The sequence below is a fragment of the Pyxidicoccus caerfyrddinensis genome (assembly GCF_010894405.1).
Taxonomy (GTDB): Bacteria; Myxococcota; Myxococcia; order Myxococcales; family Myxococcaceae; genus Myxococcus; species Myxococcus caerfyrddinensis.
The window spans coordinates 456763-514433 of the sequence record NZ_JAAIYA010000006.1; the positions used below are offsets into that span (position 1 = coordinate 456763).

The 57671-nt window shown below is 70.5% G+C and carries 49 protein-coding genes (2 of these 49 only partly in view); 28 read left to right on the plus strand and 21 right to left on the minus strand.

Features of this window, described 5'->3' with window-relative positions; genetic code table 11:
- From G4D86_RS17260 to G4D86_RS17280, 5 genes are all read right to left on the minus strand, one after another.
- Nucleotides 1-512, minus strand: partial view of a TonB-dependent receptor plug domain-containing protein gene (locus G4D86_RS17260; protein WP_240360302.1) — the 5' portion only. Its footprint begins 1507 nt before the window's first position; the window shows 512 of its 2019 coding nt (coding positions 1-512); it begins with the start codon at nt 510-512; its stop codon lies beyond the left edge, outside the window.
- A gap of 128 nt (nt 513-640) precedes the next feature.
- Nucleotides 641-1699, minus strand: coding sequence for a PEGA domain-containing protein (locus G4D86_RS17265; RefSeq protein WP_163995019.1), 1059 nt, complete (start codon nt 1697-1699; stop codon nt 641-643).
- 57 nt (nt 1700-1756) lie between these two features.
- Nucleotides 1757-2923, minus strand: coding sequence for a serine/threonine protein kinase (locus G4D86_RS17270; RefSeq protein WP_163995021.1), 1167 nt, complete (start codon nt 2921-2923; stop codon nt 1757-1759).
- A gap of 114 nt (nt 2924-3037) precedes the next feature.
- The gene (locus G4D86_RS17275; RefSeq protein WP_163995023.1) at nt 3038-3709 is read right to left on the minus strand and encodes an imm11 family protein; all 672 of its coding nucleotides are present in this window, start codon (nt 3707-3709) and stop codon (nt 3038-3040) included.
- A 230-nt stretch (nt 3710-3939) separates the two neighbouring features.
- Nucleotides 3940-4647 carry a metallophosphoesterase family protein gene (locus tag G4D86_RS17280; protein WP_163995025.1) on the minus strand — a complete coding sequence of 236 codons (708 nt, stop codon included), beginning with the start codon at nt 4645-4647 and terminating at the stop codon, nt 3940-3942.
- Between the two features lie 90 nt (nt 4648-4737).
- Here G4D86_RS17280 and G4D86_RS17285 point away from each other — a divergent pair, with 90 nt between their 5' ends.
- The 9 genes from G4D86_RS17285 (at nt 4738) to G4D86_RS17325 (ending at nt 16223) form a co-directional block, all read left to right on the plus strand.
- Complete coding sequence (locus G4D86_RS17285; protein WP_163995027.1) at nt 4738-7377, plus strand: DUF5916 domain-containing protein; 2640 nt, start codon at nt 4738-4740, stop codon at nt 7375-7377.
- A gap of 138 nt (nt 7378-7515) precedes the next feature.
- Nucleotides 7516-10137, plus strand: coding sequence for a DVUA0089 family protein (locus tag G4D86_RS17290; protein ID WP_163995029.1), 2622 nt, complete (start codon nt 7516-7518; stop codon nt 10135-10137).
- 146 nt (nt 10138-10283) lie between these two features.
- The gene (locus G4D86_RS17295) at nt 10284-11168 is read left to right on the plus strand and encodes a tetratricopeptide repeat protein (protein ID WP_163995031.1); all 885 of its coding nucleotides are present in this window, start codon (nt 10284-10286) and stop codon (nt 11166-11168) included.
- Between the two features lie 24 nt (nt 11169-11192).
- Complete coding sequence (locus G4D86_RS17300) at nt 11193-11783, plus strand: RNA polymerase sigma factor (RefSeq protein ID WP_163995033.1); 591 nt, start codon at nt 11193-11195, stop codon at nt 11781-11783.
- Nucleotides 11780-12484, plus strand: a complete 705-nt coding sequence (locus G4D86_RS17305) for a DUF4384 domain-containing protein (RefSeq protein ID WP_163995035.1) — start codon at nt 11780-11782, stop codon at nt 12482-12484. The genes G4D86_RS17300 and G4D86_RS17305 overlap by 4 nt, the downstream gene beginning before the upstream one ends.
- A 155-nt stretch (nt 12485-12639) precedes the next feature.
- Nucleotides 12640-13443: a GNAT family N-acetyltransferase gene (locus G4D86_RS17310; protein ID WP_163995037.1), complete on the plus strand. Its 804-nt coding sequence runs from the start codon at nt 12640-12642 to the stop codon at nt 13441-13443.
- A 69-nt stretch (nt 13444-13512) separates the two neighbouring features.
- Nucleotides 13513-14199, plus strand: a complete 687-nt coding sequence (locus G4D86_RS17315; protein ID WP_163995039.1) for an iron-containing redox enzyme family protein — start codon at nt 13513-13515, stop codon at nt 14197-14199.
- A gap of 95 nt (nt 14200-14294) precedes the next feature.
- Nucleotides 14295-15284, plus strand: coding sequence for an SPFH domain-containing protein (locus G4D86_RS17320; RefSeq protein ID WP_163995041.1), 990 nt, complete (start codon nt 14295-14297; stop codon nt 15282-15284).
- An 18-nt stretch (nt 15285-15302) separates the two neighbouring features.
- Nucleotides 15303-16223: a diacylglycerol kinase catalytic domain-containing protein gene (locus tag G4D86_RS17325; RefSeq protein ID WP_163995043.1), complete on the plus strand. Its 921-nt coding sequence runs from the start codon at nt 15303-15305 to the stop codon at nt 16221-16223.
- A 33-nt stretch (nt 16224-16256) separates the two neighbouring features.
- Here the strand turns inward: G4D86_RS17325 and G4D86_RS17330 are convergent, their stop codons facing one another.
- The 3 genes from G4D86_RS17330 to G4D86_RS17340 all read right to left on the minus strand — a co-directional run bounded on the left by G4D86_RS17330 (nt 16257) and on the right by G4D86_RS17340 (nt 19111).
- The gene (locus G4D86_RS17330) at nt 16257-16700 is read right to left on the minus strand and encodes a protease (protein WP_240360303.1); all 444 of its coding nucleotides are present in this window, start codon (nt 16698-16700) and stop codon (nt 16257-16259) included.
- A 209-nt stretch (nt 16701-16909) separates the two neighbouring features.
- Nucleotides 16910-18004: a M35 family metalloendopeptidase gene (locus tag G4D86_RS17335; protein ID WP_163995046.1), complete on the minus strand. Its 1095-nt coding sequence runs from the start codon at nt 18002-18004 to the stop codon at nt 16910-16912.
- 597 nt (nt 18005-18601) lie between these two features.
- Nucleotides 18602-19111 (minus strand): peroxiredoxin, encoded by a 510-nt coding sequence (locus G4D86_RS17340; protein ID WP_163995048.1) that lies wholly within the window; start codon nt 19109-19111, stop codon nt 18602-18604.
- Between the two features lie 493 nt (nt 19112-19604).
- Here G4D86_RS17340 and G4D86_RS17345 point away from each other — a divergent pair, with 493 nt between their 5' ends.
- The 7 genes from G4D86_RS17345 to G4D86_RS52135 all read left to right on the plus strand — a co-directional run bounded on the left by G4D86_RS17345 (nt 19605) and on the right by G4D86_RS52135 (nt 24894).
- Nucleotides 19605-20027, plus strand: coding sequence for a PTS sugar transporter subunit IIA (locus G4D86_RS17345; protein ID WP_163995050.1), 423 nt, complete (start codon nt 19605-19607; stop codon nt 20025-20027).
- A gap of 33 nt (nt 20028-20060) precedes the next feature.
- Entirely contained in the window at nt 20061-20546 is a 486-nt protein-coding gene (locus tag G4D86_RS17350; protein WP_163995051.1) for a PTS sugar transporter subunit IIB, read from the plus strand.
- 4 nt (nt 20547-20550) lie between these two features.
- The gene (locus tag G4D86_RS17355; protein WP_163995053.1) at nt 20551-21267 is read left to right on the plus strand and encodes a PTS sugar transporter subunit IIC; all 717 of its coding nucleotides are present in this window, start codon (nt 20551-20553) and stop codon (nt 21265-21267) included.
- Nucleotides 21264-22031, plus strand: a complete 768-nt coding sequence (locus G4D86_RS17360; RefSeq protein WP_163995055.1) for a PTS system mannose/fructose/sorbose family transporter subunit IID — start codon at nt 21264-21266, stop codon at nt 22029-22031. Before G4D86_RS17355 ends, G4D86_RS17360 begins: the two co-directional genes overlap by 4 nt.
- 20 nt (nt 22032-22051) lie before the next feature.
- Nucleotides 22052-22330, plus strand: coding sequence for an HPr family phosphocarrier protein (locus G4D86_RS17365; RefSeq protein ID WP_163995057.1), 279 nt, complete (start codon nt 22052-22054; stop codon nt 22328-22330).
- Between the two features lie 46 nt (nt 22331-22376).
- Nucleotides 22377-24206 carry a phosphoenolpyruvate--protein phosphotransferase gene (ptsP, locus tag G4D86_RS17370; RefSeq protein ID WP_163995059.1) on the plus strand — a complete coding sequence of 610 codons (1830 nt, stop codon included), beginning with the start codon at nt 22377-22379 and terminating at the stop codon, nt 24204-24206.
- 133 nt (nt 24207-24339) lie between these two features.
- Nucleotides 24340-24894 carry a hypothetical protein gene (locus G4D86_RS52135; protein ID WP_205519608.1) on the plus strand — a complete coding sequence of 185 codons (555 nt, stop codon included), beginning with the start codon at nt 24340-24342 and terminating at the stop codon, nt 24892-24894.
- 13 nt (nt 24895-24907) lie between these two features.
- On the opposite strand, the gene G4D86_RS17380 is transcribed toward G4D86_RS52135, so the two are convergent.
- From G4D86_RS17380 to G4D86_RS17400, 5 genes are all read right to left on the minus strand, one after another.
- Nucleotides 24908-25426, minus strand: a complete 519-nt coding sequence (locus tag G4D86_RS17380) for an MgtC/SapB family protein (protein ID WP_163995060.1) — start codon at nt 25424-25426, stop codon at nt 24908-24910.
- Between the two features lie 11 nt (nt 25427-25437).
- Nucleotides 25438-26043, minus strand: a complete 606-nt coding sequence (locus G4D86_RS17385; RefSeq protein WP_163995061.1) for an MXAN_6521/LA_1396 family lipoprotein — start codon at nt 26041-26043, stop codon at nt 25438-25440.
- 58 nt (nt 26044-26101) lie between these two features.
- Entirely contained in the window at nt 26102-28819 is a 2718-nt protein-coding gene (locus tag G4D86_RS17390; protein WP_163995062.1) for an efflux RND transporter permease subunit, read from the minus strand.
- Nucleotides 28820-28950: 131 nt separating this feature from the next.
- Nucleotides 28951-31095 carry a site-specific recombinase gene (locus G4D86_RS17395; protein ID WP_163995063.1) on the minus strand — a complete coding sequence of 715 codons (2145 nt, stop codon included), beginning with the start codon at nt 31093-31095 and terminating at the stop codon, nt 28951-28953.
- Between the two features lie 106 nt (nt 31096-31201).
- Nucleotides 31202-31780, minus strand: coding sequence for a Tgt2/MlaC family protein (locus G4D86_RS17400; RefSeq protein ID WP_163995064.1), 579 nt, complete (start codon nt 31778-31780; stop codon nt 31202-31204).
- A gap of 241 nt (nt 31781-32021) precedes the next feature.
- On the opposite strand from G4D86_RS17400, the gene metK reads away from it, so the two are divergent.
- A complete protein-coding gene (metK, locus tag G4D86_RS17405) occupies nt 32022-33191 on the plus strand; it encodes a methionine adenosyltransferase (protein ID WP_163995065.1) in 1170 nt (389 codons plus the stop codon).
- Between the two features lie 75 nt (nt 33192-33266).
- Here the strand turns inward: metK and G4D86_RS17410 are convergent, their stop codons facing one another.
- Complete coding sequence (locus G4D86_RS17410) at nt 33267-34097, minus strand: penicillin-binding transpeptidase domain-containing protein (RefSeq protein WP_163995066.1); 831 nt, start codon at nt 34095-34097, stop codon at nt 33267-33269.
- A 332-nt stretch (nt 34098-34429) separates the two neighbouring features.
- On the opposite strand from G4D86_RS17410, the gene G4D86_RS17415 reads away from it, so the two are divergent.
- Together G4D86_RS17415 and G4D86_RS17420 are read left to right on the plus strand one after the other, a co-directional pair.
- Nucleotides 34430-37177, plus strand: coding sequence for a CHAT domain-containing protein (locus tag G4D86_RS17415; protein ID WP_205519609.1), 2748 nt, complete (start codon nt 34430-34432; stop codon nt 37175-37177).
- Nucleotides 37178-37445: 268 nt separating this feature from the next.
- Entirely contained in the window at nt 37446-37856 is a 411-nt protein-coding gene (locus G4D86_RS17420) for a hypothetical protein (RefSeq protein WP_163995068.1), read from the plus strand.
- 47 nt (nt 37857-37903) lie between these two features.
- On the opposite strand, the gene G4D86_RS17425 is transcribed toward G4D86_RS17420, so the two are convergent.
- Nucleotides 37904-38374 (minus strand): YchJ family protein, encoded by a 471-nt coding sequence (locus tag G4D86_RS17425; RefSeq protein WP_163995069.1) that lies wholly within the window; start codon nt 38372-38374, stop codon nt 37904-37906.
- A 115-nt stretch (nt 38375-38489) separates the two neighbouring features.
- On the opposite strand from G4D86_RS17425, the gene G4D86_RS17430 reads away from it, so the two are divergent.
- On the plus strand, nt 38490-39383 hold the full coding sequence (locus G4D86_RS17430) for an undecaprenyl-diphosphate phosphatase (RefSeq protein WP_163995070.1): 894 nt from the start codon (nt 38490-38492) through the stop codon (nt 39381-39383).
- A gap of 14 nt (nt 39384-39397) precedes the next feature.
- The gene (locus G4D86_RS17435; protein ID WP_163995071.1) at nt 39398-40000 is read left to right on the plus strand and encodes a CoA pyrophosphatase; all 603 of its coding nucleotides are present in this window, start codon (nt 39398-39400) and stop codon (nt 39998-40000) included.
- 4 nt (nt 40001-40004) lie between these two features.
- Here G4D86_RS17435 and G4D86_RS17440 read toward each other — a convergent pair whose 3' ends face one another.
- Entirely contained in the window at nt 40005-41420 is a 1416-nt protein-coding gene (locus tag G4D86_RS17440) for an MBOAT family O-acyltransferase (RefSeq protein ID WP_163995072.1), read from the minus strand.
- Nucleotide 41421: 1 nt separating this feature from the next.
- On the minus strand, nt 41422-44151 hold the full coding sequence (locus tag G4D86_RS17445) for a GDSL-type esterase/lipase family protein (RefSeq protein ID WP_163995073.1): 2730 nt from the start codon (nt 44149-44151) through the stop codon (nt 41422-41424).
- Between the two features lie 218 nt (nt 44152-44369).
- Between G4D86_RS17445 and G4D86_RS17450 the strand changes: the two genes are divergently transcribed.
- On the plus strand, nt 44370-45434 hold the full coding sequence (locus tag G4D86_RS17450) for a mannose-1-phosphate guanylyltransferase (RefSeq protein ID WP_163995074.1): 1065 nt from the start codon (nt 44370-44372) through the stop codon (nt 45432-45434).
- Nucleotides 45435-45464: 30 nt separating this feature from the next.
- On the opposite strand, the gene G4D86_RS17455 is transcribed toward G4D86_RS17450, so the two are convergent.
- Nucleotides 45465-47063, minus strand: coding sequence for a Tox-REase-5 domain-containing protein (locus tag G4D86_RS17455; protein WP_163995075.1), 1599 nt, complete (start codon nt 47061-47063; stop codon nt 45465-45467).
- A 255-nt stretch (nt 47064-47318) separates the two neighbouring features.
- Between G4D86_RS17455 and G4D86_RS17460 the strand changes: the two genes are divergently transcribed.
- The 5 genes from G4D86_RS17460 to G4D86_RS17480 all read left to right on the plus strand — a co-directional run bounded on the left by G4D86_RS17460 (nt 47319) and on the right by G4D86_RS17480 (nt 54302).
- The gene (locus tag G4D86_RS17460) at nt 47319-49412 is read left to right on the plus strand and encodes a serine/threonine-protein kinase (RefSeq protein WP_163995076.1); all 2094 of its coding nucleotides are present in this window, start codon (nt 47319-47321) and stop codon (nt 49410-49412) included.
- Between the two features lie 120 nt (nt 49413-49532).
- Entirely contained in the window at nt 49533-51344 is a 1812-nt protein-coding gene (locus G4D86_RS17465) for a CotH kinase family protein (RefSeq protein WP_163995077.1), read from the plus strand.
- An 85-nt stretch (nt 51345-51429) separates the two neighbouring features.
- Complete coding sequence (locus tag G4D86_RS17470) at nt 51430-52800, plus strand: phosphomannomutase/phosphoglucomutase (protein ID WP_163995078.1); 1371 nt, start codon at nt 51430-51432, stop codon at nt 52798-52800.
- Between the two features lies 1 nt (nt 52801).
- Complete coding sequence (locus tag G4D86_RS17475) at nt 52802-53353, plus strand: NADPH-dependent FMN reductase (protein ID WP_163995079.1); 552 nt, start codon at nt 52802-52804, stop codon at nt 53351-53353.
- Nucleotides 53354-53369: 16 nt separating this feature from the next.
- Entirely contained in the window at nt 53370-54302 is a 933-nt protein-coding gene (locus G4D86_RS17480) for an ROK family protein (protein ID WP_163995080.1), read from the plus strand.
- A 79-nt stretch (nt 54303-54381) separates the two neighbouring features.
- Here G4D86_RS17480 and G4D86_RS17485 read toward each other — a convergent pair whose 3' ends face one another.
- A complete protein-coding gene (locus G4D86_RS17485; RefSeq protein WP_163995081.1) occupies nt 54382-54789 on the minus strand; it encodes a hypothetical protein in 408 nt (135 codons plus the stop codon).
- Between the two features lie 148 nt (nt 54790-54937).
- Here G4D86_RS17485 and G4D86_RS17490 point away from each other — a divergent pair, with 148 nt between their 5' ends.
- Nucleotides 54938-55759, plus strand: coding sequence for a helix-turn-helix domain-containing protein (locus G4D86_RS17490; RefSeq protein WP_163995082.1), 822 nt, complete (start codon nt 54938-54940; stop codon nt 55757-55759).
- A 30-nt stretch (nt 55760-55789) separates the two neighbouring features.
- Here the strand turns inward: G4D86_RS17490 and G4D86_RS17495 are convergent, their stop codons facing one another.
- Together G4D86_RS17495 and G4D86_RS17500 are read right to left on the minus strand one after the other, a co-directional pair.
- A complete protein-coding gene (locus G4D86_RS17495) occupies nt 55790-57094 on the minus strand; it encodes an MFS transporter (RefSeq protein WP_163995083.1) in 1305 nt (434 codons plus the stop codon).
- A gap of 36 nt (nt 57095-57130) precedes the next feature.
- Nucleotides 57131-57671: the 3' portion of a MerR family transcriptional regulator gene (locus G4D86_RS17500; RefSeq protein ID WP_163995084.1), read on the minus strand. Its footprint extends 473 nt past the window's final position; the window shows 541 of its 1014 coding nt (coding positions 474-1014); the start codon falls outside the window, past its right edge — the gene reads right to left on this strand; its stop codon occupies nt 57131-57133.

Consider the following 57671-nt stretch of genomic DNA (forward strand, 5'->3'; position numbering starts at 1 on the left):
TGGATGCCACGGGTGATGACGTTGATGACGGCCAGCTCCGCGTTGCCGCCGTAGATGACCGAGCCCGGGCCGCGCACCACCTCGATGCGCTCCACCAGTTCAATCGGGAACTCGTGGCCGAGCTGCATCGTCGAGTAGAGCTGCTCGTTCATCTCCTTGCCGTCGATGACGAGGAGCACCTTGCCCTCGTAGCCCCACAGGCCGCGGAAGCCGGGGCCCACCGAGCCCTGCACGTCGACGCCGAAGAAGAAGCCCGGAACCTGGAGCAGCAGGTCCATCAAGTCCCGAGCGCCGGACGCGCGAATCTCCTCCGCGTTCATCGCGGTGACGACGGCGGGGGACTCCTGCAGCTTCGTGACGGCGAACGAGGCCACCTGACTGTGGACCTCGGGCTCCTCGCCAGTCGGCGCGGCGTCCTCCTCCGGAGGAGTGGACGGCTCCTGCTCGGCGGACGCGGAGGAGGGCTCCTGGGCGAGGGCAGGGCTGGTGCACAGGAAGAGGGACAGGGCCACGGAACCGACGGGCCTCCAGGGGCGGACGCGCATGGGAACCTCGAACGAAGGTGAGCGCCGGCCCTTCTCGGGGCTGTCGCTCGGGGGTGTGGGGAAGGGACGGGGAGCGCTGCTACTGGCGCGGTGGCTCAGCGAACGCGGACGGCGGTGAGGCGGTCGGGCTCGACTTCGACGGTCAGCTTGCGCTTCACCACGCCGTTGACGCGGACCTCGACGCGGGCAGGCCCGGCCGGAAGGCCCTGCGCCTTGAGGGGCGGGAAGCCATAGGGACGGTTGTTGATCCACACCTCGCCGTAGAGCGAGGGAGACGTGACGTCGAGGTCTCCCTTGCCCGTCGCGGCGCGGGCCACCGTGGTGGGCGCGGCGGTGGGCACCGTGGTGGACGCCGGCTGCGCGGCCGCCGCCGCGGGACTCGTGGGCGCCGGCGCCACCGTCACCTGCTGCGGCGCGGGCGCGGGGCGGGACGGCGGCGGGGCCAGCTCGGCGGTGAGGTCCTTGTTGATGGAGTGGACATCATCCTCGCCCAACTCCACCGTCTCCTCCGCCAGCCGGCGCTCTCCCTGTGCGAGCGCCACGCGGTACGTCCCCGCGCGCAGCGGCACGCGCGCGGGCGTGAGGTCCACCGTCTTCCCATCCACCAGCACCATCAACCCCGGCGGCGTGGACGTCACCAGCAGCAGCCCGTTCCGGGGCTCCTCGGCCGCCGCGACGGGCTCCTCGTGAGGCTGCGAGCGCGACGCCACCCGGACGGGCCGCGCCTTCGGCTCCTTGCGCGTCGGCGCGGAGGGCTCGCGCACGGCCCGGGTCCCGCGCGTGCGGCTCTGCTCTCGCGTCCGCAGGTCCGCGGCGATGCGCAGCAGCTCCACCAGGTCGCCCTTGTCGTCCTTGCGCAGCCGCAGCGCCTCGGTGAACTCGGCCACGGCCGTCTCGTAGTCGCGGTCCTCCAGCGCGGCCAGACCCGCGGCGCGCCGGGCGCGGGCGAGGCCGGAGCTCGAGTCCTCCTCGGGAGCAGGTGCCGGCGCGGGCGTGACGGAGGCCACCGTCACCGGAGAGGGGGGCTTGGGCGCCTCGACAACGGCGGGCGCAACGGGGCTCGCGGCGCGACGGCTCCGCAGCACGCCGTAGACCACGCCATTGGCGGCGACGGTGACCAGCATGATGACTGCAATCCAGGTCGACTGTTTCATCGGCGTCTCACTGCGGCCCGAGGGAGCGGAGGGAGTGCCCCGTCAGGCCGCGGCCGCTCAGGCGGCGAAGTACCAGAACAGCGCGGTGCCAATCGCGGAGACTCCCGCCGCCACCGCGATGCCCCAGGGAAATCCCGCCGCGCCCACCTGCGCCGGAGCCGCTCCACTGGGAGTCAGCCCGAGCAGTCCGGTGCTCTCTCCGGCGGGAGGCGCGGGCTTCGCGCTCGGGGAGCCGCTCGGCGTGCGGGCGGTGGCGGAGCCGAACGCGGGCAGGGCCGTGGGCATCTGCCCCGACGGGTCCGGCGGGCACAGCTTCGTCACCAGCATGGCCAGCTCGCGCCCGCCCGACGTCCAGTGCTGCGAGGAGCGGAACCGCTCCAGGTCCACGTGCAGCTCGCGCGCGCTCTGGTACCGCGCATCCGGCTCCTTCTGCAGCAGCTTGAGGAGGATGGCCTCCAGGCCGGGCGGGAAGTCCGGCTTGAATTCCGACGGCGGAGGCACGTGCGCCTGCGATGCGGCGACGATGGTCGCCTCCACGGTGTCTCGCTTGAACAGGCGCTTCCCGGTGGAGGCCTCGTAGAGGACGATGCCGAGCGAGTACAGGTCGGAGCGGTGGTCCAGCTCCCGGTTCGTAATCTGCTCCGGCGACATGTACGGGTACTTCCCCTTCACCACGCCGGCCACGGTGCGCTCCATGTTGACGGAGCTCTTCACGATGCCGAAGTCGGCCAGCTTGACGATGCCGTCGCGCGACACCAGCACGTTGCCGGGCGTGATGTCCCGGTGCACCAGCTTGAGCGGCGTGCCGTCCGGCAGCGTCTTCGCATGCGCGTACGAGAGCGCGTCGGAGATGGCCAGCCCCACGTCCACCGCCACCCGCGGCCCCAGCGGGAAGGCGCCCTTCCACGCATGGCGCAGCACCCGGTCCAGGGACTGGCCCTGAATCCACTCCATGGCCAGGTAGTACTGCCCGTCGATTTTGCCGAAGTCGAAGACCTGGACGATGTTCGGGTGCGTCAGCAGCGCGGCGACCTTCGCCTCGTCCGCGAACATCCGGCTGAAGGCCTCCAGGTTCGCGTACTCCGGGAGGATGCGCTTGATGACGCACGGCTTGGAGAAGCCGTCCGGCCCGTCGATGGACGCCAGCAGCAGGTGCGCCATCCCTCCAGACGCGAGCTGCTGGAGAATCCGGTATTTGCCGAAATAGCTCTCTCCTGTGTCCAACGCGCGCCTCAAGCTTTGCTGGAAAAAGAGGAACGTACTGGAGAGACGGCCTACCCCACAAGTTTGCGACCTTGTGTCAATCAGATTTGAACACCTAGGGTATGGGGCCCGGGCTCAGCTCGGCTTGGGTGACTTGCGCCGGGCGTTGCGGTGCTGCTTCTTGGGCGGGGCCTCCGTCACCTCGGCGAAGCGCGCGCCGGTGATGCCCGCATGCTCGAGGGCTTCCTTGATGCCCTCGGAGACGATGAGGCTCACCGGCCAGCCCCAGGAGCGGAAGACGCGGGCGCCGTCCGTCTTCTCGGGGTCGATGCGCAGGCCGCGCACGGTGCGGTAGTGGCCCACGCGCTCGGGCCGCCCGTCCTCGGGCGTGTAGCGGCGGACCTCCGCGCACTTGCGGTCGTCGATGCAGTGCACCAGCCGGGTGGCGACGAGGATGAAGTACGGCTCGTCGCAGTCCTCCACCTCCACGGGTAGGAGCTGCACGTCGTCGGGCGCCAGCTCGCGGAAGATGGACGCCACCCGCGCGTGCACCACCGGCGTGAGGCCGGCGCCGGCGAGGGAGAAGTCGAGCGGGCGGCCCGGAGGCTGGACGGTGGAGCGCAGCTTGCCCAGGCCGCGCACCGGCGTGCCGGAGGTGAACTGCCAGACGGAGTCCACCTTCTTCTTCCGCTCCAGGGAGAAGGGGTCCCCCAGCTCGCGCCGGCCGGGGGCGCGGAAGTCGTCGTGCAGGTCGAAGTAGCGCACGGGCCGGGCCGCCCGGGAGGGGGCCCGGCGAGCGGCCGACATCCGGCGGGAGGGCGCCTCGGGAGACACCTCGGTCGGAGTCTCCCACAGGGTGTCGGCACGGGGGCCGTCAGCCTGTCTCGGGGAGCGTCGCGCCAGAAGGCGAAGCGCCTCGGTCAGCCGCCTGAACATCCGCCGATTTTACCCCCTCCCCGCCAGGGAGGGAGCACGTCGCATGCACCGCCCTGGCTCCCCTGCCTCCTCCCCGGGCGGCCGGTGCCCGCGGGCCGTGGCTACCAGCGGGTGTGCAGGGAGTAACCCGCGGTGCGGGTGTCCAGGCTGAGGAAGGAGAACTGGCCCTCCGAGCACGTGCCGCTGTTGAGGAACAGGCGGCTGCCGTGCTCCACGCGCATGCCCAGGTGGGTGTGCCCGGTGACGACGATGTCCGCGCCGCTGTCGTTGGCGCGCGCCAGGGCCCACTGCTGGAAGGAGCAGTGCGCCGGGTCCGGGAGTGCGTTCGTCAGCCGCGCGTCCAGCGTCTGGAACATGCGGAACATGGCCCGCAGCCGCATCCGCCGCAGCCAGGCGCCCGCCCACACCGCCGCCTCGGACAGGAAGCGCGCCTTGCGGATGACCCAGTCGTGGTGATGCCCGTGGGTGAACAGCATCCTCACCCCGTCGGCCTCCAGGACGAGCTGCTCGGGCGCGCCGAGCAGCGTGCCGGCCACGAGGTCATGGTTGCCGTGGATGTAGTGGTACTGGGGCCGCGCGAAGCGCTCGACGATGTCCGGGTGGGCCGCGCGGGCGGCGGCGAGCTCGGCCACCTGCCTTCCCGGAGTCCGCGAGGTGAGTGTCTCGAAGATGTCACCGAGCAGGACGATGCGCTCGAAGTTGCTCTCCAGGAAGCGGAGGAAGCGCAGGAAGCCGGACTCGTCGTGCCCGAAGTGGTCGGCGGCATCGCGCCGCCCGAGGTGCAGGTCCGAAATCACCGCGATGCGCATGGGTCTTCCTCGCTCCTCTCGTTGGTAACGCGCTCGGGGATTTCCAGCCACGTGACTCTTGCGGGCGGGTGTGTACCGTGCGCCATTTGCATGGGTCTTCGCGTCGTCCCGTTCACGCTCTGCATGTTGCTCCTGGGGGGCTCGCTGGCACACGCCCAGGTTCCGGGGCCTCGCCGGAAGACGGCGGCAGTGCGCGTGGAGCAGCCGCCCGTGCTGGACGGCGTGCTGGACGACGAGGCTTGGAAGCAGGCCACCTTCACCACCGACCTCATCCAGAAGGAGCCGGACCAGGGTCTCCCCGCCACCCTGCGCACGGAGGTCGCATTCGTCTACGACGAAGACGCGCTCTATGTCGGCGCTCGGATGTTCAGCGACTCGCCAGCGGACATCGAGACGGTGATGACGCGCCGTGACGAGAGCGGTGTGGCGGAGCGGCTCATCGTGTCGCTCGACACCTGGCATGACCGGCGCACGTCCTACAGCTTCGCGGTGACGGCCGCGGGCCAGCGCGTGGACTGGTTCCACCCGGTGGACAGCGAGTACGAGCGCGACTTCTCCTTCAACCCTGTGTGGCAGGCGCGCACCCGACTGACGGGCGAGGGCTGGGTCGCGGAGCTACGGATTCCCTTCTCCCAGCTGCGCTTCAACGACGGGGACGAGCAGGTGTGGGGGCTCAACCTCAACCGCTACGTGCCGCGCCGCAACGAGGACGACTTCTGGGTGGCGGTGCCGCGCCACGTCACCGGCTGGTCCTCGTGGTTCGGTGACCTGACGGGCGTGCGCGGCGTGCGGCCCTCGCGCCGGCTGGAGCTGCTGCCGTACGTGGCGGGCGACTGGCAGGTGAACTCCGGGCGCAACCCGCGAGCGGGCACCCCGTTCGACGCGCGTCGCGACTATGCGGGCAGGGTGGGCGGCGACGCGAAGGTGGGCCTGGGCCCCAACCTCACGCTGGACGCCACGGTGAACCCGGACTTCGGCCAGCTGGAGGCGGACCCGGCGGTGGTGAACCTGAGCGCCTTCGAGACTGTCTTCGAGGAGCGCCGGCCCTTCTTCACGGAGGGCGCCCAGCTCTTCACCGGCAACGGCCCCGCGTATTTCTACTCGCGCCGCATCGGCGCCTCGCCGCGCCTGCTCGGGGACCTGCAGTCGCAGCGCGACTTCGTGGAGGCGCCTCGGGCAAGCACGCTGTGGGGCGCGGGGAAGCTCACCGGTCGGCTGGCGTCGGGCCTGTCCGTGGGCGCGCTGGCGGCCGTCACCGGCCACAGCTTCGCGGACGTCTACGACTTCGACACGTCGGAGGAGGGCCGGGTGAAGCTGGAGCCCTTCACCGGCTACGGCGTGGTGCGTGTGCAGCAGGAGCTGGGCGAGGGCTCGATGGTGGGGGCGATGCTGACGGGCGTGAATCGCTCGCTGACGACCACGGGCCAGGGCGAGAGCCTCGCCTTCAACCTGCCCCGGCAGGCGTACACGGCGGGCGCGGACGCGTCCTTCCGCCTGGGCCCGGGCAGCGAGTACGCGCTCACCGCCTACGCGGGCGGCAGCTACGTGAGCGGCACGCGCGACGCCATGCTGCGGCTGCAGCGCTCCAGCGCGCGCTACTACCAGCGGCCGGACCAGACGTACGCGACGCTGAACCCGGAGGCCACGTCGCTGTCGGGCTACACCGCGGGCGCGACGCTGGAGCGGCTGAGCGGCCGCAACTGGCTGTGGAGCGTGCGCGGCTACGCGGAGTCCCCGGGCTTCGAGCTCAACGACGTGGGCCGGCTCCAGTCCGCGGATGAGCTGACCGCGGAGGTGAGCCTCACGTACCGGGACACGGACCCGGGCCGGTGGCTGCGCGGCCTGGAGGCGACGCTGTCGCTGTTCAACAGCCTGAACTACGGCGGGGTGCGCCAGTCCACGAGCTTGTCCTCGACGGTGAATGCCACGCTGCCCAACTTCTGGACGGCGGCGGTGACGGCCACGTACCTGCCGCGCGCGCTGTCGGACGTACTGACGCGCGGCGGGCCGCTGATGCAGACGGGGCAGGGCGTGGACGTCATCGCCGAGCTGGCCAACGCCTTCAGCGCGACGACGCGCTGGAGCCTCGAGGGGAAGGCGTGGCGCTACGAGACGGGCAGCCACGGCTACACGGTGGGTGGCAGCCTGGGCGTGCAGCCCACGCGGCGGCTGCGCCTGGCGGTGGAGCCGGGGCTGTCGCGCTACACGGAGGAGCCGCAGTACGTGGCCACGGTGGCCGGCGGCCGGCCGGAGACGTATGGCTCGCGCTACGTCTTCGGCGCGGTGGAGAGGCGCGAGCTGTTCGCCCGGCTGCGCGTGGACTTCTTCGTCACCCCGGACCTGAGCGTGGAGCTGTACGCGGAGCCCTTCGCGTCCAGCGGGCGCTACAGCCGCTTCGGTGAGTTGCTCCAGGCGCGGGGCCGCGCGCTGCTCCGCTATGGCGATGAGAACATCACGCGCGCGGAGGGACAGCTGCGGGTGGTGGACGCCACGGGGACGACCTTCGTGGTGGACGACCCGGACTTCAACCTCCGCTCGCTGCGCAGCAACCTGGTGGTGCGCTGGGAGTTCCGGCCGGGCAGCACGCTCTTCTTCGTGTGGCAGCAGGACCGCTCCAACGAGCAGGCCCTGGGAAGCGTGCTGGAGCCGGACGCGCTGGGCAACAGCTTCTCCGCGCCGGGCAGCCACACCTTCGCGGTGAAGCTGGCCTGGTGGCTGCCGGTGAACTGACGCCGTCGCGGCTCCCTACGCCTTAAGTGGTACAGCCCCCATGAGCGGATTCCCTCACGCTGGCGGCCGTCCGTGCATGTCGCGTGGACGCCGGGGGCCTCGCCAGAGACTCCCACTGGCCACACCTGGGAGTCCTGAATGCCGCTGTCCCACCGCTCTGCCCTGGGGTTGCTCACCACGGCCGCCCTGGCCCTCTTCGCCATGGCCTGTACCTCATCGGAGCCCGCGGACTCCGACTGTCCCGAGGCGCAGACGTCCTGTGACGGCGCCTGCCTCGACCTGCGGACGGACTCCCGCAACTGCGGCGCGTGCGGTTACGCCTGCTCGGCGGGCACCACCTGCACGCAGGGCGCCTGCGCCGTTGAGGTGGCGTGTGGCAACGGCCGGCTCGACACGGGCGAGGCGTGTGACGACGGCAACCGCCGGGGGGATGACGGCTGCACCTCGCTGTGCGCGCTGGAGCCCGGCTACACCTGTCCTGGCACGCCCGGCGTCTGCGCCACCCGCTGCGGCGACGGGGTGCGCGCGGGCGGCGAGGCCTGCGACGACGGCAACACGGCCGCGAGTGACGGGTGCTCCGCCGCGTGCGCGGTGGAGCCCGGCCATACCTGCTCCGGCACGCCCAGCACCTGCGCCACGGCCTGCGGCGACGGCGTGCGCGCGGGGAGCGAGGCCTGTGATGACGGCAATGCGGCCGCCAATGATGGCTGCTCCACTGCCTGCGCGCTGGAGTCCGGCTACGACTGCACCGGCACTGCGCCCACCGTCTGCGCGGCCCGGTGCGGAGACGGGCGCGTGAGGGGCGCCGAGTCCTGCGACGACGGCAACACCACGCCGGGGGATGGGTGCAACGCGTCCTGCAACGTGGAGGCGGTGTTCGAGTCCGAGGCGAACGAGACGGTCGCCACCGCGGACGTGCTGCCCTGGGTGCCGGCGCGGGCGTTCGGCGCGCTGGCGTCCGGGACGGACGTGGACGTGTACCGCTTCACCCTCGCCGCGGTGTCCGACCTGCGCATCACCACGGACGACAGCCGGGGGCCCCAGAGTTGCACCAACCTCGACACGGCCCTCGAGTTGCTGGACGCGGACGGCCACGTCCTGGCGAGCGACGACGACGACGGGCTGAATCTCTGCTCCCTGCTGGAGCCGGCAAGGGACCCTCAGCTGACGCACCTGCGTCCCGGGACGTATTACGTCGCCGTCAGGCCCGTGTTCTTCAGCGGCACCGTGGCCCTCCCCTATGGCCTGAGCATCCAGCGCGTTGCCACCTGCGGCGACGGTGAGCGCACGGGCAGCGAGACGTGTGACGACGGCAACACGGCGGACGGCGACGCGTGCAACCGCTTCTGCCAGGTGCCGCCCACCCTGGAGGCGGAGCCCAACGGCACGACGGCCACCGCCAGCGGCCCGCTGACGCCGGCGGTCCTCTTCGGCGGCGCGATTGCCTCCTCGGGTGACGAGGACTTCTTCCGCTTCACCCTCACCGCAACCAGCGACGTGTCCCTGGAGGTCTTCGACGAGGCCGGGCCGTCGAGCTGCCTGGACATCGACCCGGGCATCGCTCTGCTCGACGCGAGCGGCGCGGTGGTCGCCTCCAACGATGACGGAGGTCCGGCGGACTGTCCCCTCCTCTCGGCGGAGCAGGGAGACCGTGCCCTGCGGCGGCTCGCCCCGGGCACCTGGTACGTGCGCGTCCGTTCTTCCACGGGCGAGCCCATCCCCGGTTACACCGTGCGCATCGGCTACGAGGCCGTGTGCGGCGACGGCCGCATCACTGGCAGCGAGGAGTGCGACGGGAGCAGCCTCTGTACCAGCACCTGCGAGCGCGTCGCGGTGTGTGGCGACGGGCTCCTCGACGCGCCCGAGGCCTGCGAGGACGGCAACACCACGGACGGCGATGGCTGCGGCCGGACGTGTGCCGTGGAGGGCCTCACCTCCGTGGAGGTGGAGCCCAACGGCACCCGTGCCGACGCGGATGCGCGCGCCACCGGCGACTCGCCCGTGCGCATCACCGGCGGTGGACGCCTCTCCGGTCTCCTGTCCGGAGCAACGGACGTGGACCTGTACCGCGTGGAGGTCTCCGCGCCGGGCGTGGTGCGCTTCGAGACCTTCTTCGGAGGGCTCCTGCGTTGCGAGGCGGGAGGCGACACGCGGGTGCGGCTGCTCGGCGCGACGGGCACCCTCGTCTCGGAGTCCTACGACGAGGGCCTCCGCACGTGCGCGGCGCTCCTCTACCACCTCGCGGCGGGTGTGTATTACGTGGAGGTCTCCGCGAGCCCGGGCGCGGAGGTCCCCTTCGCCTACGTCCTGGAGACGACCGTCCTGGCCAGCGCGGGGTCCGAGGCGGAGCCCAACGAGGCGCTCGTCAGCGCCACCGTGCTGAACCTCACGGACGGGGAGGGCTCCATCCTCGCGACCCACCCCACCGCGAGCGACGTGGATGTCTTCCGCATCACCGTGCCCGCGGGCGGCCGCTCGCTGCGCGCGGAAATCAGCGAGGGGACCGGCACCGAGACCTGCGAGTCCAACGGCGTCGACAGCCAGCTCACGCTGCTCGATGCGAGTGGCCAGCAGCTGGCCTCCAACGACGACGGAGGCCGGGGCTTCTGCTCGCGCCTCGACGGCCTCGGCCAGACACCGGATGACTCCGGCGCGAGGCTCCTGGCGGCGGGCACCTACTACCTGCAGGTGCGCGCAGCGAGCCTGGCGACGGGAGAGGACGCCCTCTTCAACTACCGCCTGTCCGTCACCCTGCGCTGAGCCCGGGCCGGGGCGCACCCGTGAGGAAGCGGCGGGGCCTACCACCGGTGAAGCCACCTGCTCTACCGTTCGCCCTGCGCTCCAGGGCGGGGGGCGAAGTCCTCCCGTCTCACGGAGCTCCGTGCCTGGTTCCAGGGGAGAACTCCATGCCGCTCCGCTCGATGCGTCCGCTGTTGTTGCTGGCCTCGCTGGTCATCGGCTGCTCACCCGGCCTCCGGGTCAACGTCCTCGAGCCCGCGCGGGTGAATGTGGGTGCCTCGCGCAAGCTCGTGGTGGTGCAGACGGAGGGGCAGTCCATCGTGCAGGACGTCGTCCTCCAGGAGCTGTACCGGCAGAGCCGGCAGGACGGCTACTTCTCGTTCGCGGACCGCACCCACGCGGGCGGCACCGTGAAGCGCACGGGGAGCGAGGTGCAGCTGCAGGGGGACAAGGCCATCGCACTGGAGCAGGGCGAGGTCGGCCTGCGCATCGACGTGCTCGGCTGGGACACGGACCTGGAGAAGCGCCAGCTCGTGGTCAAGGATGAGAAGGGCAGGATGCCGAAGAAGACCCGGAACCAGGTCTTCGTCGCGAAGCTCATCCTCGGGGTGACGGCCTTCAACTCCGCGGGCAAGGTGCTGCTCGCGGAGGAGGAGTACGCGGGCGAGTTCGAGTCGGAGCGCGTGGACATCCTGCTGCGCACGGTAGCCGGGCAACTGGTGGACCGCGTGCTCCGGGACCTCACCCCGCGTCAGGTCTCCCACTACCTGCGCATGGATGACGAGGACGCGGCGCAGAAGGACATCGTCAAGGTGGCGGAGAAGGGCGACGTCGGACAGGCCATCACGCAGCTGACGTCCTACGTCGAGCAGCATCCGGACAACGCGGGTGGCTGGTACAACCTGGCCGTGCTGCTGGACGCCAGCGGCGAGTACGAGAAGGCGCTGGAGCACTACTCGCGCGCCATCTCCCTGACCTCGAAGGACTTCTATGTGAAGATGCAGGAAGCGTGCTCCAGCCGGCTCGCGAGCCGTCAGGCGCTGCGCGAGTGATGTGGCTGTTGGGAGGAGTCGTCGTTGAGTCCGGAGTCCACCGCTCCCCGGGGAGGTCCCACCGCGCGGGCGGCGTCTCCGGCCTCGGACGACCTGACGGCGCTCTACCGGCGCTTCGGCCCCGCCGTCCACCGCAGGGCGCTGTCGCTCACCCGTGACGCCGAGGAGGCGCTCGACGTCACGCAGGACACCTTCCTGGCGTACATGAAGGTGCGGGGCACGCCGCGCGACGAGGCCTCGCCGTTCACGGTGCTGTATCAAATCGCCACCTATCGCGCGGTGGACCGCGTGCGCCGTCGCGCGCGCTGGTCCGGCAGCCTGGGCCCGCTGTCGGTGGAGGACGAGGACGCGGAGGACCGTCGCCAGGAGGCGGCGACCTCGCACACGGGAGGGCTGGAGCGGGTGGAGGCCCTGCAGGACCTCGCGCTCCTCACCCAGGGCGAGGACGAGGACGTGCTGACGGTGGCGGTGCTCTACTTCGTGGAGGGGCACACCACGGAAGAGGTGGCGCAGGTGCTGGACATGTCGCGCAAGACGGTGTCCCGGATGCTGGCGCGGTTCGCGGAGCGCGCGCAGAAGCGCAGCCTCCGCCTCTCGCCCGGAGCGACGCCATGAGCGCGGGTGAGCGCCGCATCAAGGATGCGTTGCTGGAGCGCTACCTCTCGGACGCACTGGCGCCGGAGGCACGCGGTCAGCTGGAGTCCGTGCTGGCGGAGTCCGCGCCGGACCGGGCGCGGCTGGAGGAGCTGCGGGCGGACTCCGCGGCGTTCCTCGTCCAGCACCCGCCCGGGCCGCTGGTGGCCCGCTACGAGGCCGCCGAGCCCGCGCGGCGGCGGCCCTGGTGGCTGCTGCTGGTGCCGGCGCTCGCGGCCTCGGTGCTGGTGGGGGTGTGGCCTCGCGAGAACCCGTACACGGTGAAGGGCACGGTGTCGCTGGTGCTGCACCGCAAGGCGGGCGACGGCAGCGCGCGGGTGGAGCCGGGCGCGACGCTGGCCCCGGGAGACGTCCTCCAGTTCGAGGTGAAGGCGGCGGAGGACGGCTACGTCGCGGTGCTCAGCCGTGACGGGCAGGGCACCGTCACCGTGTATCACCCGTTCGGAGGCACGGAGGCGGCGCGCTACCAGGCGACACGTCCGATGCTGCCGGCCGCGATCGAGCTGGACGAGGTCCGAGGACACGAGGAGGTATACGCGCTGCACTCGCGCGAGCCCTTCGCGCTGGACTGGGCCGTGGCCGCGCTGACGGAAGGCAAGCGGCTGGACGCGGTGGCGCCCCGGGGCGTGGCGGTGGAGCACGTCGGCTTCGACAAGCGCTGACCCGGGCCCGGAAGCACCGCGAAGAAAAAAGTCCCACGGAAAATCCCCCGCGCGATGAACGAGAGGCGGGGGCGCGATGGTGGGCTCGGGTCCTTGGGGGACCCGTGCCGCCAGTCCTGTCGGGCGCCCTCCGCCATGCAAGGGGGAAGGTGAAGATGACCACGGTGCGGTGTGTGATTGCCACGGAGCAGCGCCAGTTGGACGACGCGCTCCGGGTGCGCTGGGCGGTGTTCGGCACGGAAATGGGGCTGCTGGGGACGCCTCCTCCGGCGCCACGGGACGTGAGCTGCTTCGACACGTTGGAGACGACGCTCCACTTCGTCGTCTACGCCGGAGACACGGCGGTGGCGACGTCGCGGCTGCTGCTGCCGAACGCGGAGGTGGCGCGCGCTTCCGGGCAGCGGCTGGGCATCGAGCTGGAGCAGAAGCTGGACCTGCGCCAGGTGGACGCGCCGGGCATGCGGCTGGCGGAGACGACGCGCTACTGCGTGCTGCGCGGCTATCGCGGCTCGGAGGTGCTGCTGCGCCTGCAGGCGGAGATGTACCGGGAGAGCCGCAGGCGCGGGGTGACGCATTGGATTGCGTCCGCGAACACGGAGACGGACTGCGCGCAGGACGCGCTCATCGCCTTCCAGGTGGCCGCGAGGATGCGGTGCGTGAGTCCCCACTGGAAGGTGACGCCGCACGAGCCCGCCCACCCACCCGAGGTGCCCGAGGCCCCGCTCTACACACCCGAGGAACGCCTGCGCGCGTGCGAGGGCCGCTTCGACGGCCTGCGCCTGCCGCGCACGCTGTCGCTCTTCGCGAAGAAGCTGGGCGCGCGCTTCATCAGTGAGCCCCTCTACGACGCGCGCTTCCACCGGTACGCCACGCCGCTGGTCGCCGCGCTGGACGCGATTCCCGCCAGCACGCTGGCCTGGTTCGACGCGTTATCGGTGAGCGCTTCCCGCGCCGCCTGAAGTTCCCACTCCACCACCACTCACTTCAACAGCGGGCGCGCCACGGGTGCGCCCGGACGGGAGAAGCACATGTCGACGAAGCTCATCGTGAAGCTGGAGCAGCAGGCGAACCGCCTGGTGCGCGAGCTGGATGGCCACCCGGAAGCGCGGAGTCTCTTCGAGGGCACGGCGGACGCGGCCTCATATGCCAACTACCTCGCGCAGTCGTACCACTACGTGCGGTGGACGGCGCCGCTGCTGGGCCTGGCGGGCCGGCGCATGCAGCGGCTGGGGCATCACCCCACGCTGGCCGCGCTGCTCGTGCAGAAGGCGAAGGAGGAGTCGGGCCACGAGCGCTGGCTGCTCTCAGACCTGCGCGCGCTGGGCTGGACGAAGGAGCGGGTGGAGGCGACGCCCGCCTGCGCGGCCGTGCGCGCGTACGTGAGCTGGAACCGCTTCACCGCGGAGGCGGGCGTGCCCACCGCGTTCCTCGGGACGGCCTACGTGCTGGAGCACCTGTCCGTGGTGCGCGCGGGGCTGGCGGCGGAGCGCCTGGTCGCGCGCGGAGCCATCCCCGACATCCACCGCGCCGTCACCTTCCTGCGGGGCCACGCGGGCGCGGACGGGGACCACGTGGCGGAGCTGGCCAGCGTGCTGGACACCCTGCAAGACGCGGCCGAGCAGGAGGCCATCCTCCTCTCCGCCACCGCGACGCGCGCCCTCTATCCGGCCCTCTTCATCCCCGCCATGGAGGCCACCGACCACGTCGTGGGCTGACCACCGACACCCGCCCTCTCGCACTTCGACTTGCGAAAGTGTCGAAAGGACACTAACAATGTGTCGAAGGTACACGAAGCGAGAGGGCGGGCCCAATGGTCATCGGTTACATGAAGGCGGCACCGACGACGTACGTCATGCAGTTCGAGGGGGGAAAGGTGGTCCGCGAGGGGGCGGGGCTCTCGTTCTTCTACTGGAAGCCGTCCGCGACGTTGGTGTCGGTGCCGCTGTCGAGCGCGGACGTGCCCTTCGCCTTCAACGAGGTGACGCGGGACTTCCAGGCGGTGACGCTGCAGGGGCAGCTCACGTACCGGGTGGCGGACCCGAAGCGGCTGGCGTCGCTGCTGGACTACTCGGTGGGGGTGTCCGGGCGCCACCGCTCGGACGACCCGGAGAAGCTGGCGGAGCGGCTGGTGCAGGTGGCGCAGGTGCGCGCGCGCACGGTGGTGCAGGGCATGCCGCTGCGCGAGGTGCTGGTCCACACGGACACGATTGAGGCCCAGGTGCTCGCGGCCCTCGCGGTGGCGGAGCCGGTGCGGGGGCTGGGCGTGGAGGTGATGGCCTTCTCGCTCCTGTCGGTGAAGCCGACGCCGGAGATGGCGCGGGCGCTGGAGGCGGAGGCGCGCGAGGGACTGCAGCGCACGGCGGACGAGGCCATCTACGCGCGCCGCAACGCCGCCGTGGAGCAGGAGCGCCGCATCAAGGAGAGCGAGCTGGCCACCGAGCTGGCGGTGGAGGAGCGGCAGCGCCAGATTCGCGAGGCGAAGATGGCGGCGGACATTGCCGTGGAGGAGCAGCGCGCGGCGCTGATGGAGCGCTGGAGCCAGAACGAGCGCCAGGCGGCGGATGCCCGCGCCTACTACCTGGAGAAGACGCTGGCGCCGGTGCGCGGGGTGGACTGGAAGACGCTGATGGCCACGTCGGCGGGGGGCGCGGACCCTGCGCTGAACATCGCGCTCGCCTTCCGGGAGATGGGGGAGAACGCGCAGCGCATCGGCGAGCTCAACGTGTCGCCGGACCTGCTGAGCTCGCTGATGGGCGCGCCGGGCAGCGGAGCCAGGCCCACCGGGCCCCGCAATCGCTGACCGGAAGAGAGGGCGGCCATGTACGAGAAAATCGTCCTCGTCACCCGCCGCACGCGGCTGGCGGGCCTGGTGGAGCGCTTCAACACGAAGAAGCAGGCGAAGTTCTACGTGGAGCACGCGGGGCAGGACTTCGAGGAGTTCTCCCGCGAGGACGAGTCCTACCGCCGCGCGGTGGACGCGCTGCGCGACACGCTGGGCCTGGGGCTGCCGGTGCAGCAGGTGGACCGGAGCCTGGTGCCCACCTTCCTCTTCACGGGGAAGGAGGTGGTGGTCGTCGCCGGGCAGGACGGGCTGGTGGCGAACGTGGCGAAGTACGTGGGGGAGCAGCCGCTGGTGGGCGTGAATCCGGACCCGGAGCGCTTCGACGGCGTGCTGCTGCCCTACCGCGTGGAGGGGGCGCGGGGCGCGGTGCGCAAGGTGCTGGAGGGGAAGGCGGGCTTCCGGCAGGTGACGCTGGCGGAGGCGCAGCTGGAGGACGGGCAGCGGCTGCTCGCCTTCAATGACTTGTTCATCGGCGCGAAGTCGCACGTGTCGGCGCGCTACCGGCTGCGCTACGGGGACACGGAGGAGTCGCAGTCGTCCAGCGGGGTGCTGGTGTCCACGGGGGCGGGCTCCAGCGGGTGGCTGTCGTCGGTCTTCACGCTGGCGCGGAGCCTGACGCAGCAGACGGGTGGGGTGCCGGGGCAGCCGTGGAAGCTGGCGTGGGAGGACCCGAAGCTGGCCTTCGTGGTGCGAGAGCCCTTCATCAGCCGCCACTCGGCCGCGGACGTGGTGGGCGGCTTCGTGACGGCGGAGCGCGAGCTGGTGCTGGAGTCGCGGATGGCGTCGGGGGGCGTCATCTTCAGCGACGGCGTGGAGGAGGACTTCCTCAAGTTCGGCGCTGGCGCCACCGCGCGCATCCGTCCGGCGAAGCAGCGCGCGCGCCTCGTGGTGGGCTGACGCGCGCGCGGCCTGTCTGGCTTTGGCGCTCGCTCAGGGGGCGAGGACGGACGTCTCCACCTCGGGGCACTTCACCGGCAGCTCGCGGAACCCGTCCAGCGTGTGCGGCACTTCCGCCTGCTGCGTGGCTACATCCATCAGCCGGCCACGGAAGGCGATGCGGTAGCGGCCCGGCTGCGTGAAGTCATACGCGAGCGCGACATTCACGCGGCCCTCCACGGAGGCCCCCGGCGCCACGGCGACGTAGTCATCCGCGCCCGGGTTGCCGCGCTTCAGCATGGGCCCCGCGTAGGACAACTCCGTGCCGTCACGCGTAATCTGGAAGATGTCGTTGAGCAGCCCCTCCAGCGGCGTGTGCCAGTCGAGCACGTACAGCGGCTTCGCAGTGGGGTTGGTCAGCCGGAAGACCACCTCCACCGGCTCGCCCGCCTTCACCGTCTTGGGGGCGCTCAGTGCACACTCCAGCGTCGTCGCCATGGCGGACTCCTCCTGCCTTGCCGCAGCTGGCGGCGGTGTTCCCTCGGAAGAACGTGACGCGCATGCGCCACCCATGACTCCCAGGCACAGCAGCGTGACGCGACCCAGCTTTCCACGTGTCATCAGAATGGGGCTCCCGGCTCCGTAAAAAAAGAAACGGGGGCGTCGCCGCCCCCGTCCCGACTTCACATCATGTCACCGCGCCGCGATTACGGCAGCGACGGCGTGTTCTCGGCGAAGTACTCGTGGCTGTCCGCGTTGTCGCGGGCGTTGGTGGGGCTGGACTTCGCCAGGTTCTTGGCGGCGGTCTGGCCGTAGGCGTGGTCGTCCGTGTCCGCCACCACCGTGAAGTGGCTCATCTCGTGGATGAGCGTGCCGGCCTTGGAGTCCGTGCCCGTGTTCGGCGCGCTCCAGAACGCGTTGCACACGTAGATGCGGTACGGCGAGTTCTTGTACACGTACGCGTAGGCGCTGTCCGTGCAGCCGCAGTCGACGATGACGGACTTGGTGTCGAAGGCGCTCTTGATGGACGTGAAGTGCGTCTTGATGGTGCTCCAGCCCGAGCTGCTGTAGGTGCCGAACCAGGTGGTGTAGCGCGTGGTGGCGCTGGGCGTGCCGCCCAGGTAGGTCACCGCGCTGTTCGCGTAGGTCTTCGCGGAGTTGAACGCCGTGGTGACGGACGTCACGCGGCTGCTGGTGCAGTTCGCCGTGGACAGCGCCATGGCGTTGACGGTGCCCGGGGCGGCCTCGGCCTCGGGGCTGACGAAGGGACGGCCCTCGATGAACACCGTCAGGCTGTTGGAGCTCAGCTCCGACACGCCGTCGTGCGCCGCGGAGGCGAAGCTGATGTCGTAGGTGCCCGTCTTGGACAGGTCATAGACGGACGCCAGGTCCACCTTGCTCGACACGCTCTCGCCCGGCGCCAGGTTCAGGTAGTCCGTCGCCTGCGGCGCGGCCCACTTGTAGTGACGGCCGTTGTACTCCGCCGAGATGCCGTTGGCGGTGACCTTGAAGAGGTCCTCCTTCAGCCCATCCACCGGCGTGTTCCACTTGAGCAGGCGCACGGCGCGCGACGAGACGTTCGTCATCGTCACGGAGACGAGCACGTTGTCGCGCGCGGCCAGGGACGACTTCTCCACGGACAGCTTCACGGCCACATCGCCCGCGACCGCGTCCTGCACGGTCTCGTTCGACTCGAGCGCGTCACCGGCACGCTCATCCGGCGCTCCGCAAGCACCCAGCAGGGAAACGCTGGCAACAGCACCCATCCACCAATTGAGGCGACCGCGGGGGTTCAGGCTCATTTCGGGGACTTCCTTTCAGCTCGGGGGGGAACTCAGCGGCAGCGCGGCGGCGTCATCGGCAAATGCCTGCCTGTCGCGCTATTCCGTTTATATCGAGCTGAAACCAGTCCCGTCCAGGGTCAACATGTTACGTGATGTTACGGGCACTGCTGACGCAGGTGGCTACGGGTGTGCATAGGTGACGACCATCATCACCAGCACGAACAGCTGCAGCGCCATCAGCGGGCTGACGGCGAGGACGACGACGTCGAAGAAGCTCTCGTCTTGGGTCTTCATGGCCTTGCTCTCCCTGCCTCGCGTGTGTCGCGTGGCACCCATCGCTTGAGCAAGGCATGGGCCAGCGCGTGGAACACGCGGCGCGGCGCGCAGGAAGTGAAGCACTACGCGGGGTTGCGTCTGGGGCGCCGCCCTCCGGGCGAGGTTTCGACGCGCGTGCGGGACAGTTTGTCCGCGGTGCGTGTTCGCGCGTGGGACGCGGGCGTGCGGCTGCGGCATTGCGGTTCTCGGAGTGGCCTCGAGGTCGCGTTGGACCTCTGGACCGCGCGCCATGCTGTCCCCTCCGGGCCCGCCTGTGCCGGGCCCGGTGCCGCGGGGCGCCTACTTCGCGGCGGACGTGCCCGTCGCCGCCTCACCCTCGTGGGCGAGCGTGCGCACCAGCTCCAGCGCACGCCGCACGTGCTCGCCCACGCGCAGCTGCGACTCGAACGCCTGTCGGATGACGCCCTTGCGGTCCACCACGAAGGTGACGCGTCCGGGGATGAGCCCCAGCAGGGAAGGGGGCACGCCGAACGCGTCACGCGCCTCACCGCCCGCGTCGCTCAGCAACACGAAGGGCAGCCGGTGCTTCGTGGCGAAGCCCTCGTGCGACGTCACCGAGTCGCCGCTGATGCCCACCACTTCCGCGCCCGCGGCCACGAAGTCCTCGTACTGGTCCCTCAGGCTGCACGCCTGCACGGTGCAGCCCGGCGAGTCATCCTTCGGGTAGAAGTAGACGACGAGCACCTTCTGCCCCACCAGGTCGCGCAGCCGCACCGGGCGGTCTCCCGCGCCCTTCAGCGTGACATCAGGGACCGCATCGCCTTCCTTCAGCAGCTTCGACCGCGCCATGACGCCTCCATCCGCCCCGGGACGTCACACCGGCGCGTGCGATTCGCTGGATGCTGAGGATTGACTCACATGTCAATTCATTCACGCGGCCCTGCCTCGGGCCCGGAAGGCGGCGCCTGGCCCTCGCGGGCCATGGGTCATGCGTGTCCCCTCTATCGTTCCAGTCCCGACTCGTTTAATAGGGCGCCTGCTTCCTTGCTGTACGGGCGGTGGGACGGGGTGTGCGAGGTAAAGGCGACGGCGCGCATCGCGCATGTCACCGTGGCATCCGATAAGGTGTGGGGGGAACGAAGTCGCTCCCCCGTCCGGCAGGCGACAGCCCTGCACGCGGCCGGAACCGAAATTTCGGGCATGGGAGCCACTGTCGTCTTACCTTTCGACACAGGAAGTGGGAGCGTGGGTCTGGGGTTCAGGGCGGAAACTTTCGCCGGAGTTGCGCAACGCGGCGTTCAGGCGTAGACCGCAAACTTCGGGGGGTTGGTCAGGAGCGGACATGGTCGGCCTCGTCGTCGCATCGCACGGGCGTCTAGCGGAGGAGCTGGTCTCCACCGCGGAGCAGATCGTGGGAAAGCTTCCCGCGGTGGCAACCTGCAACATCGAGCCGGGGACTCCCGTCGAGGAGCTCCGCGCGAAGATGAAGCAGGCGGTGGCCCGCGTGGATGAGGGGGAAGGTGTCATCATCCTGGCGGACCTGTTCGGCGGCACTCCGTGCAAGGAGTCGCTGATGATGTGTCAGCGGATGAACCTGGAGGTCCTCGCTGGCGTCAACCTGCCCATGCTTCTCAAGGCGAACTCGCTCCGCAACGAGCAGCTGTCGCTTCCGGAGATGGCCAACCAGCTGGCTTCCCATGGCCAGCGCAACATCACCTGCGCATCCGCCCTGCTTCGCGAGGCCCAGCAGCAGCCGCGAACTTGACGGACCCGCGCGGGTCGGCGATTCGAGACTGCCGTGATCACCCTGGTCCGCGTCGACAACCGCCTCATCCATGGTCAGGTCGTCGAGGCCTGGCTGCCCTTCCTGAAGGTCTCCCGGGTCGTCGTCGCGGATGACGAGGCTGCGTCCAGCCCCCTCATCCGGGCGGCCATGGCCCTGGCCGTCCAGAGCGCCATCGAGGTGCAGATCCTCCCGCTCGCCCAGGTGGACTTCGCCGCCCTCTCCAAGGACGGGGTGCGCACCCTGGTGCTCCTGCGCGACGTGGCGGCCGTGCCCTTCGCCTTTGCCCACGGCCTGTCCATGGACGAGCTGAACCTGGGCAACGTGCACTTCGGCACCGGGCGCCGGCAGGTGTCCCCGTCCGTCTTCCTGGCGGAGGCGGAGCTGAAGACGCTCCAGCAGATGTCCGAGCAGGGCGTGCGCGTGGAGGCCCGCGCGGTACCCTCGGAGAGGCCCGTGGAATTGCTGGACCTCACCGACCGGTGGGCGAAGGCCGGGTGAGCGCGTGAGCGTCGTCTGGACCCAGGTGGCGCTCGCGGGGCTATGGGGCGGACTGGTGGCCTTGGAGCGCAAGGCGTTCCTGCAGGCCATGCTGTCCCGCCCCCTCGTGGCCGCCACCATCATGGGGCTGCTCCTGGGGGACGTGCCCTCTGGCCTGTCCGTGGGGCTGCTACTGGAGCTGTTCTTCCTGGGCACCGCCAACCTGGGCGCCGCGCTGCCGGAGAACGACACGCTGGCCGCCACCGGCACCAGCGCCGCCGCCGCCACCCTCACCACCGCCACCGGCGCCGGGTCCACGCCGGCCATCTGGTCCCTCGCCGTGCTGCTGTTCATCGGCCTGGGGCGGGTGGGGCGCCGGGGGGACCGGCTCCTGGAGGGCTACACGGCGAGGCTGGCCCGGGTGGCGCTGGCCTCCGCGGAGGCCGGCAACCTCACCCGCGCCGTCCGGCAGAACCTGTGGGGCATGTGGCCGCACTTCGTGCTGTACGGCTGCCTCACGTCGCTGTGCGCGCTGGCGGGCTTCTTCGTGGAGCCCCTGCTGCAGGCGCTGCCCCCCCCGGTGGTGCGCGGGCTGGCATGGGCCTGGCCGGCCATGGCGTCGGTGTCGGCCTCCCTCGCGGCGCAGGGCAGCCACGCGCGGCGCGCCCCCCTCTACGCGGCGCTGGGCGCGGCGGCGGTGACGGTGGCGGTGGTCCTCCTCCTGCTCCAGGAGCACCGGTGAGCGCCCCCGACCTGCCCCTGCCGCCGTGGGTGCTGGTGCGCGTCTTCCTGCGCTCGCTCTTCCTCCAGGCGTCGTGGAACCCCAAGGGCATGCAGAACCTGGGGCTGGCCTACTCCGTCTTCCCCGCGCTGGAGCACCTGTACCCGGACCGCGCCGCGCGCGAGGAGGCGGTGCGCCGGCACCTCGTCTTCTTCAACACCCACCCCTACGTGGCGGCGGCCATCGTCGGCGGCGTCGTCAACCACGAGGTGCGCATCGCCCGGGGGGAGGAGACGCCGGACAAGGTCGTGGCCTTCAAGGCCGCGCTGATGGGGCCGCTGGCGGCGCTGGGGGACGGCTTCTTCTGGCTGTCCCTCAAGCCGGCGGTGGGGGCGGTGAGCGCCGCCATGGTGCCGCTGCTGGGCGTGTGGGCGGTGCCCCTCTTCCTGGTGCTCTACAATCTGGTGCACGTGCTGTTGCGCGTGCGGCTGTACTGGCTGGGCCTGTCCCTGGGGGACCGGCTGGTGGAGGCGGTGGCCCGGGCCAACCTCCCCTCGCGGGGGGCGAAGCTGCGGGCGGTGGCGGCGACGAGCGCGGGCGGCCTGGCCGCCTGGCTGTCGGTTTCCTTCGGGACCAACGCCGGAGGGGTCCGTGCGCCCTTGCTGGCGGCCGGGTGTCTGGCCCTGGGGGTGGCGTCCTACGTGCTGGTCAGCCGTCGGGTGCCGAACTACGTGGTGCTCTACCTTGCCGCGGGGCTGGCCTGCGCGGCGGGGGCATTCCTTTAAGAAGAGAGGTGGGAGTCGCGATGGCAACCGTGGCCGAAGGGACATACGAGATCATCAACGCGCTGGGGCTGCACGCCCGGGCCGCGGCGCAGATGGTCAAGGTGGCCAACCGCTTCAAGAGCGAGGTCACCCTCGAGGCCCAGGGCCAGCGGGCCAATGCCAAGTCCATCATGGGGGTGCTGATGCTCGCGGCGGCCCAGGGCACCCAGGTGAAGGTGGTCTGCAAAGGTGATGATGCCGACGCCTGCCTCCTGGAATTGGCAAAACTCATCGGGGACCGTTTCGGCGAGGCCCAGTGACGGGTGAGAATGGGAACGCGGTAGAGCCACAGGAGAAGATGGGAACGTGAGCAGCCAGGCCACCCCCACCCTGAGGTTGTTGGGCATCGGCGCCTCTCCCGGCGTGGCGGTGGGCCACGCCTTCATCCTGGACCGCAAGCGCATCCGCACCCCCAAGCTCCGGCTGGCCGAAGCCGAGGTCGAGCCCGAGCGGATGCGGATGAAGACGGCGATTGACTTGTCCGACCGCCAGCTCGCCGAGCTCAAGGACCAGATTACGCGCACCGAGGGCAGCGACCACGCCCTCATCCTCGAGGCCCACCGGCTGATGCTCCACGACCCGATGCTCGTGGACGAGGTCAACCGGCTCATCATCGAGGACCGCATCAACGCCGAGTGGGCCGTCCGGCGCGTGGCGCGCAAAATCAAGCACCTCTTCGACAACATCCCCGACGAGTACTTCCGCGAGCGCCGCTCGGACGTGGACTACGTCGCCGACCGCATCATCCGCAACCTGATGGGCCAGGTGGTGGACGAGGAGGTGGAAGTCCCCGCCGAGGCCATCGTCGTCGCGCATGACCTGTCCCCCGCGGACGCGGCGCTGATGGCGCGCAGCGGCCGGGTGGCGGGCTTCGTCACGGACCTGGGCGGCCAGACAAGCCACACGGCGATTGTGGCGCGGGCGCGCGAGACGCCCGCGGTGGTGGGCGCCGGCCGGGCCAGCGAGCAGATTTCGCCGGGCGACCTGGTGGCCATGGACGGCATCCGGGGCGTCATCCTCGTCAACCCGTCCGACGAGCAGCTCGCCGTCTTCCGCGAGGACCAGCGCCGCTACCAGGAGACCGAGCGGCTGGCGCTGACGACGAAGGACCAGCTGGCGGTGAGCACGGACAACTACCGCATCCGGCTCTACGGCAACATGGAGTTCCTGGAGGAAATCCCCTCCCTGCTGGCGCACGGCGCGGAGGGCATCGGTCTGTACCGCACCGAGTTCATGTTCCTGGACCGGAAGACGGCGCCGACGGAGGAGGAGCACTACCGCGCCTACCGGCAGGTGCTGGAGGCCATGGGCGGGCGCCCCGTCACCATCCGCACGCTCGACTTGGGCGGCGACAAGGTGCCGGGCAAGACGAAGCACGAGAAGGAGCCCAACCCGGCCATGGGCCTGCGGGCCATCCGCTACTGCCTGTCCAACCGGGAGCTGTTCCGCACGCAGCTGCGCGCCCTCTTGCGCGCCAGCGTGCACGGCAACCTGCGGCTGATGTTCCCGCTCATCTGCGGCGTGAGCGAGCTGCGCGAGGCGCGCAGCGAGCTGGAGGCGTGCCGCACGGCGCTGGGCCGCGCGGGTGTGCCCGTGGGCAAGCGCTTCCCGGTGGGCATCATGGTGGAGACGCCGAGCGCGGCGATGATTGCCGACCGCCTGGCGCAGGAGGCGGACTTCTTCTCCATCGGCACCAACGACCTCATCCAGTACTCGCTGGCCATCGACCGCCAGAATCGCGAGGTGGCCTACCTCTACCGGCCCCTGCACCTGTCCGTGCTGCGGCTGCTGAGGACCATCATCGACGCGGGCAAGGCGGCGAACATCCCGGTGTCCATGTGCGGCGAGATGGCGGGAGACCCGCTGTACACGCTCGTGCTGCTGGCGCTCGGCTTCGACGAGCTGTCGATGACGTCGGGGCAGATTCCGGTGGTGAAGCGCTTCATCCGCCGGGTGAGCCGCGCGGACGCCGTGGAGTTGCTGAAGGGCGCCATGGAGCTGACCACCGCGGAGGAAATCGAGCGCTACGTGCGCACGGAGATGGACCGCCGCTTCGCGGAGGTCATGGAGCCTCCCTCCCATCCCGGCGAGCCCGAGCCCGCCGAGCACCAGCCCACGGACCGCACCACGGGCTGAAGCCCGCCTCCCTCCCAGTCGTGGAGGGAGGCAGGGCTCGCCCGCCCGGCCGCGCGGCGGGGAGGGGGATGCCGGGGGCTTCCCACCATGCCCAGCTTTCCCCAGGACGCGCACACGACTCGGGGGAGCGAGCATGTTCAATCCAGCGAACATCCAGATGGGCATGACGGCGAGGGACCGGGACGGCGAGGTGGTGGGCACCGTCATCGCCGTGGACGCGGGAGGCTTCTTCGTCGGGAAGAGCCGCTATTTCACCCGTGACCTCCGGGTGGCCTTCACGGACGTGATGGACCTGGACGGGGACGACGTCTACCTGCGCGAGGCCGTGTCCAACATCCCGGGCGTCAACCGGGAGGCCCTCTCCGACGAGCGGCGGGGCGGGGCGGCCCCGGAGCGGGCCCTGGCGCACGACCTCACCGGGGGCCTGGGGCTGGAGCCGAGGGACCTGGAGCAGGCCCGCATGGACAGCGCGAAGTTCCAGGACCACAGCCAGTACAGTGTCGGGCCGGGCGCCACGGCGCACCCGGAGCGGGCGCACCGCAAGGACGACCTCGTCAGCGAGGTGGACCCGGCCGTGGTGGCGGTGCGGCAGCCACCCGGGGTGGTGGAGCGGCGGGCCGCGCCGGACGAGGACGAGCCGCCTCGCCGCGAGGCGCCGTCGAGCCGGGACCCGGACACGCGCCGCTGAAGCCTGGGGCCGCTCATTCCCCGTCGAGGGACGGGGGCTCGGGGTGGATGGAAGCGGCGACGTCCTTGTCCGCCTTCAGCCCGCGCCGGGAGCGGTAGCGGTGGATGGCGCGCTCCAGGGGGCGCAGGCCCACCAGGCACAGCATGGCGATGGCCATGGTGGTGGCCGCCGCCGTGAAGAAGCCCAGCCCCGCGGCCAGGCCCACGGAGGCGGTGAGCCACAGGTTGGCCGCCGTCGTCAGCCCCTTCACCTGCCCGCCGTGGCGCAGGATGACGCCCGCGCCCAGGAAGCCGATGCCCACCACCACCTGGCTGGCGATGCGGCCGATGTCACCCCGCGTGCCCTCGGGGGCGCCCGCGGCGAGCACCACCTCGACGAAGACGCTGGCCAGGGTGAAGCAGCACGCGCCCAGGGACACGAGGATGTGGGTGCGCAGGCCGGCGTCCTGACCGCGCACCTCACGCTCCAGACCCAGCACGCCGCCAAGCAGCGCGGCCAGGGCCAGTCTCAGGGCGATGGTCTTCTCATCCACGAGGGACGAGCCTACTCACCCAGCTCTATTTTCTCGTCCGTGTCCGCGTCGTTCAGTTGGGGATTGGGCAGCGTGTCCAGCGTGGCCCTCAGCAGCTTCGCGGAGGGAACCACGTAGGGGCGTACCTCCTCACCCAGCTCCTGGACGTACTGCTCCACGCGCTGCGCGTAGTCCTCGTCCTTGGAGTCCCAGCTCCCGCCGGCCTCGGCGGCCCAGACCTCTTCGCCGTCGCGGCAGCGCGTCAGCCGTGCCTTGACGGAGGCCTCCGCGCCGCCTTCCTTGTTCTTGAGCGTGATGCTCGGGTCCAGCCAGAGCACGCCTTCCAGGCCCTCCACGCACAGGCCCTTGAAGGACGTATCCCCGGGCCGGTCCGGCAGCGCCAGGTTGGACTTCGCGATGAAGTTCCGGTTCTGGTTCACCCACTGGCGGGCGAGGAGGCTCCACAGCTCGCCCACCGCGGGGATGCCGTTCGGCAGCGGCTGCGTCACCACCACCAGCCGCTTCACCTGCTGCTTGTCCACCTGCTCATAGTCGGGGCGCACCCGATGGCTCTTCACCGTGGAGCACGCGGACAGCAGGCCCAGCCCGAGCACGGGCAACAGTCGCTTCGTGTTCATGTCCCTCTCTCCCGGCCCCCTTCATGGGAAGGGGGCCTCCTTCAAGCACACCGTGGCGTCAGGCCGCCTTGTGCTCGCTGCTCTCACCGTCGGACGTGCCGCCCGTGCCGGACGACGCACCGGCCTCGCGCTGCCGGCGGTCATGCATGAGCTGCATCACCGCGGCCAGCACCGTGAAGGACACCACCAGCGTGGTGATGAGGCCGATGCACGCCACCAGACCCATGGACCGCAGGCCGTTGTGGGCGGCGGCCAGCAGCGCCGCGAAGCCCGCCACCGCCGTCAGCGTGGAGGACGCCACCGCCGCGCCCACGCTGCGCAGCGCCACCAGGGGCGAGGTGCCCTCCAGGAAGCGGTGCAGCAGGTAGAGGCCGTGACTCACGCCGAAGCCCAGCAGGATGGGCAGGATGATGATGTTCATGAAGTTCAGGCGCAGGTCCGTCAGCGACATGATGCCCAGCATCATCGCCACGCCCACCCCGAGCGGAATCACCGACGCCAGCGCCAGCTTCGCGTTGCGGAAGTCCAGGAAGTGCATCAGCAGAATCCACAGCGCGGTGAGCACCACGGTGACCTTGCCGTCCCAGAGCACGATGCTCGCCAGCTTCGCGTAGAGCTGCGTGGCGCCCGCGGCGCGGAACTCCTTCTCCGCCGTGGGGCCCGGCGCGTCCCAGGCATCCTTGTCGAACACGCCCGGCGAGTACGTGGCGCGGATGGAGCGCGTCTCGTCCGCGAACTGCATCATCTTCTTGCCGTCGAGCAGGTCCACGCTCGCGTAGATGTACGTGAGGTAGCCCTGGTTCTCCGGCTGCGCGGTGGGCAGGTTCTTGAACTGGGCGGTGTAGTTGGCCGGCACGCCGTGGACGTCGAAGGGCTTGGCGTCCAGCACCTTCTTGAAGAACTCGGCCTTGTCCTGCATCTCCGGCGGCAGCGCGGCGGTGGAGAAGCCCTCCGCCTCCAGCTGCGCCAGCTCCGCCTTCCACTCCTCGAGCACCTTCGCGTTGGCCTCGGCCGTCTTCGCGGGCGGCACGAAGGTGAAGATGCTCACCACCTGGTCGATGGACGGGTACTTCTCCGGGTGCTGCGTCAGCTCCCGGTAGACACCCTCGGCCTGGTCCAGGTCCTTGGTGTAGATGCCCATCGGGTCGCTGGAGATGTTGAAGCGCTCGTTGATTTCGTCCTGGAGCACCACGGAGGACATGCCGTCCGGGATGAGCGCGCGGGTGTTGTAGTTGAAGCCCACGCCGTACTTGAGGCGCTCGAGGAAGCCGAGCTTCACGCCCTTGGGCGCCTCCGCGTCCAGTCCCGCCCAGGGCACCGCGGCGGCGCAGATGAGGGCCACCGCGAGCGAGCTGATGGCCAGCACCAGGCCCGGCTTCGGGATGCGCAGCTCCTTGCCGGTGGCGGCGGAGGTGTTGGGCGGCGGCTTCATGATGCCGATGAGCTTCTGCGGCAGGGCCGGGTTGATGCGGCCCGCCAGCGCCAGCAGCGAAGCGCTCCACAGGAACAGGGTGAGGCCGAGGATGAGCGTGCCGCAGCCGGCCAGGAAGCCGAACTGGCTGAAGCCGCGGAACTCGCTGACCATCAGCACGAAGAACGAGCCACCCGTCACCACCGCGGCCACCGCCGCCGGGCGGCCCGCGTTGACGAAGGCGTCGCGGATGGCCACGTCGTACGGCTTGCCCGCGCCCAGCTCCAGCCGGGTGCGGAACATGAAGTGGATGCCGTAGTCGATGCCGAACCCCATCAGGATGCCGCCCAGGATGGAGGTAATCATGTTCAGCTCACCCACCGTCGCGTAGGTGAAGCCGAGCGTATAGATCGTCCCCATCACCGTGCCGCTCACCACGATGAACGTGGGCGCCAGCTTCCGGAAGAAGAGGATGGTGATGAAGAAGATGGCGACCAGCGCGATGACCGTCACCGGCTGGAGCGACTCCTCAATCGCGAACGAGTCGTCCACCGTCGTCTTGTACGAGCCGGTGAAGCCGTAGGCGATGGTGGTCGCTCCCTTGCCGTCCTTCGAGCCGTCGCGCTGGAAGGACGCCTTGTCGTAGTCCTCGACCAGCTTCACCTTGCCGGGCTGGGCGGAGTACGCGTCCAACTGGAGCTTGAGCTTGTCGAGATACTCCTTCGTCTTGCCGATCTCCGTGGTGTCCCACATCGGCTTGATGAGCATCAGCACCATCTTCTTGTCGGTGGAGATGTTGTAGTCGTCGCGGATGCTCTTCTTGCCGACGGAGGAGTACTTGTCGACGAGGTCCTGCATGTCCAGCTCGACGGGCTTGGTGGCGCCCAGGTCGATGAAGAACGGGTTGCTGCGCTTCAGCTTGTCGCGCAGGAAGGCCATGATGCGGCGCTTGCCCTCGACCAGGTCCTCCGTCTTCACGAAGAGGACCATGTTCTGCTGGATGAACTCGACGGGCAGCTTGTAGGAGACGTTGCGGACGTTCTCCTTGTCCGCCTCGAGCATCTTCGCGATGTCATCCGCGGTGCTCTTCATGGCGGCTTCGTCCGAGGAGCGCAGGGCGAGCATGAGGAAGCCGCTGCCGCCCACCATGTCGATGACCTGCTTGACGTCCTTCACCTCCTGCAAGTCCTGGGAGATGAGGTCGAGCTGGTTGGAGTTGATGCGCAGCTTCGACGTGCCCCAGGCGGACAGGCCCAAGAGGGCCAGCAGGACCAGGAGGACCGCCCCGGGCCGGCGAACCAGCAGGCCGGCGAAGGCGTAGGCGAAGCGGGAGTGGGAGTTCGGGTTTCGGGTGCCGCTGCTCATGCGGCGGCGACCCTACCGGCAAACGCCCCGGTCAGGAAGCAGAGCCCGTCAGCCCGGCCGGTCCCCGGTCGCGGGCACGCCGGGAATAATTCGTCATCCGTGTGTCACGGCGGGGCCTGGGGGCGCCCGTATCAGGGGGCCGGCGGCACGGACACCTGGAGCACGTCGGGGGCGGTGTCCCGGGGCGGCAGGAGGAACGAGCGCGGGTCCCTGGCGAAGCGCAGGAGGGCGCTGCGCAGGAAGGGCAGCGCCTCCCGGGTGGATACGTCGCGGGCGCGCAGGGCCACGCCCAGGGCGAGCGCGAAGGAGACGCCGAAGTTGAGCAGCCCGATGACGCCCACCCCGGCGAGCGCGGCGAGGAAGTCCGGCTGGAGCACCGCCGCGGGCCCCAGCGCACACCCCGCGAAGGCGAGCGAGCCGAAGGAGAGGGTGACGTGCCGCACGTCCAGCGGCAGCCCGAAGAAGCTCGATACCACCGGCACCATGGCCAGCAGGAAGCCGAGCGTGACGCTACCTCCCACGCCCGCCACGTGGTGCAGGAAGCCGTCGGCGAGCCGCTGCGCGCGGGACTCGCCCAGCATCGCCTTGAGCACGCGGTGCCGCGCCAGCGCCTCCGGCAGCCGCCGGTACACCACGAAGTTCTCCAGCCACCCGGCCGCCACGCTGGACACCCACAGCAGCACGCCGGTGAAGGCCGCCCACAGCAGCGTGGCGCTGCGCCAGGGGTGCAGCGAGTGCACCACGTAGTGGGCCTTCTCCTCGCTGAGCAGCGGGTGGTGTGACACCAGCCCGTACACCAGCGCCAGGGCCACCGCCGCGGGGAGCACGCAGCCCAGGTTGCCCAGCACCGCCGCCAGCTGCGAGCGGGTGATGCGCGGCAGGAGCGCCAGCAGTCGCTCCTGCCGTCCCTGCGCGGCGTCCGTCTCGCCCACCGCGCCCGCCAGCGTCGCCGCCGTCATGGACGGCTGCTTTGTGGCCAGCGTGAAGCCGAGGAACTGCATCAGCACGAAGCTGCCGGCGTAGTTGAGCGAGGAGAACAGGCCCGCGAAGAAGGGCGCCAGCGCCAGGCCCCCGAGGAAGAACTTCAGCGCGGCGGTGAAGGCCGTCAGCAGCCCGCCGCCCGCCGCCGAGTGCACCATGGCGTGGAACTCGGCGCGGGTGCTGGTGATGTAGTGCTCGCCGGAGTGGCCGGCGCGCTCGATGATCTTGCGCGCCAGCATCCGCACGTTGCGCTTCACCAATTCGCGCACCGAGCGGTCCGCATGCGACCGCCGCAGCAGGTCCACCAGCAGCGTCATCGCCTCGCGCCAGCGGGGCTCGCCGCGCGGCGCGCCCAGCACCCGGGCGATGGCCTCCATGCGCTCCAGGCTCCGGCGGATGCGCTCCAGCCGGTACACCAGGTCCACGCTGACGCCCGCCTCCTCCAGGTGGCGCGACACGCTGGACACCACCTGCCGGCAGTCCGCCACGCAGGTGGACAGGTCTCTCAGCGTGTCGTGCGCCGCGTCGCGCGCGAGCACCGCGTCGCAGACCAGACGCAGCCGCAGGAAGGGCGAGCCCCGGAAGGACGTCTCGGGGCTGCGGTCCCTGATGTCCTCGGCCGTGCCCAGGCCGGCCGTCTGCACCGCCAGGAGCAGCAGCGCGTCCATCATGTCCGCGCGCACGCGGGTGGCCGGCACCGGCTCGGGCGGGCGCGCGTCGCCCACCAGCGAGGCCAGCTTCGCCAGCAGCGCCGGGGACAGCGCGGCCAGCCAGTCCGCGTCGGCGGGCACCGGGAACAGCCGCAGGAGCAACTCGGACAGCTTGCCCGGCTCGGGGGGCGCGGGGAGCAGCGCGCGCGCCAGCCGGTCGGAGGCCTCGGAGATGAAGCCCTGGCCCGCGGGCAGCCCCACCTGGGCGAAGAGCTTCAGCCCGCGGCTGCCGTCGCACACCGCGGACACCAGCCGGGTGACGGCGGCGCGCATCGCGGGCTCGCCCTCCATCACCCGCACCATCAGTACCAGGCGGCTGTCGGCGGCGGACAGTGGCGGCTCGTCGGCGTCCACCAGGGCATGGGCGGGGATGCGCTCGTGCAGCCACAGCATCCACCGCTCCACCCACTCCAGCCGCGCCTCCAGGCCGCCCTCGGGCACGTCGCACAGCAGCCGGTACAGGTCGCGGACGGCGGGGTTGCCGGGAGAGCGGGGGGCGTACTGGACGCAGAAGGCGTCCACCTCGCGGGCGGACGGGCCGGTGCTGCGGACAGGCGTGGGCTGGACGGGGGCGGGGGCGGTCATCGGCCAGTCACTCGGGGGGAGCGAGAGCCTAGTCGATGACGCACAGCCCCGGAACCCTTCCGGTGGCCGGGCGCCTGCTGGCCCGGCCGCCGGGTTCGGCCAGGGACTACTTCTTCTTCACCTTCGCCAGCTCCGTGCGCATGCGGTTGAGCAGCAGCTCCCACCCACCCTGGGTGAGCAGCGGCTGCACCTGCGAGTCACGGATGTCCTGGAGCATGGAGGAGCCGAGCACCGTCACGTCCACCACCTTCCACGCGGCGGCGTCCTTCGTCAGGCGGTACTTCAGCTTCATCTCCTGCGTCTTCAGCGGGTGCTTGATGAAGATGGTGGAGGCCACCGTCGCCTCGTTGCCCTTCACCTCGGCGGGCTCGTAGGTGATGGAGTCCAGGTTCTTGAAGTTCTCACGCACGCGGGGGAAGGCGATGCCCGCGAAGAGGCCCTGGAACAGCTCCACGAACTCCTTGCGCTGGGCGTCCGTGCCCTTGGCCCAGGCGTCGCCGAGCAGGAACTTCCCCTGCTCCTCGCTGCCGAAGAGCTTGAGGGCGGCCGCGTCGCGCTCGTAGCGCACGGACTGGACCACCGTCTTGACCGGCTTGGCGACGGCGTCGTCCTTCGGCGCGGCGAGCGCGGGAACGGCAAGGGCCATGGCGGCCAGGAAGGTGACGGTACGGAAGCGGGCGTTCATGTCGGGCGGTCCTCCAGGAGGGAATTCGCGTGCTGCCTGTTAGCGCAAGGGAACGGCTGGCGCCTGATGAAATTCACCGGCCCCGGAGGGAGCGGCCGTGCGGCGGGGGTCGCCTGCCCGCAGGGCTCGAAAAGGGCGCGTAGGGTGAATGAAGAGGACCCTCCAGGCGTTTGACTCCTCTAGGACACGACGTTTAGTGTCCGGACCCTCGCGCACTGTTCCGCGCCAGTTCAGAGACGACATGCCTACCGACTATTTGTTCACGTCCGAATCCGTCACCGAAGGCCACCCGGACAAGATTGCCGACCAGATCTCCGACGGTGTGCTGGATGCCATCATTGCCAAGGATCCGCAGGCGCGCGTCGCCGTGGAGACGCTCGTCAAGACGGGCCTCGCCATCGTCGCTGGCGAGGTGACGACGAACTGTTACGTGGACATCCCGCGCATCGTTCGCAGCACCATCTGCCGCATCGGCTACACCGATAGCTCCATGGGCTATGACGGCAACACCTGCGGCGTCATGGTGGCCATCGAGGGCCAGAGCCAGGACATCGCCCGCGGCGTGGACAACAAGAAGGACCAGGGCGCCGGCGACCAGGGCATGATGTTCGGCTTCGCGTGCGACGAGACGCCGGAGCTGATGCCCGCCCCGCTGCACTACGCCCACGCGCTGACCCGCCGCCTGGCGGACGTGCGCCGCAAGCAGCACGACTGGATCCGCCCGGACGGCAAGAGCCAGGTGACGGTGCAGTACGTGGACGGCCGCCCGGTGCGCATCGACGCGGTGGTGGTGTCCACGCAGCACGCCGAGGACGTCTCCAACAAGAAGATCCAGGAGGCCATCCGCGAGGACGTCATCGCGAAGGCGCTGCCCAAGAAGCTCATCGACAACAAGACCAAGTTCTTCATCAACCCCACGGGCCGCTTCGTGGTGGGTGGCCCCATGGGCGACTCGGGCGTGACGGGCCGGAAGATCATCGTCGACACCTACGGCGGCATGGGCCGTCACGGTGGCGGCGCGTTCAGCGGCAAGGACCCGTCCAAGGTGGACCGCTCGGCCGCGTACATGGGCCGTCACATCGCGAAGAACGTGGTGGCCGCGGGCCTGGCGAAGCGCTGCGAGGTGCAGGTGTCCTACGCCATCGGCGTGGCCGAGCCGGTCAGCGTCATGGTGGAGACCTTCGGCACCGCCACGGTTCCCGAGGAGCGCATCGCCAAGGCCGTGCGTCAGGTGTTCGGCCTGCGTCCGCGCGAAATCACCGAGTACCTGGACCTGCTGCGGCCCATCTACCAGAAGACCGCCGCGTACGGGCACTTCGGCCGCTCCGAGAAGGAGTTCACCTGGGAGCGCACCGACAAGAAGGACGCCCTGCGTGAAGCCGTCGGTTCGAGCCGCCTGAAGGCGGTCTGATTCCGGAGCTGCTGCTGGCTTGAAACCGCGCGCCTGTCCCGAGAGGGGCGGGCGCGCGTTTTCGTTTCAGGGCTTCTACAGCAGGCCCTGCGCCTTCAGCGCGTCGATGGCGGCGGCGAGCGCGGGCGGTGGCGACGGCCGCTTGCCCGGCGGTGACTGCACGGCGCTGACGAAGACGTAGTTGCCGCGCGGCGAGGCGACGTGGCCCACCAGCCAGGTGATGTCACCCTCGGACTGGGGATACGTGCCCGTCTTGCAGCTCAGCACCGCGCCGTCCTTCCACGGGCCGCCCATGTTGATGCCTTCGCGGATGCTGGCCACGGTGTCCGGGCCCTGCACCAGCGTGGCCTTCACGGCCTCCAGGTTCTTCGGGCTCACGGGCAATTCGCCCCGGTACATGCGGGCGAGGAAGTCGAGCTGCTCGTCCGGGGAGATGCGCAGCGGGCCGCCCAGCCAGAAGCGGGTGATGTCGCCAGAGGCGTCCGCGGTGCCGTAGTGGAAGCGCTTCAGCCACTCCTCCATGCGCTTCTTCCCAATCTGCTTCGCCGTGCCCTGGAAGAACCAGAGGGCGGAGCGGCGCATGGCCGTGTCCATCGTCTGATCCTGGTTCCACATCGCGATGGCGTGCTTCGTGCCGTCCCACTTGCGCACCTCCGAGGTGCTGGAGACGACGCCCGTCTCCAGCGCGATGAGGGCGTGGGGCACCTTGAAGGAGGAGGCCGGGACGAGGCGCTTCGCGCACTTCTCCGCGTCGTTGCGCGTCACCGTGCCCGTCTTCAGGTCCATGAGCAGGAAGCAGCCCGGATGCGCGGGGGCGGGCTTCGGGGTCTCGGCGGCGGAGAGAGTGGAGGCGAGGGTGGTGACGACGAGCAGCGCGGCGCGTGCGAAGCGGTGGGGTTGCGGCATGCGGTGGCTCCTGGGGGGCTTGGTGGGCAGTGGACCTGCGGGGTGGGGCCTGGAGCAAGGTGTGGGCCAGTCTGTGTGCGGGTGGAAGGGGTTGTCGGCCGTGGCTGCTCGGACACGGGGCGTGTGTCTCCACCCGCACGCGGCCGTTGCCGTGGGTGACTCGACATGGGGTTGCACCTGTTTCGCCTTCCACGAATGAGGAACCGCGCACCGGGCAAGTGAAAGTCGCGGCGGCAGGGGAAGGGGCGTAGCTTCGAGGCAGGAAGATTCACGGGTGTCGTCGTTGGATGGGCGTGGGTTGCCTTGATGCTCAGGCAGGGAGTGCGGAGTTGGTGGAGGACAAGCCTCGTTCCTGGAGGCCGTGGCTGCGCCGGGCCGTACTCGTGGGCCTGGTCGCCATGGCGGGAGTGGTTGCTGTTTCGGTGGGCCTGCCGTCCTCGCGGAGCGCCGCGAGCGAGCCGGTGCCTCCGGCCCTGTTCCTGACGGACGCGCCCACGCGCACGATTGAAGCGCGGGTGAGCTACCCGGGAGCGGACGTCCACCGTCCCTATGGGCCGTTGCGCTCGGGCGATGCCGGGGCCGTGCCGCCCGCGCCCCTGCGCGAGCTGGCGCGGATGGAGGCGCAGGGGGATGTGCACGGGCTCGCGGCCGCGTACCTGGTGCGCGGCAACACGCAGATGGCGGCGCCGTACCTGGCGAAGGCGGTGGAGTCGCCGGACGTGGCCAGCGACAGTGCCATCCTCGCGCTGGACCGGAAGGACTTCGCGAAGGCGCTCGAGTTGCTGGAGGGCGCGCTCAAGGCGGACCCGAAGCATGCGCAGGCGCTGTGGAACCGCGGGCTGGTGCTGAAGGAGCTGGAGCTGTGGGCGCTGGCGGCGCAGTCGTTCGAGGCGGTGGCCGCCTTGGGAGAACACGGGTGGGCGGGGGAGGCGAGGACGCGGGCGGAGTCGCTGCGCGGTCGGCTCGTGGACCACTGGCAGGAGACGATGGATGCCGCCAAGGCCCTGGTCACCGATGCGAGCACCGTTACCCCGGAGCTGCTCCAATCAAAGCCTGGGGTCTTCCGCGCGTATCTGTATGAAGCAATACGTGTAGCAGGCTCTGTAGCGCGGCTCCGGGAGTTGGCGCCGTTGGCTGACGCACTCGACGCGCGTTACGGGGGCACGGCCCTGCGTGATGCCATCCGCTGGGCGCAGTCTCGAAACTTCCGCAGTCGAGGACCGTTGGCCGCGCGCTACCTGGAGCTGTATCGCACGCATCAGGTCGCGGGGGGATTGCGGTCCTATCTGGAGGAAGTGCTGCGAGCGGGAGAACGTGACCTGTACATGGGCGCGGTCTTCCACGAGAAGAAGGTGGACGAGCATCTGGCCACCTTCGCGGAACTGGCCGCACAGGTGGGGGACCCGTGGTTCCTGTTGCTGGCGGACCACGAAAAAGCCCTGGCCTCCATCCGGCGCGGAGAGCTGCTCCATGCGGAGCAGCTCCTGTTGGGCGCCGTGGCCCGCTGCCAGGCGCAGCCCATCGGCTACCGCTGCATCCGTATCGAAGCGGACCTGTCCGACCTCTACCGCCAGCTCCACCGGCTGGCGGAGTCGAACCAGCACGCTCAAGCGGCGCTCTCCAGCTATCGCGGTGACAGTCGCTGGAGCGAGGAGCAACACCTGCAGCAGTTGGGGCAGAACGCTCGCTATCTCGGTGAGGCCGCGCTGGCGCGTGCGTATCTGGAAGAGACGATCGCCCGGAACCCGAGCGACTGCAGGATGCGTCACTTCGTGCGGTCAAACGATGCTCTGGCGCGGCTGCAAGCGCTGGACGTAGTGGCGGCTCGCGCGGATATGACCGAGGCGTTGTCGTGCGAAGCCCCACTGTCCATCACGGGAGCGGGGACCCTGGTGGACCTTGCCCGCTTGCGTCCCGATGCCGAGCAGGACCGCAAGCTGTTGGAGGGGCTCAATGCCCTCCGTAGCCCAGGAAGGCTCCCTCCGGGACAGTTGGCCCTCGTCACGCATTTCGAGGGGCGCTTCCATGTAGAGCGGGACCGGGCGCGGGGCGAGGCACTGCTCCGGCGTGCCATCGCCGAGGCGCGGGAGTTGCCCTCGTATGACGTGGACGCGCGGAAGGCGCGGGCCTACAGCCACACCTCCTTGCTGTTCTCCGCCGGGAAGGCCGGTGAGCATGCGCGGGCCCTGGCGCTCTTTGGTGAGGAGCTGGGGGAAGTGCTTCCGCGGCAGTGTCTGCTTGCGGTGACGGTGGATGCCGAGCGGACCCTCATCCTCACGCTGGGCAGGGATGGCCAGCTGCAATCCCACTACGACGCGAGCCGCACCATCCCTTTGGGGGAAGACCTCCATGGACTCGTCCCCGAGCCGCTGTTGGTGTCGCTTCGTGCGTGTGAGCAGGTGGCCGTCGTGGCACGTCCTCCGCTGCATGGCCGGGCGGGCCTGTTGCCCGCCGACATGGCGTGGTCCTACTACGTTCCGCGTCCCCATCCCGGAGCGCCCGTGGTCGGTCCCACGCGGCGTCTCGTGGTGGCTGACGTCGTGGCGCCCCGCGCGCTGGGGCTGCCTTCACTGAATGCCTGGGATGGCACGGTGGAGGCGGGAACCACGGTGCTATCCGGTCAGGATGCAACGCCCACCCGGACGTTGGCGGCAATGGCGGATGCCACGGAGGTGGAGGTCCACGCCCACGGGCTGGTGAACCCGAACCTCTCAGAAGCGTCTTTGTTGGTGCTGTCCCAGGAAGATAACGGGCGCTACGCGTTGACTGTGGGAGAGGTCCAGGCACGTAGGCTTCGGGGGCAGCCGCTGGTCATCCTGGCTGCGTGCCGTGCGGCGCATGGGGCGCCATGGACATATGAGCGATTCAGTCTGCCTGTTGCATTCATCAACGCGGGAGCTCGCGCGGTGCTCGCCGCCACGGTGGATGTGCCGGATGCGCAGGCGGGCGCGTTCTTCAATGCCGTGCGGGAGCGTATCCGGCATGGCGCGCACGCGGCAGTCGCGCTTCGCGACGTGCGGATGGTTTGGCTGAGCCGCGACCCGGAGAGCTGGGTCCGCTCGGTGCTCGTGTTCGATTGATGATGGGATGGTCCCATCCTGAGTGAGGAGGGGGATGCCAATGATGAAGAGATTCTTGCTGTGTGTCGTGTTGGCGGGTTCGTTGGCTGGTTGCCGCATCCTGGGGGAGCCCAAGCCCACGCCTGATAGGTGCCCCGAGCCGGGCCCGGTGCCCACTGCTCCGCCGGTGAAGGAACTGCCTCCGGGTTCCACTCCGCCGCCGGGGTCGACGCATGTCGTCGCGGCGTTGTGCCAGGAAACGGGCGCGTTCCATGCAGCCGGCGTCAACGTGAAGACCCGCTCCTTCACATACCTCGTGTCGGGCAACCGGGCCTCGCGGGAGTCGTTCCTCGCCAATGCCTACAGGTCGGGCGTTCCGGTCGTGCTCTACACCGGTCCCGTGAAGGTGCCCGGGGGCAAGCGTGCGAATGGCAATGCCGCCGCGGTCTCCTCCGGGGCCACGGCCGCGACGCCGGATACCGGTTCGGGTGAGGACGCGGTGCTCGACCCCTGCCACCTGGACAACGAGATTGGAGACAAGCCGCCGGAGACCCCGAAGGACCCCGGCAATTCCAACCCGGATCAGATTGCTGCCTTCACCCAGCTGGCGTGGACGTCGGCCAACGCGGTGGACGGCGTCAGCGACCCAGCGGCCGCATCCAGCACGCAGCCCGCGCCAGGGACGAGCGTTCCCCGGTAGTTCGTGAACGCAGGGCCGCCTTCCTTCGGGAAGGAAGGCGGCCTCCGCTACTCCGGAAACGTCGCCAGCGTGAGGGCCTCCGGAGGCCCCTTCACATCCTTCGGCAACACCGTGACGCCGGACAGGTAGCGCCAACCCGTCCCGTCGTGTCGGAAATCCGAGCGCTCCACGAAGGACTGCTCCTTCCCCTTCTCGAACACCTTGGCGAAGAACAGCACCTGCGCCAGCCCGGACTCGTCCGGAGCCTTCCGGTCCATCACCACCAGCTTCGGGAACTGGTGGCCCTGGGCGTAGGCGCGCAGCCCGCGCAGGTACTCCTCCTGGGGGCGCGCGCGGTCCGGGTGGTCCGGGTGCAGCGTCTTCCACAGGTACGCCACCTCCCGCAGGGCGAAGGCGCTGTAGCGGCTGCGCATCAGCCGTTCGGCGTCGGGCGGCTCCGCCTCACCTCGGTGGAACGGGGCGCAGCACTCCTTGTAGCGGAGTCCGGAGCAGCAGGGACAGGGTGGGGCAGGGGGCATGGCGCGCCGTTCAGCCTACCCCGGGGGCGTGCCCGTGCGTGTGGGCCCGCACAGTGGTGGAGGAACGCCCTTGCTGGCGGGGGAGAGCGGGCATACATCCGGGAGCCTCGCCCCTATGAGCCTCCTCCAAGCCATCGTCCTGGGACTGGTCCAGGGCCTCACCGAGTTCCTCCCCATCAGCTCCACCGCGCACCTGCGCATCGCGCCGGAGCTGTTCGGCTGGAAGGACCCGGGAGCCGCGTACTCCGCCGTCATCCAATTGGGCACGGTGGCCGCCGTGCTCATCTACTTCCGCAAGGACATCGTCTCGCTGACGGCGGCCTTCTTCCGCGGGCTGGCCCGGCGCGAGCCCTTCGGCACCCTGGAGTCGCGGCTGGCGTGGTTCGTCCTCGTGGGCACGCTGCCCGTGGGCATCTGCGGGCTCCTCTTCAAGAAGCTCATCGAGAACCAGTTCCGCTCGCTCTACATCATCTCCGGCAGCCTCATCGTCCTCGCGCTCATCCTCTTCCTGGCGGAGCGGTTCGCCTCCCACAAGCGGACGCTGGAGGACATGCGCTGGAAGGACGGCATCATCATCGGCCTGTGGCAGGCGCTGGCGCTGATTCCGGGCTCATCGCGCTCGGGCACCACGCTGACGGGCGGCCTGTCCCTGGGCTTCAAGCGCGAGGACGCGGCGCGCTACTCCTTCCTGCTGTCCATTCCCGCCACCACCCTGGCCGGCATCTTCGAGCTCAAGCACCTGCTGGAGGCCACCGAGCGGCCGTCCGCCCTGTCCCTGTGGGTGGGCACGCTGGTGGCGTTCGGCTCGGGCATGGCGGCCATCGCCTGGCTGTTGCGCTACCTGCGCACGCGCACCACGCTGGTCTTCGTCGTGTACCGCGTTGCGCTGGGCGTGCTCCTGCTGGTGCTCCTGCAGATGGGCAAGCTCCAGCCGCGCTCCGGCCTGGAGAACATCGACCTGCCGAAGGAGCCGGGCACGCAGCAGATCGAGAAGCAGGTCACGGACTAGGGAAGGGTGCCGTCGTGAGCGTGGAGGCGTTGTTCCAATCGCTGGAGTCGCGGCTGTCCGCGCGGCCGGCTCGCACGGTGGACCTGCCGGGGCTGGTGCTGCGCGAGGCCGCGGTGCTGGTGCCGGTGTTCGAGCGGGACGGCGTGCCGCACGTGCTCTTCACGCGCCGGCCCGCCAACCTGCGCACCCACGCGGACCAGTACAGCTTCCCCGGCGGCGGGCGGGACGCCGAGGACGCGACGCCGCTGCACACCGCGCTGCGCGAGACGGAAGAAGAGCTGGGCATCGACCGGCGGCGCGTGCGCGTGCTGGGCATGCTCGACGAGGTGCCCACCATCTCCCAGTACCGCGTGCGCCCCTTCGTGGGCGTCATCCCCGGGGACGGCCAGTACGCCCCGAGCCCGGAAGAGGTGGCCTTCATCCTCGAGGTGCCGCTGGCGAGCCTGCTGGACCCCGCCATCCTCCGCACCGAGCGCAAGGAGGTCTTCGGCTCCGAGCGCGAGCTGTACTTCTATACGTACGGCACCCACGTCATCTGGGGCGCCACGGCGCGCATCCTCCGTGACTTCCTCAACCACGTGACGCAGGTGTCCGAGCGGGCCCGCGCGCCAGGCTGAAGCGCTAGAACTGCAGGTACACGTACGGGCGCGTCTCCACCGAGGACAGGTGGCGGATGCCCAGGCCGAGCAGCACCAGGGCCACGGCGCGCACCGGCACGGGCATGCGGACGAAGAGCTCCGACGACACGGTGTAGAGCTTCAGCGGCACTGCGTGGAAGAACACCGCCGCCGCCAGCATGCCCCACACCAGCGGGCTCACGTTGGCGATGCCGGGCACGCCCTCAATCATGCGCGCATAGAACTCCCCCGCGTGCGTCATGTCCGGCGCGCGGAACACCACACGCGTGAGCACCACGATGGTGAAGGTGGTCAACATCCCCAGCGCGACGCGGGGGATGCCCGGCGACTCCGGCTTGCCCACCCACCACTCCCAGCAGCGCGACACGCCCAGCGCCACTCCATGCACCGCGCCCCAGACGGCGAAGCGCCAGTCCGCCCCGTGCCACAGGCCGCCCAGCACCATCACCGTCATCAGGTTGAAGAGCACCCGCGGCTTCGACACGCGGTTGCCGCCCAGCGGCCGGTACAGGTAGTCCCGCAGCCACGTGGACAGGCTCAGGTGCCACCGGTTCCAGAACTCGCCGATGTTCTTCGCCAGGTACGGGCGGTTGAAGTTCTCCGGGAACTTGAAGCCGAACAACGCCGCCACGCCAATGGCGATGTCCGAGTACCCCGAGAAGTCGTAGTAGAGCTCGAAGGTGTAGGCCACCGCGGCGACGATGCACTCGGCGGAGGCGTACTTCTCCGGCGCGCCGAAGACGGGGTCCACGAGGGCGCTGCCCAGCACGTCCGCGATGACCAGCTTCTTCACCAGGCCCACCGCGATGCGGAACAGCGCATGGCCGCCCTGCTCGGGCGTGAGGCTCGGCGTCTCGCGGAAGTGCGCCATCAGCTCCGACGCGCGGACGATGGGGCCGCTCACCACGCGTGGGAAGAAGAGCATGTAGAGCAGGTGCTCGATGAACGAGTGCTCCGCGCTCGCCTTCCCCCGGTACACGTCCACCGTGTAGCTGATGGCCTGGAAGACGAAGAAGGACAGGCCCACCGGCAAGAGCAGGTGGAAGGGCTCCGTCCGCACGCCGATGCCCAGCGGCGCCAGCAGCGACACCATCGTCTGCCGCAAGAGCTCCAGGTACTTGAAGCCCGCCAGCAGTCCCAGGTTGCTGACGATGGACAGCGTGACGAGCGCCTTGCGCACGCCCTGCGACTGCGCGCGGGCCATGCCCTTCACGCACAGGTGGTCCACCGTGACGCCCGCCAGGAAGATGAGGAGCGGGAAGGGCGTGAAGACGGCGTAGAAGTAGACGCTCGCCAGGAGCAGCACGGCCATGCGCCCCCAGTACTGGCGATGCACCGCCCAGTAGGTGGCGAACACCACGACGACGAAGGCGAGGTATTGGAGGCTGTGGGACAGCACGTCAGTTGTCCTCCACGCGCGCGGTGGGCTGGGCCTTCTTGTGCAGCTCGTAGGCGGCGAGGAAGTCGCGCACGAAGGCGCCCGCCAGCCGCGCGTAGCCCTCCTGTGTCAGGTGCACGCCGTCCGCGTGGCCCAGCGCCGGCTCCGCGTGCTGCCAGCGCAGCATGGCGCGCTCTCCGCCCATGGCCGCGCGCGGAGACCAGTACGCGCAGCCCGCCTCCTTCGCCACCTGGGGCAGCGTGCTCAACACCGAGGCCAGCGCGGGCGCCTCGTGCCACTGGCCATTCGCGTCCTGCTCCAGCCGGTCCGTGGGGCCCAGCAGCAGGCACTCCGCGTTGGTGGCCTTGCGCAGCCGGGCGATGAGGGCGGGGTAGTCGCGGCGCAGGCCTTCCGCTTCCAGGTCCGCCTTGCCGGCCTCGTTGGTGCCGTACCAGAAGACGAGCAGGTCAGGCCGGCGCGAGGTGAGCTGCGCGTCCACCGCCGCCGCGTCCATGTCCCGCAGCGTGAAGGCGGTGGCGCCGGGCAGCCCCAGCGCGTCCAGCACCACGCCGGGCGTGTCCTGCTCCAGCGCGGCGCCCAGCACGGTGACGCCGCTGTCGGCCGGCGCGGACACCTGCACGGTGTGCGCGGGGCCGCTGACGGGGAAGGAGCGGATGCGCACGGTGGGCGCGGCGAGGGGCTCGGGCAGCGGCGCGTCCGGCGGCACCGGCTGGCCGTCCACGAGGATGTCCGGCGCGCCCGCGTTGGGCACGTCCAGCGTGTAGAGGTCCAGCCGCCCCGCGGGCGTCTTCGCGTCCGGGCAGCCCTTGCAGAACTGGATGCGCAGCTTCGCGCCGGGCGCGCCTACGGCGCGGACGCCGGTGAGGCCCCAGAGGCCGCCGGGGGCCGCGTCCAGCGCGTCCTCCACCGTCCACTCGCCCTCCAGCTCGCGGGCCACGTGCGCCGTCTCCAGGCGCGGGGACGGCTTGCCAGCGGCGATGAAGCCCCGGCCCGCGTCGCCGAAGCGCTTCGTCAGCACCTCGCGCACCGCGTCCGTGAAGTAGTGCGAGGCCGTGTGCGAGGCGCCGAGCTGGGCGATTCCCACGCGCATGGACTCGCCGGCCTCGCGGCGGCCCAGCCGCTCGAAGGTCTTCACCAGCGCCGCGTCCGCGCCTTGCAAGCCGGGCGGGTCCGCCACGGCCACCAGCGGCGCGTGCGACTTCGCGAAGACGCGCTGCAGGGACAGGTCGAAGAGGTGGCCCAGCAGGTCCGAGCCCTTCACGCGCGGGTGGACGAGGTCCTCCAGCATCAGCCCCTCGTCCAGCCAGCGAATCGCGGAGCCCTCGCCACCCATGGCGGTGAAGGCGTCGTAGAAGGCGCAGCCACCCGCGCGGGCCTCCTCGCGGAAGATGTCGCCCACTTCCTTGGAGCCGCGGCGCGGAATCACGTCACCGCTCAGGGTGCGCACGCCCGCGTCGATGGGGGACATGACGAGGCACGCGGAGTCCGGCACGTTGGCGCGCACGCGGGCGATGAGGTCCTTCATCTGCTGGCGCACCTGGTCCAGCGTGGTGCGCTCGCGCGAGTAGAAGAAGGCCTCGTTGCCGCCCACCATCAGCACCACCAGCGACGGCTTGCGCTGGCGTAGCTGCGCGCGGAAGGCGGCGGGCTGGGCGCGCAGGTACACCTCCGCCATGCCGCCCAGCAGGCCCACCGTGTCGTAGACGACGCCGGGCGTGCCCGTCTCCAGCGACACGCCGTGCAGCTCCACCTTGCCGGACGTGGTGAGCGACAGCGTCTTCGCGCCCTCGGGCAGCGAGACGCGGGCGAAGGCCGCCTCGGACTTCGTCTTGGAGAAGCCGCGCGTCTGGATGCGCTGCACGGGCTTGCCGTCCACCGACAGCTGCACGGAGCCGCTGGCGGGCTGGGCGAGGAAGAACAGCTCCGCCACCCGCGAGCCCTCCACGTCGTAGCGCGTGCTCTGCGCGCCGCCGCCAGAGGTGAAGGCCACGCCCGTCCAGCCCACCCTGTCGCGGGGCCACTTCGTGTCCACGAGCCGCGCGATTTCCCAGCCGTCCGAGCCGCGCCCGGAGCGCGTCCAGCGGCCGGCGCTGGCCGGGCGGGTGATGAAGAGGAAGCCGCGGCCGCCCGCGCCGAAGCGCTCCTGGAGGCGGTCGCGCACCATGTCGGTGATGTGGTCGGACGCGACGAGCGAGTCCCCCAGATGCACCACCCGCACCGGCGTGCGGCGGGTGTCGGCGCGCAGGTCGGCCAGCGCGCGGGTGAAGGGGGCGAGCCCGTCCTCCAGGCACGTGCCGTCCGGAGCGGACTTGCGGCAGTTCAGCTCGATGTCCACGTGCTGGGCGCCCATGCGCTCGCGCAGGGCTTCCAGTTCCAGCGCGCGGGCCAGGGTGGGGGCGCTCAGCTCCTCCAGGCCGATGCCGGGCGTGGTGGGCACGAGGGGCAGGGTGGGCACGGTGTCCGCCACGGACGTACCGGCGTCGGGCTCCTCCTCTTCGGGAGGGAGGACGTCCGCCACCGCCGTGTCCACCGGGGGCGGGCGCGCGGGCTTCTTGCCCGTCAGCGACGCCGGCAGCACGAGCGCCACCAGCTTCGGCCCGAGCGGGCCGCTGCGTTGCAGGCTCGGGACGGGGCGGAGCGACTCGGGTACCGGTGCCAGCGACAGCCCCAGCGCCAGCGCGACGGTGAGGAGGAGCGTCAGCCCGGTGGATCTGGCCTTGAGGAAGTCCAACAGCGCGGCATGAGACTGGCTTTTTGGGGACCGGTCAAAACTCTCACCTACATTCGGAGTCTCCCCGGGCGGGGAGCAGGCAGGCTGCCGTCGGACGCTCCAGGCCGGGAAGAGGCCCCGGGCGGCGCGTTCCCCTTTTCCCGAGGGGCCGAAACGGTATGTTGCGCCGCCATCGGCGCCGGCACGGACCCGCGCGCCCTCAGGAGTTCGACATCCGCATGGCCCTCTACCCCGTCATCATGGCCGGTGGCTCCGGCACCCGTTTCTGGCCGCTGTCCCGCCAGGCGCGCCCCAAGCAGTTCCTGCCGCTGGCCTCGAAGCAGCCCCTCATCACCGACACCTCCGCGCGCCTCAAGGGGCTCGCCTCGGTGAAGGACACCTTCATCGTCTGCGGCCCGCTGCACGCGAAGGCCGCCGCGAAGCTGGTGAAGGGCCTGCCGAAGGGGAACATCCTGGTGGAGCCGGTGGCGCGCAACACCGCCCCCGCCGTGGCCCTGGCCGCCGTGCAGGTGGCCGCGCGCAACCCGAAGGGCGTCATGGTGGTACTGCCCTCCGACCACCACGTGGCGGACGTGCCCGGCTTCAAGCGCACCCTGGCCGAGGCCGCGAAGCTCGCCGAGGCGGGCCACATCGTCACGCTGGGCATCAAGCCCGCGCACCCGGAGACGGGCTACGGCTACATCCAGGTGGGTGACGCCCTGGAGGGCGGCGGCCGCAAGGTGCAGGCCTTCAAGGAGAAGCCGGATTTGGAGACGGCGAAGGGCTACCTCGCCTCCGGCGACTACCTGTGGAACGGCGGCATCTTCGTCTTCCGCGCGGACGTCATCCTCGAGGCCTTCGCGAAGCACATGCCGGAGATGCAGAAGGGGCTGGACGCCCTGCGCAAGGCCGCGGGCAAGCGCACCTTCGCGTCCGTGCTGAAGAAGGTGTTCCCCAAGCTGCCGTCCATCTCCATCGACTACGGTGTCATGGAGAAGGCCTCCAACATCGCCGTGCTTCCGGGCGACTTCGGCTGGTCCGACGTCGGCTCCTTCGCCGCCATTCCCGAGGTGCGCCCCGCGGATGCCAACGGCAACGTGGTGTCCGGTGACGCCGCGGTGGTGGTGGACTGCAAGAACTGCGTGGTGCTCGCCGACAAGCGCCCGCTGGCCGTGGTGGGCCTCACCGACGTGGTGGTGGTGGACTCCGGCGACGCCGTCCTCGTGGTGCCCAAGGACAAGAGCCAGGACGTGCGCAAGGTGGTGGAGGCCCTCAAGGCCCGCAAGATGACGAAGTACGTGTAGCGCCGCGAGCGACTCCCCACGGCCCGCGCTTCACGGCGCGGGCGTGTGGAGGACCTCGACCTCGTCGAGCTGCGCGCCGTCGAACAGCTTCCGCAAGGCGCGCGCCGCCTTCTCCTCGGCGACCTGCCAGCGGACGCGTGCTCCCGCAGCCAGCGCCGCCTGCTGCTGCTTCCGCGCTGCTTCAACGAGCGCCTTCGCGCCCCACCGCGCGAACCAGGGCTTCGGCGTGAAGTCATCGTTGAAGCGGCTCGCGAAGCCCGGCCCCCGCGCCTCCAGCAGCATGCCCTCCGCGACACCGTCGAACTGCGTGGCGTCCTTCCGTCCCGGCTCACCCAGCCAGTACGCCTCGCTCGCGGGGTGACCGGCGACGTGCTCCTGGTAGCGCGCCGCGCGCGGGGACAGCAGCTCGCGCGACGGTCCCCACCTGCCGGGTCCACCCACCGGCTCGGGCTTGCGGCGGGGCTCCGACAGGGAGGCTTCCAGATGCAGGACGGCGGCAGCGCCCGGCCCGTCGCCCAGCACGGTGACGGCGCGGCCCACCGGCACCGCGACGCGCTCCACCACCAGCGTGCCGTCCTCCGCGAGCGACACCACCGGCACGCGGTGCGCCTCCCAGCCCCGGCCCAGCGCCGCCAGCGTGCGCGGGGTGCCCACCACCGTGCCCCACGTGCACAGCAGCGCGGCGCTCAGCTTCGACAGCTCGCGGACCTGCTCTCCGCGCGTCAGCTTCTGGAAGCGCGCCAGGTACTCGGGCGAGGACGTGACGAGCGTGGCGAGCCCCTCGGGGAGCTGGGCCAGCGCGGACGGGCTGTCTCCCGGCTGCGTGAGGAGCTGCCCCAGCGCGAGCACCAGCTCGATGAAGGTGTCCTCCGCGCCGTCCTGTGCCACGGCGTCGTCGCGCACCTCCGCCAGCACCGGGCTGTCCCATCCTCGCTGGAGCGCGGCGTCCACGGGCCGCCACACGCCCGTGGCCCCCGAGTAGAGCGCGCCCACCACGAAGCCTCCCGCGCGGAAGGAACCCTCCCTCCACTGCACCTCGCCCACGCGCTGGCGCGCCGCCCCCGTGAGGGCCATGGCCAGGGTGCCATCCGGACGCAGCACCGCGAGGCGCTCATAGCGCTTCACGCGCTCCAGCAGCTCCGCGCGCGACACCTCCTCGTCACCCTCCACCACCTCGCGCAACAGCCGCGAGGCGACGAGCCGCGGGCCGAAGCCCGCCACCGTGACGGGTTGCTCCAGCAGCGCGCCGAACAGGACCGACGCGTCCTCGGGCGACAGCGGCGCGGTGTCGGGCAGCCGCTCGTGCGCGAGGGGCAGCCCGGCCCGCTGCAGCACCTGCACGAGCGCATCGCCGCGCACCAGCTTCTGCTTCACGCTGCTCGCGGCCAGGCTCGCCCGGGCCGCGGTGTCTCCACCGTCGGCGGTTGCTGGCTCCTCCGTCGGCGTGAAGGAGGGCGGCGAGGCGGAGCGGTAGCGAAACGCGCCGCTGTCCAGCTCGCTCAGCGGCATCTCCTTCAGGTTCAACGTGCCGCATCCGGTGACGGCCAGGAGCGGGATGAGCAGGGTGCGGGGCCGGCCGCTGTGCCTGTGGGTGCTACAGCCGCGACGGCCGGGGTGATGGACGAACATGGAAGGCCTCCCGTCAGTACCGGAGTAGCAGGCGGGGGTGACAGCCCTCGGAAGCGCCGGGATGGCGCGGATGTGCGCGGGAGAATCTTCGCTTTGGGCCCTGGAAGAATTACGGGTGCGTTCGGACCCGCACACCCGCGCTTCTCGTTCTCCCGGGAGGTTGTCCTGTCCACTCATGGACGAAGGGGGGCTGCACGAAGGTTGCAGAGCCGACGCCGCCCGCCCCGCTTTCCGGGGCGCAACGAGGTGGCTTCGATGGCATGCAAGCACTGCGCGGTGGCTCATCCGGCTGGGACTCGCTGCCCGGCCGAGCAGGCTGCCTCCACCACGTCCGCGGAAGTGTCGCTGGAAGGGCAGCGGCACGGGCCGCTCGTCCTGAAGCGCCGGCTGGGCGCGGGGGCCCTGGGCACGGTGTACCTCGCCGAGCACCTTCCCTCCGCGCACCGCTTCGCCGTGAAGGTGCTGCACCCGCACCTGGCCGCGCGGCCCGCCATGCGCACCCGCTTCTACACGGAGGCCCGCGCCCTGCGCGAGCTGACGCACCGCCATGTGGCCCGCGTGCTCGACGCGCGCCCCGGCCCCGGCGGCCTGCCGTGCCTGCTCATGGAGTACGCGAATGGCGAGCCCTTCTCGCGTCTGCCCATGCCGCTGGCGCCGGTGGAGGCCGTGGAGTTGCTCGCCCAGGCGCTGGAGGGCGTGGAGGCCGCGCACGCGCGTGGGCTCGTGCACTGTGATTTGTCCGCCGACAACCTCGTGCTCACCCGCGACAAGCGCGGCGAGCGGCAGGTGAAGGTGCTCGACTTCGGCGCCAGCGCCGTCCTCAGCGCCAGCCTCTCCAGGGAGGAGCGCGCGTGCGGCATGGTGGTGGGCTCGCCCGCGTTCATCGCGCCCGAGCAGTGGTCCGGCGAGGCCGTGGACGGCCGCGCGGACCTGTACGCGCTGGGCGTGGTGGGCTACCTGCTCGTCACCGGGCGCCTGCCCTTCGGCTTCGGCCGCGTGGGCGAGCTGACCCCGCCGCAGCCGCACCTGCTCAACCCCGGCGTGCCGACCGCGCTGTCCGCCGTGCTGCTGCGCGCCCTGGCCCAGCGCCCCGACGAGCGCTTCCCGGATGCCCGCGCCTTCCGCGAGGCGCTCGCGAGCTGCCTGACGTCCGCGGCCGAGCCGCGCTCTCCGTTCGCCGACGAGGAGGAGCCGCTCGCCGACATCGAGGTCGTGGTGGACGAATTGGTGGAGGGCCCGCCCGCCGTCGTGTCCGCGCCATTCCCCGACACGGGCGTGCCGTGGGACATCCTCCCGCATCCCATTCCCCTGCTGTCCTCCATGGCGGCCCCGGGAATGAATGCCAGCATCTCCATCTTCGGGCAGCCGATTCCCGCGGACGGGGCCACGCCGCTGCACCTCGCGCTGCGCGAGGCCGCGCATGGCGCCGCGCGGGTGCTGGAGGTCTCCGCACCGTGTGTCCCCGCGCCCGCCGGGCTGCGCGTGCGCGTGGGGCTGGATGCCGCGTCGGGGCTGGTCTCCGTGGACGCCGGTGACGTGACGACGGACGGCTTCTTCGCCGCGTCGCTGGGGACGCTGCCGCCGCTCGCCGCGCGGGTGCCGGTGGAGCTGAGCTTCGCCGGGCGCACGGTGGTGTGCGAGTGCGACGTCGTCCGTCACGTCACCCAGGATGAGGCCCGCGTCTGGAACGTCGCCGCCGGCATCTTCGTGCAGTACGCCGAGCCCGGTGAGCCGCTGCTCCAGTTGCTGGCACAGGCGCTCGCGAGCGGGCAGCGGCCCGCCCCGCTCCGTCCGGACGCGGAGCTTGCCCGCCTGCTTTCGCGCGCCGCGGGCGTGGCGAAGGACCCGTACGCCCTGCTGGGCGCGCCGCCGAACGCGGACTTCGACGAGGTGCGCCGCCGCGCCAGCGCCGCGCTGCGCCGCCTGGACGGCTTCCGCCAGCGCAAGCTGCCCGTGGAGCAGCGCCGCGCGCTGGAGTCCCTGCGCCAGCGCGTGGAGGCCGCCCGCCGCACCCTGGGCGAGCCGCTGAACCGCGCGGGCTTCGACGCCGTCCGGCGTAACCTCGCCGGGCTCGCGCGCTGCGTCGACGCGGGCCTCACGGACGAGGCCGTCGAGCCGCTGCGCCGCGCCTGGCTGGCCGCCCGTCCCGACGCTGAGGCCCGCGCCCGCACCCTCTTCACCCAGGGCCACGCGATGGAGGCCCAGCGGGCCCTGCGCGCCGCGCTCTCGCGCTACTCCCAGGCGCTCGCCCTGGACCCGCTCAACGTCTCCTGGCTGCGCCACGTCCAGGAGCTGCGGCGCGGTGTGGCCCCGGCGACTCTGTCCCTGTCCTCCGGGGCTCCTGCCTGAGCGGGCCACCGCCCGTGTCGGGGCAAAGCCTTTCCCTCTGTAGCCCCCCGCGCTTCGCCTTCGCTGGCAAGACGCGGGCCAATCGCCCTGGCGTGCGAATTGCTCTCGCACCCAGGCGACATGAAACGTTTTGCCCTCCTCACTGGAATGCTGTTGCTGCTGGGCGCGTGTGGAAGCGCGTCCTCGAATCCTCCAACGCCAGACACTCCGCTGGACGACGCGGGCCAGGACGAGCGGCCCTCGGCTGATGCGGGTCCTCCCGATGCGGGGGCTCCGGATTCCGGCACCTCCGGTGAGGAGGACGCGGGGATGGTCGACTCGGGCACGCCGGATTCAGGCGCGCCGGACTCGGGCACGCCGGACGCGGGCCCCACGAAGCCGCCGCCGCCCGACTGGCCCGCGCTCCAGACGTCCATCCCCGAGTACCGGCTCACGGTGTCGCCCGAGCACCTGCAGGCGCTGAACGACAACATCGAAAACCGGGACTACGAGGTGCCGGCCTCCTTCGCAGCGGACGGGCGCACGTACGCGGTGGACCTGAGCTACCGCGGCCGCTCCACCCGCTACGAGGTGAAGAAGCCCTGGCAGGTGCACTTCGACAAGGAGGACCGCTTCCAGGGCGTGAAGCGCATCGAATTGCTCGCCGCGTACAAGGACGGCGGCTACCTCACGGAGAAGCTCTGGTACGACACCGCGGCCAGCCTGGGCCTGGAGGTGCCTCGCGTCCGGTACGTCCACCTGTATCTCAATGGCGGGTACGAGGGCGTCTACGTGGAGGTGGAGTCCATCACCAAGGACTTCCTCGCGGCGCACGGCCTGGACGACGACGGCGACATCTACCGCTGCGGCATGCACGACTGTGAATTGAGGCCGCCGCCGAAGCAGCCGTACATGGAGGACTGGGAGAAGAAGACGAACGAGAAGGAGCCCTGGGACAGGCTGTGGACCTTCCTGGACGGGCTCAACCGCACGCCGCCGGACCGCTTCGAGGCCTTCGCGCGAAAGAATGTCGAGCTGGACGACTACATCACCTGGATGGTGCTGGACTCGTTCATCGTCAATCACACACACCAGGACGCGCGCAGCTACCTCGTCTACAGCCGCGAGACGGGCAAGTGGACGTTCGTCCCGTGGGACTTGAACAACGCGCTCAGCCTCTACAACCGCAAGACGCCGCACATCCAACAGGGCGTGAAGGAGGACTACCCGCACCCGGGCTTCAGCGGGTACGACCCCAAGGTCTACGAGCTCTACGTCCACCGCCGGGATGACCTGGGCTACACGGACATGCGGCCCACGTGGAGCACGCTGACCACGCGCATCCTCGACGACCCGAAGCTGCGCGCGCAGTACCTCCACCGCATGCGCGAGCTGCTCGACACGCGCCTCACCGAGGAGAAGCTGGGCGCCCGCATCGACAAGATGCACGCCTTGCTGGCCCCCTTCATCCTCCCGGACAAGGACGGCCACGTCGCGGACAAGTACGTCAGCCCCGCGCACGCCGCGGAGAGCGCGAACTACCTGCGCCGCTTCGTGCGCGAGCGCCGCGCCTGGCTGCTCGCCCACCTGGACGCGCTGGAGAAGCATGGGCAGGGCCCCCTGGTCATCGACCGGGTGGGGCGCAGGGCCTCCGGCGCCTGGTGGGTGCAGCTCTACAACCGGGGCAGCGAGCCCGCGAAGCTGGACGGCCTGCGCCTCTCGGCGGACACCCGGGTGCCCTTTGCCCCCCAACTGTCCCCGTGCACGCTGGCGCCGGGGGAGCACATGACCTTCGACCTCGCGGTGGACCCCCTCCGGACGGAGGTGGGCCTGTTCGACGCGGCGGGGATGAGGGCCCTGGACCTCTGGTGGTTCGCCCCGCTGGCCCCCGGGGAGGCGTACGGCCGGGAGCCCCGGGGGGCCGAGTCGTTCAGGAGTCAGCCCGGGCCTTGAGGCTTGTGCCGCCCGGCCCCGTGCTCGTGTAGAGTCCGCCGCCCTCTGCCATGCCCTCTGGCATCCCGGGGGCGGGGACACCTTCATGAACACGCATATCTTTCGCGAGTACGACATCCGGGGTCTGGTCGACAAGGACCTCACCGCCGAAGTGGTGGAGCTGCTGGGCAAGGGCCTGGGCACCATCATCCGGCGCCAGGGCGGACGCTCGATTGTCGTGGGCCGGGACTGCCGCGAGTCGTCCACGCGCTTCCGCGACTCCCTCTGCGCCGGTCTCACCTCCACCGGCCTCAACGTGCTCGACGTGGGCGTGGTGCCCACGCCGCTGACCTACTTCGCCGCCAACACGCTGCCGGTGGACGGGCTCGCCATGATTACCGGCAGCCACAACCCGCCCGAGTACAACGGCTTCAAGATTGGCGCGGGGAAGACCACCTTCCACAGCCACGAAATCCAGGCCCTCCGCAAGCTCATCGAGGCGAAGGACTTCGAGGTGGGCTCGAAGAAGGGCCGCGTGGAGCCCTACGACATCATCACCTCGTACAACCACTTCATCCACCAGACGGTGAAGATGGGCCGCAAGGGGATGCGCATCGTCATCGACGCCGGCAACGGCACCGGCGGCGCGGTGGCGGTGCCCCTGTTCGAGGCCATGGGCTTCGACGTGGTGCCCCTGTTCTGTGAGATGGACGCCACGTTCCCCAACCACCACCCGGACCCGACGGTGGTGGAGAACCTCGAGGACCTCATCGAGGCGGTGAAGCGCGAGAAGGCCGAGGTGGGCATCGCCTATGACGGCGACACCGACCGCATCGGCGTCATCGACGACAAGGGCAACATCCTCTGGGGCGACCAGATCATGGTGCTCTTCAGCCGCTACGTGCTGAAGGAGAGCCCGGGCGCGGCCATCGTCGGCGAGGTGAAGTGCAGCTACACGCTGTACGACGACATCGCGAAGCGCGGCGGCAGGCCCATCATGTGGAAGGCGGGCCACTCGCTCATCAAGTCGAAGATGAAGGAGGAGCACGCGGAGCTGGCCGGGGAGATGAGCGGCCACATCTTCTTCAAGAACCGCTACTTCGGCTTCGACGACGCCATCTACTCCACGGCGCGCCTGCTCGAAATCCTCACCAACGAGAAGCAGCCGCTGTCCGAGCTCCTCTCGGACGTGCCGAAGACGTACGCCAGCCCGGAGCTGCGCTTCGACACGAAGGAGGAGAAGAAGTTCGAGATGGTCAAGCGCGCCACGGAGACGCTGCGCGCGGCGGGGCACGACATCATCGACGTGGACGGCGTGCGCGTGACGTTCCCCGACGGCTGGGGACTCATCCGCGCCTCCAACACGCAGCCCATCCTGGTGCTGCGCTTCGAGGCCAACACGCCGGAGCGCCTGAAGGAAATCCAGGCGCTCATCGAGGGCACGGTGGCCAAGGTGCAGAAGGAAGTGGGGGGCTGAGATGGCCGGCCCGCACATCCTCGCCGTGAGCGGAAGCCTCCGGACCGGAGCCTTCAACCGCAAGCTCCTGGAGGTCGCCGTCCAGCACGCCCGCTCGCTCGGGGCGGAGGTGGACGTGGTGGACCTGAAGGCGCTGAACCTGCCCTTCTACGACGGCGACGTGGAGGCGGCGGGCCTGCCGGCTCCCGTCACCGAGCTGCGCGAGCGGCTGGGGAAGGCGCAGGGGCTCATCATCTCCAGCCCGGAGTACAACTCGTCCATTCCGGGCGGGCTGAAGAACGCCATCGACTGGGTGTCCCGTCCGCCGGGGCGGCTGTTCCAGGAGAAGTGGGTGGCGATGATGGGGGCCACGCCGGGCGTCTTCGGCACCTCGCGCATGCAGCCGCACCTGCGGCAGGTCCTGTCCTCCACGGGGGCGCACGTGCTCCCCGCCCAGGTGCACCTGCCGAAGGCGATGGAGGCCTTCACGCCGGAAGGGAAGCTGAAGGACGACGCGCGCCAGAAGGAAGTGGAGACGCTGGTCGCGGCGTTGGTGTCCAGGCTGAAGGGCTGAGAAAGGAATGTCGCCGATGCCGACGCTGGGAATCGACCTGGGAGGGACGTTTGCCCGTGCCGCCGTGGTGGATGGCGGCGGGAAGATGCTGGCTTCCGCGAAGGTGGCCCTGGCCGAGCGCAGTCCCGCCGGGGTGGTGGAGACCATCGCCCATGCCGCGGCCGCGGCGGTCAAGGGCGCGGGCGTCCCGGTGAGCGCGTGCGGGGTGGGCGCCGCCGCCCAGATTCACAAGGACTCGGGCGTGCTGTCGGTCGCTCCCAACCTGGGCTGGCGCAACGTGCCCCTGGGGCAGATGCTCACCGCGCGGCTGGGCCAGCCGGTGCGTGTGGTGAACGACCTGGCCGCCGCGGCCTGGGGCGAGCTGCAGGCCGGCGCGGGGCGCGGGGCGAGTGACTTGCTGGTGGTGTTCGTGGGCTCGGGCGTGGGCAGCGCCATCATCGCCAACGCGAAGCTGCTGGACGGCGCGGGCGGGGTGGCGGGCGAGCTGGGCCACATCAAGGTGGTGCCCGGCGGGCGGCGCTGCGGCTGCGGTGAGCTGGGCTGCCTGGAGGCGTACGCGGGGGGCCACAACCTCATCGCGCAGACGCGCGAGCTGCTCGCGGCCGGGCGCTCTCCGAAGCTGGTGGAGTTGTCGGGCGGCGACCCGGCGCGGGTGACGCCGGTGACGCTGGAGCAGGCGGCGGAGGCCGGCGAAGACGCGTCGCGCGAGGTGTACGAGCGGGCCGCGCAGTTCCTCGCCCTGGCGGTGGCCAACCAGGTGACGGTGCTCAACCCGGCGCGGCTCATCCTGGGTGGCGGCGTGCTGACCCACTGCGTGGGCCTGCGGCGCCGCGTGGTGGAGGGCGTGCAGAGCTGGTCGTCCCAGGTGTCGCGCGAGGGCCTGCTCATCACCGAGTCCGAGCTGGGCGACGACAGCGGCATCATCGGCGCGGCGCTGCTGGCCGGGTAGTCCGCCAGGGCATCCGTCGACTCACGAGGCGGCGCTTTCCCTCACGGGGGCGCCGCCTTCTTCCTGGGCCCACGTCATCTCAGGCGTGCACCACCGTGCTCGCGCCGCGCAGGCCGAAGTACTGGAGCCCGGCGAAGCCCGCGACGGCCACGGCCTGGAACACGGTAAAGGCGTAGCCCAGCGTGGTGGGTGCCACCCAATCCGTCGTGAGCAGCAGCAAGCTGTCCACGGCCCACAGCACGTTGACCACGAGGATGCCCCAGACGAGCGGCTTGGACACCGTGGGCCGCACCGCGAGGAACACCAGCAGCGCGGCGAAGGGCAGCAGGCTGAAGCCGGCCACGCGCAAGAGGCGCTCGTGCAGGCCCAGCAGGGACGCCAGCGGTGAGGCCGCCAGGAACATCAGTGCGCCGGTGGCACCGCTGACGACACCATCCAGGAGCAGGGTGCGGCCGAGCAGGGACTTGGAAGAAGAGAGAGCAGTCATGTGCGGGTCCTCGCAATGCGGGTAGGCACGAGCGGCGGCGATTCGTGTTCCGCCGTCGTGATGAACCCAAATTGCGCTTCCCGCTGTCCGGTCTCAATTACGTCCGAGGTAATTGGAGGCCCTACCCCGCGCTTCTATGTTTCCGGACATGATGACCCAGAGCCGTCCTGTCGGAGAGCTGCTGCGCACCTGGCGCCAGCGCCGGAGCCTCAGCCAGCTCGACCTGGCGCTGCGCGCGGAGGTGTCCGCCCGCCACGTCAGCTTCATGGAGACCGGCCGGAGCAAGCCGAGCCGGGAGATGCTGCTGCACCTCGCGGAGGAGCTCGACATCCCCCTGCGCGAGCGCAACGCGCTGCTCGTCGCCGGAGGCTTCGCCCCCGTCTATTCGGAGACCGGCCTGGACCAGCCCGAGCTCGACGCCGCGCGCGAAGCGGTGGACCTGGTGCTCACCGGCCACGAGCCGTATCCCGCCCTGGCCGTGGACCGATACTGGACGCTGGTGGCCGCCAACAGCGCGGTGGGGCTCCTCCTGGAGGGCGTCTCACCCGAGCTGCTCCAGCCTCCCGTCAACGTGCTGCGGCTCAGCCTTCACCCGGAAGGCCTGGCGCCGCACATCGCCAACCTCGCGCAGTGGCGCAACCACGTGCTGGGCCGGCTGCACCGGCAGGTGGACGTCACCGCGGACGAGCGGCTCGCCGCGCTCCATGAGGAATTGCGCGCCATGCCCCCTCCTGGCGGGGGCACCTGGCCGAAGGGACACGGCGCGCATGAGCCGGTGAGCGTCGTCGTGCCCCTGCGCCTGCACACGCGTTTCGGGCTGCTGTCGCTCTTCAGCACGACGACGGTGTTCGGCACGCCCGTGGACATCACCCTGTCCGAGCTCGCCATCGAGTCCTTCTTCCCCGCGGACCGGCCCACGGCCGAATTGCTCCGGCGCGTGTCCTCGGAGGGGAAGCCGGCGGACGCGTGAAATGAAGACCCCGCCCCCGCGCGGCCCGGCTCAGCTCCCGGCGGCGGGCGTGGGCGCCTCCGAGATGTCGCGGATGCGCGAGGTGGCCATCGCCACCACCACCACCGCCACGAGGCAGCCTCCGCTGACGGCGAACACCTGCTCCAGCGTCACGCCCCGCATCAGCCAGCCCGTCACCGCGGCGGAGATGGGCGCCAGTCCCATGAAGATGAACATGAAGATGCTCATCGCGCGGCCCAGCATGGCGGGCGGCACGCGGCGCTGAATCCACGTGAAGACGGCCACGTGCATGAACCCGCTCAGCAGGCCGATGGCCAGCAGCAGCGAGGCGCCCTGCCACAGCGCGGTGACCAGCCCCATGGGGATGAAGAGCAGGCCCACCACTCCGTCCACCAGCAGCAGCGTGGTGCCCAGGTTGCGGGCCCGCATGCCGGGCCGTGCGCCGGCGACGCCCATCCCCAGCAGCGTGCCCGCGCCGTGCGCGCCCATCAGCAGGCCGAACCCCGCCGCGCTCGAGCCGGGCAGCCGGCTCGCGAGCACCGGCAGCGCAATCTGGATGGGCCCTGTAATCAGCAGCGCGACGGCCGACCAGTAGAGGAAGCACGTGCGCAGGTCCCGGTCGTTCCAGCACCACTTCAGGCCCTGCATCACCGACTGCCATACCGCCTGACCTGCCGGGGCCCCGGTGCGGTCCGCCGGAGCGAGGGTCCTCACCCGCGACAGCGTCCACGCCGACACGGCGAAGCTCACCGCATCGAACAGGAAGGCGATGCCCAATCCCCGCGTGTCCGACACGCGCTCGCTGTGGCCATCACCGAACGCGGCGATGAGCCCACCGGCCAGCAGGGGGCCCGCGAACATGGAGAGCTGACGCAGGCCCAGCACGATGCCGTTGGCGGCCTGGAGCTGCTGGACCGGAATCACGTGCGGCAGCAGGGACGTGCCCGACGGAATGCTGAAGGCCATGGCCAGGCCGAGGCCGAACGCGAGCAGGGAGAGCGAGCCCGTCGAGATGTTTCCGGTGAAGACCAGCGCGGCCAGGGCCAGGAGCAGCACCGTGCTCACATGCTTGGTCCACATCAGCACCCGCTTGGGCGAGTACCGGTCCACCACAGCGCCGCCTACCAGCATGAACACCGCGCGGGGCACGCTCATCACCCCGAGCACCAGGCCCAGCACCAGCGTGTCGCCGGTCATCATCAGCACCAGCCACGGCAGGGCGATGATGGTGAACTGGTCGCCCAGCATCGAGATGATGCTGCCGCTCAGCATCCACTTGAAGTTGCGGTCTTGAAACAGGCCGGCGCGTGGCGGGCCGCTTGGATTCGTAGTCATGGTGTCTCTGACTCCTTGGGAACGGAGCCTCCAGCCTCACGCTGCGATAGGGTCAAGCACGGATTGCACCGTGCGCTGCAGGTACTGCCGCACCGCCTCTTCGCGCACCGACGCGGCGGCCACCAGCGGCTCCTGGCAGTAGGCCGCCAGCAGCTTGTCGAACAGCACGGCGTCATGGTCCGCCACGCGCTCCAGCAGGCCCAGCCACTGCTTCCCGAGCGCTCGCGCCCGGGAGGCGCCGGGTGCCACGCCCTGTCGCATCAGCTCCGCCGCGGAGCCCGCCAGCGTGTCCCAGGCCTCGGGCGGCACCTGCTTCAGGCGTAGCAGCTCGTCGATGCTCAGGTGCCGTCCGAGCGCGGCCATGCGCAGCTGGATGGCCCGGTCCATGTACGCCACCATGCCCAGGTCGGGCCCCTTGCCGGTCAGCGCCGACGGCTCGCGCCTGTACATCTCGCCCCACCGGTAGATGAGGTCGAGGTTCCCATCCATCCAGATGCCCATCAGCGTCATCCAGCGGTGCGCGAGGGGCTGCACCTCCAGGCTGTCCGCTGGAACGCCGGCCTTCATGGTCCGCCGC

Coding starts and splice junctions, on each gene's coding strand:
- G4D86_RS17265 (WP_163995019.1), bottom strand. CDS start 1,699: ATGAAACAGTCGACCTGGATTGCAGTCATCATGCTGGTCACCGTCGCC.
- G4D86_RS17275 (WP_163995023.1), bottom strand. CDS start 3,709: ATGTCGGCCGCTCGCCGGGCCCCCTCCCGGGCGGCCCGGCCCGTGCGC.
- G4D86_RS17280 (WP_163995025.1), bottom strand. CDS start 4,647: ATGCGCATCGCGGTGATTTCGGACCTGCACCTCGGGCGGCGCGATGCC.
- G4D86_RS17285 (WP_163995027.1), top strand. CDS start 4,738: ATGGGTCTTCGCGTCGTCCCGTTCACGCTCTGCATGTTGCTCCTGGGG.
- G4D86_RS17290 (WP_163995029.1), top strand. CDS start 7,516: ATGCCGCTGTCCCACCGCTCTGCCCTGGGGTTGCTCACCACGGCCGCC.
- G4D86_RS17295 (WP_163995031.1), top strand. CDS start 10,284: ATGCCGCTCCGCTCGATGCGTCCGCTGTTGTTGCTGGCCTCGCTGGTC.
- G4D86_RS17305 (WP_163995035.1), top strand. CDS start 11,780: ATGAGCGCGGGTGAGCGCCGCATCAAGGATGCGTTGCTGGAGCGCTAC.
- G4D86_RS17310 (WP_163995037.1), top strand. CDS start 12,640: ATGACCACGGTGCGGTGTGTGATTGCCACGGAGCAGCGCCAGTTGGAC.
- G4D86_RS17315 (WP_163995039.1), top strand. CDS start 13,513: ATGTCGACGAAGCTCATCGTGAAGCTGGAGCAGCAGGCGAACCGCCTG.
- G4D86_RS17320 (WP_163995041.1), top strand. CDS start 14,295: ATGGTCATCGGTTACATGAAGGCGGCACCGACGACGTACGTCATGCAG.
- G4D86_RS17325 (WP_163995043.1), top strand. CDS start 15,303: ATGTACGAGAAAATCGTCCTCGTCACCCGCCGCACGCGGCTGGCGGGC.
- G4D86_RS17330 (WP_240360303.1), bottom strand. CDS start 16,700: ATGGCGACGACGCTGGAGTGTGCACTGAGCGCCCCCAAGACGGTGAAG.
- G4D86_RS17335 (WP_163995046.1), bottom strand. CDS start 18,004: ATGAGCCTGAACCCCCGCGGTCGCCTCAATTGGTGGATGGGTGCTGTT.
- G4D86_RS17340 (WP_163995048.1), bottom strand. CDS start 19,111: ATGGCGCGGTCGAAGCTGCTGAAGGAAGGCGATGCGGTCCCTGATGTC.
- G4D86_RS17345 (WP_163995050.1), top strand. CDS start 19,605: ATGGTCGGCCTCGTCGTCGCATCGCACGGGCGTCTAGCGGAGGAGCTG.
- G4D86_RS17365 (WP_163995057.1), top strand. CDS start 22,052: ATGGCAACCGTGGCCGAAGGGACATACGAGATCATCAACGCGCTGGGG.
- G4D86_RS52135 (WP_205519608.1), top strand. CDS start 24,340: ATGTTCAATCCAGCGAACATCCAGATGGGCATGACGGCGAGGGACCGG.
- G4D86_RS17385 (WP_163995061.1), bottom strand. CDS start 26,043: ATGAACACGAAGCGACTGTTGCCCGTGCTCGGGCTGGGCCTGCTGTCC.
- G4D86_RS17390 (WP_163995062.1), bottom strand. CDS start 28,819: ATGAGCAGCGGCACCCGAAACCCGAACTCCCACTCCCGCTTCGCCTAC.
- G4D86_RS17395 (WP_163995063.1), bottom strand. CDS start 31,095: ATGACCGCCCCCGCCCCCGTCCAGCCCACGCCTGTCCGCAGCACCGGC.
- G4D86_RS17400 (WP_163995064.1), bottom strand. CDS start 31,780: ATGAACGCCCGCTTCCGTACCGTCACCTTCCTGGCCGCCATGGCCCTT.
- metK (WP_163995065.1), top strand. CDS start 32,022: ATGCCTACCGACTATTTGTTCACGTCCGAATCCGTCACCGAAGGCCAC.
- G4D86_RS17410 (WP_163995066.1), bottom strand. CDS start 34,097: ATGCCGCAACCCCACCGCTTCGCACGCGCCGCGCTGCTCGTCGTCACC.
- G4D86_RS17425 (WP_163995069.1), bottom strand. CDS start 38,374: ATGCCCCCTGCCCCACCCTGTCCCTGCTGCTCCGGACTCCGCTACAAG.
- G4D86_RS17430 (WP_163995070.1), top strand. CDS start 38,490: ATGAGCCTCCTCCAAGCCATCGTCCTGGGACTGGTCCAGGGCCTCACC.
- G4D86_RS17450 (WP_163995074.1), top strand. CDS start 44,370: ATGGCCCTCTACCCCGTCATCATGGCCGGTGGCTCCGGCACCCGTTTC.
- G4D86_RS17455 (WP_163995075.1), bottom strand. CDS start 47,063: ATGTTCGTCCATCACCCCGGCCGTCGCGGCTGTAGCACCCACAGGCAC.
- G4D86_RS17460 (WP_163995076.1), top strand. CDS start 47,319: ATGGCATGCAAGCACTGCGCGGTGGCTCATCCGGCTGGGACTCGCTGC.
- G4D86_RS17465 (WP_163995077.1), top strand. CDS start 49,533: ATGAAACGTTTTGCCCTCCTCACTGGAATGCTGTTGCTGCTGGGCGCG.
- G4D86_RS17470 (WP_163995078.1), top strand. CDS start 51,430: ATGAACACGCATATCTTTCGCGAGTACGACATCCGGGGTCTGGTCGAC.
- G4D86_RS17475 (WP_163995079.1), top strand. CDS start 52,802: ATGGCCGGCCCGCACATCCTCGCCGTGAGCGGAAGCCTCCGGACCGGA.
- G4D86_RS17480 (WP_163995080.1), top strand. CDS start 53,370: ATGCCGACGCTGGGAATCGACCTGGGAGGGACGTTTGCCCGTGCCGCC.
- G4D86_RS17485 (WP_163995081.1), bottom strand. CDS start 54,789: ATGACTGCTCTCTCTTCTTCCAAGTCCCTGCTCGGCCGCACCCTGCTC.
- G4D86_RS17490 (WP_163995082.1), top strand. CDS start 54,938: ATGATGACCCAGAGCCGTCCTGTCGGAGAGCTGCTGCGCACCTGGCGC.
- G4D86_RS17495 (WP_163995083.1), bottom strand. CDS start 57,094: ATGACTACGAATCCAAGCGGCCCGCCACGCGCCGGCCTGTTTCAAGAC.